We start from the raw sequence: 55,126 nt of genomic DNA, 5'->3' as shown, positions 1-55,126 counted from the left end.
CAGAAAAATCAAAGGCATTAAAAGCAAGGCCGGCCCCCCAAGTATTGTCCAGTGCCGTCAGGATATTGTGTGCTTGAGCTTTTTTGACCAAATTCACCAAATCTGGAAATTCTAAAGTCACAGAACCGGCTGCCTCTAGCCAAATTAGTTTGGCTTTATTGGTAGGCTGGAAACTATCCACCTTTAGGGGATTGTAAACCTTAACTGAAATGCCATAACGTGTTTCCAGATTACGCAAATGTTCCATGTTTGGCCCATAGATATTGTCTGCAACCCAAACTTCATCTTCGTGTGCTAAAAAACAAGAATTGACTAGATTAATGGCAGACAACCCACTTGGCGCAAGCAGGCAATAATCACCTCCTTCAATCTGGGCGATGTTGTCAGCTAAAGTGAAAGTGGTCGGTGTACCGTGGGTGCCATAACTATAGTCATAGTCATCTGTCCAATGGCGATTAAACAGTGCATTGGTATCTTCAAAAATAATGGTCGATGCACGAAACAGGGGAGGTTGAACTGTAGATATGAACTGAGGGGCTTTACGCGGTGCATGAATCAGTTCTGTTTGCGGATTTTTTTTCAAGGTTCTACCCTAAGTCATATCAAAATTAGTCTTAGCTTAAGAGAAACGCGCAAATTAGGCTATATAAATGCCCAAATGTATAGAAACGTTAATCTGCACATAATGTTGGCTTTATTTTTGCAAACCTATAGCAGAACACAACAATAGGTAGGAGCGCATGAAGTCGCATTTAAATGTCCATTATTTTCAGCATATCGCTGGCGAAGGATACGGCAGTTGTTATCCATTTTTAAAACAGCACCAGGCTAAAATGAGTGCAACGGAGTTTTTTGCATTACCTGTAGATCGTCCTTTGGATATTGAAGCTTTACCACATGTGGAAGATGTGGATTTACTCATTATTATGGGTGGGCCAATGAGTGTGAATGATGAAGCAAATTTTCCTTGGTTAAAGGTCGAAAAACGCTGGTTGCGACGTTACCTGTCGATGGGTAAACCCGCAATTGGTGTATGTTTGGGTGCCCAGCTTATCGCGAATGCATTGGGTGCAGCGGTTTACTGCAATGAAAAACAGGAACTTGGTTGGACGGGGGTACGCAAAGTTAAGCATGTGCCTGAAGCATGTTTTGAATTGCCCGCGCAATTTAATGTGATGCAATGGCATAGAGAAACCTTTGAAATACCGAAAGGGGCGATTCATTTGGCGGAAAATGATGTTTGCCGAAACCAGATGTACCAAATTGGCAAAAATGTCTTGGGATTCCAGTTTCATCCAGAAATCACGCCAGAAACACTCAAGCTATTCTTGGAAAATGATGAAGAGCGAGTAAACTTTTCAGGCGATTATGTACAATCCGCGCAACAACTAGAAAAATCACCAAAAAATAATTTTATTCAAGGAAATCAAATATTAAATAAAGCAATAGAGTATGTTTTGCAAAATACCGGACGTTGATTTATTTTTAAACAATGTTACAAATTTATAATGTCAGAAAACCACTAAAAAGTTGAAAAGAGATTTGCTTAAGCGTTAAACAGTGGCTATAATGAGCGGCCCTTTAATAAAAGGGGTTAACTACGAATAAAGTAGTTAATATCGTGACAGTCGTGGCATCGATCATGACCTTAGTGATTTTCACTGCCTTTGACACTTACCAATAGGGTGAGATGCGTCAGAGGTGATTCTTTATATTTTTGGCTTGGAGTTTACTGGTATGTCTAACCAGAGAATCCGTATCCGTTTGAAGTCTTTTGATCATCGTCTGATTGATCAATCTGCTCAAGAGATCGTAGAAACAGCAAAACGTACTGGCGCACAAGTTTGTGGTCCAATTCCGATGCCTACACGCATCGAACGTTTTAACGTTCTAACTTCACCGCACGTTAATAAAGACGCGCGTGACCAGTATGAAATCCGCACTTACAAGCGTTTGATCGATATCGTTCAACCAACAGACAAAACTGTTGATGCATTGATGAAATTAGATCTTGCAGCTGGTGTTGATGTTCAGATCGCATTGGGTTAAGGCTTTCGGGTTAATTAACGCTCTAAGTTAATTAAGCCGCTTTTTTAGAGGTTTATGCACATGGCTATTGGTTTAGTCGGTCGCAAGTGCGGTATGACACGTATCTTTACAGATGCTGGTGTTTCTGTACCTGTTACGGTGATTGAGGTTGATCCTAACCGCATCACTCAAATCAAAACGCTTGAAACTGATGGTTATCAAGCGATTCAAATCACTACTGGTGAACGTCGCGAATCTCGCGTAACTAACCCCCAGAAAGGTCACTTCGCTAAAGCGGGTGTTGCTGCTGGTCGTTTGGTTAAAGAATTCCGCGTTTCAGAAACTGAGCTTGAAGGTCGTGAAGTTGGCGGTACCATTGGTGTTGACTTATTTACCGTTGGTCAAGTAATTGACGTAACTGGTCAATCTAAAGGTAAAGGTTTCCAAGGTGGTGTTAAACGTTGGAACTTCCGTACTCAAGACGCTACTCACGGTAACTCATTGTCTCACCGTTCTTTAGGTGCTACTGGTCAAAACCAGACTCCTGGGCGCGTGTTTAAAGGCAAGAAAATGGCCGGTCACATGGGTGCTGAGCGCGTAACAGTACAGGGTCTTGAAGTTGTATCTATCGACATGGAACGTTCAATTCTTGTTGTTAAAGGTGCAATCCCTGGTTCAACTGGTGGCGACGTTATCGTTCGTCCAACGATCAAGGCCTGAGGGGAAATATTGTGAATTTAAATACTGTTTCCGGCTCTGCTGTTGAATTGTCTGAAGTTGCTTTCGGACGTGAGTTTAACGAAGCTCTTGTACACCAAGTTGTTACAGCTTACTTAGCTGGTGGTCGTCAAGGCTCTAAAGCTCAAAAATCACGTGGCGATGTATCTGGCGGTGGTAAAAAACCATTCCGTCAAAAAGGTACTGGTCGTGCGCGTGCTGGCTCTATTCGTAGCCCAATCTGGGTTGGTGGTGGTAAAACTTTTGCTGCTCGTCCACAAGATTGGTCTCAAAAAGTTAACCGTAAAATGTACCGCGGTGCTATGCAATGCATCTTAGCTGAACTTGTTCGTCAAGATCGCTTGGTATTGGTTGAAGAGTTTGCTGTTGAAGCTCCTAAAACTAAAGAATTGCTTGCTAAACTTAACGACTTAAATGCTGTTCGCGCATTAATCGTTACGGATGCTGTAGATGAGAATCTATATCTTGCTGCACGTAACATTCCGCATGTAGATGTGGTTGATGCTGCTGCAATTGATCCTGTTAGCTTGATCGCGTTCGACAAAGTTGTTATGTCTGTAGCTGCTGCTAAGAAAATTGAGGTAGAACTCGGATGAACAACGAACGTATCTATCAAGTCCTACAAGGACCTGTATTCTCAGAAAAAGCGCAAGTTCTAGGTGAAGCTGCTGGTGTTCAAGTTTTTAAAGTTGCTATTAACGCAACTAAACTTGAAATCAAAAAAGCAGTGGAACAACTCTTTGGTGTTCAAGTTGTTAAAGTTAACACGACGATCACTAAAGGTAAGACTAAACGCTTTGGTAAAACATTAGGACGTCGTTCTGATGTTAAAAAAGCATACGTCACCCTGAAAGCTGGCCAAGATGTTCAAATGGCTGACTTGGGCGATACCGCTGAAAGCGCAGCGGAATAAGGACGAGAATTATGCCTATTCAAAAATGTAAGCCAACGTCACCAGGACGTCGCTTTGTAGAGAAAGTCGTTCACGACCATCTTCACAAAGGCGCGCCTTATGCACCGTTGATTGAAGCTAAAAAACGTACTGGTGGTCGTAATAATAACGGTCACATTACGACTCGTCACATTGGTGGCGGTCATAAACAGCACTACCGTTTAGTTGACTTTAAACGTAACAAAGACGGTATCCCTGCTACTGTAGAGCGTATCGAATACGATCCTAACCGTACTGCACACATTGCTTTAGTTTTGTATGCTGATGGTGAACGTCGTTATATCATTGCTCCTAAAGGTTTGCGTGCTGGTGATAAAGTACAATCTGGTAACGATGCTCCAATTCGTCCAGGTAACTGCTTGCCACTTCGTAACATGCCTATCGGTTCTACTCTTCACAACATCGAACTTAAAATCGGTAAAGGCGCGCAATTAGCTCGTTCAGCTGGTACTTCTGTTCAGTTGTTGGGTCGTGACGGTTCTTACGCAATTGTTCGTCTACGTTCTGGCGAAATGCGTAAAATTCACGTTGAATGCCGTGCTGTACTTGGTGAAGTTTCTAACCAAGAAAGCAACCTTCGTTCACTCGGTAAAGCGGGTGCTTCACGCTGGCGTGGCGTTCGTCCTACCGTACGTGGTATGGCTATGAACCCAGTTGATCACCCACATGGTGGTGGTGAAGGGCGTAATAAAGGTATTCAACCTGTAAGCCCATGGGGTCAAAAAGCTAAGGGGTACAAAACACGTACCAACAAGCGTACGACTAAGATGATCATTCGCGACCGTCGCGTTAAGTAACAAGTAAAGGAATCTGACAATGCCTCGTTCTCTGAAAAAAGGCCCATTCGTCGATGCGCACTTGTTCGCTAAGGTTGAAGCGGCTATCGCGGCTAATAACCGTAAGCCGATCAAAACTTGGTCGCGTCGTTCGATGATACTCCCAGATTTTGTTGGTTTAACAATTTCTGTTCATAATGGTCGTAACCATGTTCCGGTAATCGTATCTGAACATATGGTTGGTCATAAACTCGGTGAATTCGCGCCAACTCGTACCTATCGTGGTCACGGTGTTGACAAGAAATCTAAACGTTAAGGTGCTATGATGGAAGTTACTGCTAAATTACGCGGTGCCGCTATCTCGGCACAAAAAGCACGTTTGGTTGCAGATTTGATTCGTGGCAAATCTATTGCTCACGCTTTAAACATCTTGAACTTCAGCAATAAAAAAGCTGCAGTTTTAGTGAAAAAAGCGTTGGAATCTGCAGTTGCAAACGCTGAACATAATAACAGTTTAGATGTAGACGACCTTAAAGTTGCTACGATTTACGTTGATGAAGGTGTGAGCCTTAAACGTATTATGCCACGTGCTAAAGGCCGTGCAGATCGTATCACTAAGCGTACTTGTCACATCACCGTTAAGGTAGGGGTTTGATATGGGTCAGAAGGTTCATCCAATCGGTATCCGCCTAGGTGTTGTGAAACGTCATAACGCTAACTGGTATGCGAGTCCGAAACAATACGCTGAATATTTGCTTAAAGATCTTCAAGTTCGTGAGTTTTTGAACAAAAAACTTAAAAACGCGATGATCAGCAAAATTCTTATCGAACGTCCTACAGGCGCTGCTAAAATTACCATTAGCACTGCTCGTCCAGGTATCGTTATCGGTAAAAAAGGCGAAGATATTGAGAAATTACAACGCGAATTAACATCTATTATGGGTGTTCCTGCGCAAGTAAGCATCAACGAAATCGATCGCCCAGATTTAGACGCTCGTTTGGTTGCTGAAGCTATCGCTTCTCAACTAGAAAAACGTGTAATGTTCCGTCGTGCTATGAAGCGTGCGGTTCAAAACTCTATGCGTTCTGGTGCTAAAGGCATCAAAGTTGAAGTTTCTGGTCGTTTAGGTGGTGCAGAGATTGCCCGTACTGAATGGTATCGTGAAGGTCGTGTACCTTTGCATACACTTCGTGCTGACATCGACTACTCATCTGTACGTGCTGAAACTACTTACGGTACGATTGGTGTTAAAGTTTGGGTATTCCGTGGCGAGATCTTAGGTGGCATGAAACAAGTCATGAACCCTGCTCCTGCTGAAGAACGTCCAGCTAAACGCGGTCGCGGTCGTGGTGAAGGTCAAGAGCGTCGTGGTCGTCGCAATGATCGTTCTGCTGAAAAAGGAGAATAATCCATGTTGCAACCTAAACGTACTAAGTTCCGCAAGGTACAAAAAGGCCGTAACACTGGTCTAGCGCATCGTGGTAGCACTGTATCTTTCGGTACTATTGGGCTTAAATCTCTCGAGCGTGGTCAAATGACTGCTCGTCAAATTGAAGCTGCGCGTCGTACAATTAGCCGTCGTGTAAAACGTGGTGGTAAGATCTTTATCCGTGTTTTCCCAGACAAACCAATTACTGAAAAACCATTAGAAGTTCGTATGGGTAAAGGTAAAGGTTCTGTGGAATACTGGGTTTGCCAAATCAAACCAGGTAAGATCTTGTACGAAATGGATGGTGTTAGCGAAGAATTGGCACGTGAAGCGTTTACGCTTGCAGCTGCTAAGCTTCCGTTTAAAACCACTATCGTTACTAAGACGGTGATGTAATGAAAACTAATGATCTACGTGAAAAGTCGGTAGAAGAGTTGACAGCTTTGCTTGATGAGCAACAGCTTAACCAATTCCGTCTTCGTATGGCTAAGGCAACTGGTCAATTGGGTAAATCGCATGAAGTTGCGCTTACTCGTAAGACTATTGCTCGTATTAAGACACTCCTTACCGAAAAACAGGGGAACGGACAATGAGTGAACAAACAGTTCGCACGTTAACCGGCAAAGTCGTAAGCGACAAAATGGATAAGTCTATTGTTGTGCTTATTGAACGCCGCGTTCAACACCCGTTGTATGGCAAATCAATCCGCCGTTCAACTAAATTACACGCTCATGATGAGAACAATGTTGCTAAAACCGGCGACTTGGTAACCATTAAAGAAAGCCGCCCAATTTCTAAAACTAAAGCTTGGGCTTTAGTGGAAGTTATTGAAGCAGCTGCTGAGTAATTAGACGTTCTTGTTGCATCATCGGTTGATTTCGAGTACTCTTTGAGCCTTTCGAAATTGTAACCGGTGATGCTCGGTTTTGGAGTAGGGCAATGATTCAAACCGAAAGTATGCTCGACGTAGCAGACAACAGTGGTGCTCGCCGCGTACAATGTATTAAAGTACTAGGTGGTTCACACCGTCGTTATGCTTCTGTTGGCGATATTATTAAAGTTACTGTAAAAGAAGCTATTCCTCGCGGTCGTGTTAAAAAAGGCGACGTGATGAATGCTGTAGTTGTACGTACGAAGTTCGGTGTACGTCGTCCAGATGGTTCTATCATCCGTTTTGATGACAATGCTGCTGTGATTTTGAACAACAACAAAGCGCCGATTGCAACTCGTATTTTCGGACCAGTGACTCGTGAACTTCGTACTGAACAGTTCATGAAAATCATTTCATTGGCTCCTGAAGTTCTATAAGAGGCACTCATGGCTAAGATTAAAAAAGGCGATCAAATTATTGTGATCGCAGGTAAAGAAAAAGGCAATCAGGGAACTGTTCTGTCTGTTTCAAATGATCGTGTTAAGGTTGAAGGCCTTAACTTGGTTAAGAAGCATCAAAAGCCGAACCGAGCTACTGGTGTTGAAGGCAGCATCGTAACTCAGGAAGCGACGCTTCATATCTCAAACGTGGCAGTTTTTAATGCTACAACCCAAAAGGCTGACCGTGTTGGTTACCAATTTGATGCTGAAGGCGTGAAAACTCGCGTATTCAAATCAAATGGTGAATCAGTGGCGGTAGCGAAGTAATAGGTTGATATAGGCCATGGCCAGACTTAAAACACGTTACAACGAAGAACTTAAAGCTCAATTGCTAGAAACATTGGGCGTTAAGAATGTGATGGAAATTCCACGCATTACAAAAATTACCATCAACATGGGTGTTGGTGCTGCATCAGCTGACAAGAAATTGTTAGATGGCGCTCTTTCTGATATGCAAGCAATTGCTGGTCAAAAACCAGTACTTACTTTAGCTCGCAAATCTATCGCTGGTTTTAAAATCCGTGATGGTTGGCCGATTGGTTGTAAAGTTACTTTACGCGGCGAACGTATGTACGAATTCTTAGACCGTTTGATCTCTATTGCGATCCCTCGTATCCGTGACTTTCGTGGTTTTTCTGCGAAATCATTTGACGGTCGTGGGAACTACTCAATGGGTTTGAAGGAACAGATCATGTTCCCTGAAATCGATTTTGATAAGATTGATCGTATTCGTGGTATGGATATTACCGTTACTACGACTGCTCGCACCGATGACGAAGGCCGTGCGCTATTGCGTGCATTCGGCTTCCCGTTTAAATAAGAGGTCGATATGGCTAAGAAAGGTATGATTAATCGCGAATTGAAACGCGAAAAAACTGTTGCTAAATACGCTGCAAAACGTGCTGAATTAAAAGCTGTTATTGCAAACGTAAATGCATCAGATGAAGAACGTTTCGAAGCGATGATGAAATTTCAGGCATTACCACGTAATGCGTCTCCAGTACGTCTTCGTAACCGTTGTGGTTTAACTGGTCGTCCTCATGGTTACTTCCGTAAGTTCGGCTTAAGCCGTAACAAATTACGTGAAACTGTCATGCAAGGTGATGTACCGGGCATGGTTAAGGCAAGCTGGTAAGGAGCGACTATAATGAGTATGCAAGATACCGTTGCCGACATGTTAACCCGTGTTCGTAACGCACAAATGGCTAAGAAACAAACTGTTTCTATGCCTAACTCTAAGTTGAAGGTTGCTATTGCTAACGTTCTTCAACAAGAGGGTTACATTTCTAACGTAGAAGTTGCTGATGCTGAAGGCAAAGCAACTTTAACAATTACGTTAAAATATTTTGAAGGCAAACCAGTTATCGAAACTGTGAAACGCGTAAGCCGTCCAGGTCTACGTCAGTATCGCGGTAAAGATGCACTTCCAAGCGTTAAGCAAGGTTTAGGTATTGCAATTGTTTCTACAAGCAAAGGCATCATGACTGATCGCGCAGCACGTTCTGCTGGTATCGGTGGTGAAGTTATTGCTTTTGTTTCTTAATAGGTGAATCCTCATGTCTCGTGTGGCTAAAGCCCCAGTAACTGTGCCTAACGGCGTTACAGTTACTCAGAACGGCCGGCAGGTCGAAGTGAAAGGCAATAAAGGTACATTGTCTTTCAACCTGCATGCGCTGGTCGAGCTAAAACAGGAAGAAGGTCAGCTTCATATTGCTCCAGTTAAAGAGTCTAAAGATTCTTGGATGCAAGCTGGTACAGCTCGCGCTGTTCTTAACAACCTTGTGAAAGGTGTTAACGAAGGCTTCGAACGTAAGTTACAACTAATCGGTGTTGGTTATAAAGCTGCGGTTAAAGGTGACGTTGTTCATCTTAACCTAGGTTTTTCACACCCTATCGATTATAAACTTCCTGAAGGTGTGACTGCTGAAACTCCAACTGCTACTGAAATCGTTTTGAAATCAGCAAGCAAACATATGTTGGGTCAAGTAGCTGCAGATATCCGTTCATATCGTGAACCAGAGCCTTATAAAGGTAAAGGTGTTCGTTATTCGGATGAAGTTGTTCTTCGTAAAGAAGCTAAGAAGAAATAGGGCGCGAGGTTCTTATGAACGAAAAGAAACAATCCCGTTTGCGTCGTGCGAAAAGCACACGCTTGCACATCCGTGCATTGGGTGCGACTCGCTTGTGTGTAAACCGCACTCCGCGTCACATCTATGCTCAAGTTATTTCAGCAGATGGTGGCAAAGTTTTAGCGCAAGCTTCAACTTTAGATGCTACTTTACGTGCTGGCACAACTGGTAACGTTGAAGCAGCTCAGAAAGTAGGTGCTTTAATCGCAGAACGTGCTAAAGCAGCTGGTGTAACAAAAGTTGCATTTGACCGTTCTGGTTTTAAATATCATGGTCGTATCAAAGCCTTGGCTGATGCTGCTCGTGAAAACGGCTTGGAGTTCTAATCATGGCTAAAGTTGAACAAAACGAAGGTCTTGTTGAAAAGCTGGTTGCCGTTGATCGTGTAGCCAAAGTTGTTAAGGGTGGTCGTATCTTCTCTTTCACAGCATTAACTGTTGTGGGTGATGGTAATGGTCGCGTAGGTTTTGGTCGTGGTAAAGCACGTGAAGTTCCAGCTGCTATTTCTAAAGCACTTGAAGCTGCACGTCGCAACATGATTACTGTTGATCTTGTTAACGGTACTGTACAACACCCTATTAATGCTCGTCACGGTGCAAGCCGCGTTTACATGCAACCTGCTTCTGAAGGTACTGGTGTAATTGCTGGTGGTGCTATGCGTGCAGTTCTAGAAGCTGTTGGCGTACATAACGTATTGACGAAATGCTATGGTTCTACAAATGCTGCTAACGTAGTTAACGCAACTTTTAAAGGTTTGCGTGATATGACTTCTCCTGAGAAAGTCGCTGCGAAACGTGGTTTATCTGTAGCACAAATTCAAGGGTAATCAATCATGAAAACGATTAAAGTTACCCAGACTAAATCTTCATCGCATCGCTTGAAAAATCACAAGCTTAGCCTTCAAGGTTTAGGTCTGCGTCGTATTGGTCATACAGTAGAAGTTGTTGATACTCCTTCTAACCGCGGTATGATCAACCAAGTCTACTATATGGTTAGTGTAGAGGAGTAAACCATGACTCTGCGTTTAAATACAATTGCACCTGCAGAAGGTGCTAAACGTGACAACCTTCGTGTAGGCCGTGGTATCGGTTCTGGCGTTGGTAAGACTGGTGGCCGTGGTGTCAAAGGTCAGAACTCACGTAAGAGCGGTGGTACTCGTCCAGGATTTGAAGGTGGTCAAACTGCGTTATATCGTCGTTTGCCTAAATTCGGTTTTACTAGCCAACTCGCTTTAAAAACTGCTGAAGTACGTTTATCAGAGCTTGCTAAAGTTGAAGGTGATATTGTTTCACTTGAAACTCTTAAAGCAGCGAATGTTGTACGTAGAGATATGACTCGTGCTCGTATCGTACTTTCTGGTGATATTACTCGTGCATTCACTATTCAAGGTGTTGCATTGACTAAAGGCGCTAAAGCAGCTGTTGAAGCTGCTGGCGGCAAAGTCGAGGAGTAATCGCTAGTGTCTATGTCTCCTAGTTCTTCAGGTCATGTTAACATGATGAAAGGGCAGCCGTTTCATGTGAAATATCGTGAAATTATTCGCCGAATGATGTTCCTTATTGGCGCATTAATGGTCTTTCGACTAGGAGCACATATTCCAGTACCAGGCATTAATAATGCTGCACTCGAAAATTTGTTTAATGCAAACCAAGGTACGATCCTTGGTTTGTTTAACATGTTTTCAGGTGGTGCATTAGAGCGGATGTCAATTCTTGCTTTAGGGATCATGCCTTACATTTCTGCTTCAATTATTGTGCAGTTAATGTCTACGGTTATTCCTTCGCTGGAAGCTTTAAAGAAAGAAGGCGAGCAAGGTAAGCGTAAGATTAATCAATATACGCGACAAGGTACATTGTTGCTTGCACTTGTGCAGTCTGTAGGGATGTGTGCAGGACTTATTAGTCAAGGGATCACTTTGACTGGAGGCCTGGCTTTTTATATTCCTGCTGTGACTTCACTGGTCGCGGGTACGATGTTCTTGATGTGGTTGGGTGAGCAAATTACTGAACGTGGAGTTGGGAATGGTATTTCCATGATCATCTTTGCGGGTATTGTTGCTGGATTGCCTAATTTAGTTATGCAATCTTTATCATCAGTAGATAATGGTCAAACAAGTCTTATTGGCTTGGCAATCTTTGGTTTGTTATCTATAGGTGTATTGGCAGCTATTGTGTTTATTGAAAAAGCACAACGTCGCATACCAGTCAATTACGCTCAAAAACAACAAGGTCGTCGTGTATTTACTGCACAGCAGACACATTTGCCATTAAAAATTAATATGGCGGGTGTTATCCCGGCAATTTTTGCCAGTTCATTGCTTTTGTTCCCAGCGAGCTTAGGTCAATGGGTGGGTAGTGCTGATCCTAGTGCAAATATTATCAAGCGTAGCCTACAAGATTTGGCACTCGTATTGTCGCCTGGACAGCCGTTGTATTTGGTGCTCTTTGGTGCGTTAATTATCTTTTTCTGTTACTTCTATACTGCGCTAGTCTTTAGCCCTAAAGAAGTGTCAGAGAACTTGAAACGCAGCGGAGCTTATGTGCCTGGTATTCGTCCAGGTGAGCAAACTGCTCGTTACTTAGATCATATTCTCAATCGTTTGACCTTTATTGGCGCGATTTATATCACAGTGATTTGTTTAATGCCGATGGTATTACAGAGCTCATTTGGTATTCCATTCTCTTTGGGTGGTACCTCTTTGCTGATCGTTGTGGTAGTCGTGATGGACTTTATGGCTCAGCTACAAGCACATCTCACCTCGCATCAATACGATAATCAAACGTTAATGAGAAAAACGACTGCTCATCCTAAGGGATAAGCGCACTTGAGGTTTCATCATGAAAGTACAAGCTTCTGTTAAAAAAATTTGTGGTAGCTGTAAAGTTATCCGTCGTAATGGGGTTATCCGCGTGATTTGTAGCGCAGAACCTCGTCATAAACAGCGTCAAGGTTAATCTGATCTAGACCTGTTGATTTCAGTAGGCGAATTGGGTTAATATCCGCCCCTCAAGGTTTTTGTCGGGCGGTTGATTATCTCTACTGCCTTTTTGGAGAAAGTGAATGGCTCGTATTGCCGGTGTAAACATTCCGGATAACAAGCATGCTGTTATCTCCCTCACGTATATCTTTGGTATCGGCCGCCACACTGCTAAGAACATCTTAGCTGCTGTTGGTATTCCAACTACTACTAAGATCCGTGAATTGGATGATGCTCAGCTTGATGCGATTCGTGCAGAAATTACCAAGGTTCCGACCGAAGGTGATTTACGTCGCGAAATTTCCATGAACATTAAACGTTTAATGGATTTAGGCTGCTATCGTGGTCTTCGTCATCGTCGCAGCTTGCCTGTCCGTGGACAACGCACCAAAACTAACGCACGTACCCGTAAAGGTCCGCGCAAACCTATTAAGAAATAAGATTTCTGGAAGCTAAAAGATGGCTAAAGATACTCGCGCACGCAAGAAGGTCACCCGTACCGTCTCTGAAGGTGTTGCACACATTCACGCTTCTTTTAATAACACCATTGTTACTATTACCGATCGTCAAGGTAATGCATTGGCTTGGGCCACTTCAGGTGGACAAGGCTTCCGTGGATCACGTAAATCAACTCCGTTTGCTGCTCAGGTAGCTGCTGAAGTTGCTGGTAAAGCTGCTTTAGATTACGGTTTGAAAAACTTGGACGTCCTTGTAAAAGGTCCTGGTCCTGGTCGTGAATCTGCGGTTCGTGCTTTAGGTGCAGTGGGTTATAAAATTAACAGCATTACCGATGTGACGCCAATCCCGCACAACGGTTGTCGTCCACCTAAAAAACGTCGCGTGTAAGGAGAAACATTCATGGCTCGTTATATTGGTCCAAAATGCAAACTCTCTCGCCGCGAAGGGACAGACCTGCAACTTAAATCAGGCGTTAAACCGTTTGACGTTAAGACAAAAAAACATGCGAAAGCTCCTGGCCAACACGGTGGAGCTCGTGGTAGTAAACAATCTGAGTACTCACTACAATTACGTGAAAAACAAAAAGTACGTCGTACGTATGGTGTGTTAGAACGTCAATTTAGTAATTACTATAAAGAAGCTGCTCGTGTTAAAGGCGCAACAGGTGAAAACTTGTTGAAATTGCTAGAAAGCCGTATTGATAACGTCGTTTATCGCATGGGTTTTGGTTCTACACGTGCAGAAGCTCGTCAGCTTGTATCTCACCGTTCAATCACTTTAAATGGTCGTCGCGTTAACATCGCTTCAATCCAAGTTAAAGCGGGCGACGTGGTTGCAGTTCACGAAGGTGCTAAACAACAATTGCGTATTAAAGGCGCAATCGAGTTAGCTACTCAACGTGGTATGCCTTCTTGGATGGAAGTTGACCATTCTAAGTTGGAAGGTACGTTTAAAGCTGCACCGGATCGTTCTGATTTACCTGCTGAAATCAATGAAAGCTTGATTGTAGAATTGTATTCTAAATAATCCCTTGAGGTAGCAATAATGACGCGTACTGCAAATGAGTTTCTAACTCCGCAAGCGATCAAGGTCGAAGCGGCTAGCGGGACCTCGGCAAAAGTGATTCTAGAACCCTTAGAGCGTGGCTTTGGTCATACTTTGGGTAATGCTTTACGTCGTATCCTTCTTTCTTCTTTACCTGGCGCTGCTGTGGTTGAAGTTGAAATAGAAGGGGTTGAGCACGAGTACAGTACCTTGGAAGGCTTGCAGCAGGACATCGTCGAGCTCTTGCTGAACCTAAAAGGATTGTCGATTAAGCTGTTCGATCAAAACGAAGCATATTTGACATTAGAAAAACAAGGTCCTGGCGACGTAACAGCCGCTGATCTTCGTTTACCTCATAATGTTGAAGTGGTAAACCCTGAGCATTTGATTGGCACGTTAAGTGCTTCAGGCTCATTAAAAATGCGCCTGAAAGTTTCTCAAGGCCGTGGTTATGAGACTTCTGACTCACGTTTCCCAGAAGGCGAAACTCGCCCAGTGGGTCGTTTACAGTTAGATGCTTCTTATAGCCCGATCAAACGCGTGTCTTACACAGTTGAAAATGCTCGTGTAGAACAACGTACTGACCTTGATAAATTGATCATTGATCTTGAAACCAATGGTACAGTTGATCCAGAAGAAGCAATCCGCAAAGCGGCAACAATCTTGCAACAACAAATTGCAATCTTTGTTGATCTTCAGAAAGATCAAGCTCCTGTTGCTCAAGAGCCTCGCGAAGAAGTGGATCCAATCTTGCTTCGTCCAGTAGATGATCTAGAGCTTACTGTTCGTTCTGCTAACTGTTTGAAAGCAGAAAATATTTACTACATCGGTGACTTGGTTCAACGTACTGAAGTTGAGTTGTTAAAAACTCCTAACTTAGGTAAAAAATCGTTAACTGAAATCAAAGATGTTCTGGCATCGAAAAGCTTGCAATTGGGTATGCGTTTAGAGAACTGGCCACCGGCTAGCCTCCGCATGGACGATCGCTTTGCTTATCGTAGCCGTTAATTAAGTAGGACTATCACCATGCGTCATCGTAATAGTGGTGTGAAATTAGGCCGTACAAGCAGTCATCGTAAAGCGATGTTCCAAAACATGGCTAATTCTTTGTTCGAACATGAGTTAATTAAAACTACTGTTCCTAAAGCAAAAGAATTACGTCGTGTTGCTGAGCCTTTAATCACTTTATCTAAAGTCGATTCTGTAGCAAACCGTCGTTTGGCGTTTGCTCGTACTCGTTCAGCTGCAACTGTAGGTAAATTATTTACAGTTCTTGGCCCTCGTTACAAAGAACGTAACGGCGGCTATCTACGTGTTCTTAAAGCGGGCTTCCGTGCAGGTGATGCTGCACCGATGGCTTACGTTGAGCTAGTAGATCGCGAAGTTAAATAATTTCGCAAAAAAAGAACTTCAGTTGTTCGAAAAAAGACCGGTGTTTCACCGGTCTTTTTTTATGTCTGATGATTTTCCTTATTAGACAATTTTAGATTTTGTCCTGAAATGATATATTTTTCGTCAAATTTATTTAAACTTGACATTGTGTATTGTCAAATTTATGGTTTAATAAAATAAAGTTCAACAAGGTCATAAAAAGAACATGGAAAAGCACATTGATATTTTGATTGTGGGTGCAGGTATTTCAGGTATTGGTCTAGCTGCACATCTTTCGAAGAATTGTCCACAACGTCAATTTGATATTATTGAACGTCGCGAAAGTTTTGGCGGGACGTGGGATTTATTCAAATATCCCGGGATTCGTTCGGACTCTGATATGTCAACTTTTGGCTTTAATTTTAAGCCATGGCAAAAGGCCAATGTTCTTGCAGATGGAGCCTCTATTAAAGGTTACTTATCAGAAGTCGTTGATGAATATAATTTAAAAAATAAAATTCATTTTAAGCACCGCGTATTATCTGCGAATTATGATTCCTCTCTCAGTAAGTGGGTGGTACAAATTGAAGATGCACATCAAAAAAAACAGACCTGGATGGCCAACTTTGTATTAGGCTGTACTGGTTATTATAACTATGACCATGGTTTCCAGCCGAATTTTCCAAACCAAGCCGCATTTAAAGGTCAGCTCATTCATCCGCAATATTGGCCAGAAAATTTCGATTATAAAGATAAAAAAGTGGTGATTATTGGCAGTGGTGCAACTGCCATCACACTGGTACCTGCAATGGCAAAAGGTGGGGCGGCGCATGTCACCATGTTGCAACGCTCACCGACCTATATTGCTTCTATTCCATCGGTTGATTTTGTCTATGACAAAATGCGCAAAGTCCTGCCTGAAGATTTAGCTTATAAACTGACCCGAGCCCGAAATATTGGAATGCAACGTGGTATTTATGCGCTTGCTCAAAAGCAGCCGAAATTGCTGCGTAGATTATTACTCAAATCAATCGAGATGCAGCTCAAGGGCAAAGTGGATATGAAGCACTTTACCCCAAGCTATAACCCTTGGGATCAACGTCTTTGTGTGGTGCCGGATGGAGATTTATTCAAAGTTTTACGCTCAGGTAAAGCAAGTGTGGAAACGGATCAAATTGAAAAATTTACTGAAAATGGGATTCAGCTGAAATCAGGTCAACATTTGGATGCCGACATTATTGTCTCTGCGACAGGCCTGGAAATTCAAATTTTAGGCGGTATTAAAGCCACCATCGATGGCAAGCCGATGGATACTTCTAAACATATGTTATATCAAGGAATTATGGTCAGCGATGTACCGAATATGGCGATGATTATTGGTTATATCAATGCATCCTGGACGCTTAAAGTGGATATTGCAGCAGAATATATTTGTCGCATGATTAACTATATGGACAAGAATGGTTATGACCAAGTGATTGCCCAAGGAGATCAGACTGAATTGATGGAAGACACCGTCATGGGTAGCTTATCTTCAGGTTATATTGCACGCGCAGCGGATGTGATGCCGAAACAGGGTAAACATGCGCCTTGGAACGTGACCAATAATTATCTGGCTGATCGAAAAGTGCTAAAAAATGCCAGATTTGACGATAGCGTACTTAAGTTTCAAAAGCATAATGCACAGGTTTCAGCTAAACCTAAATTAGTGTCTTAATTTAAAGGGTATATAAAAAAGGAGCTTTAGCTCCTCTTTTTAATTTATTTTGGTTGAATTAATCTAGAGGGAACGGGAGATTAATTCTTTCATGATCTCATTGGTGCCTGCATAGATCCGGTTGGCACGGTTATCGATATAAGCTCGTGCAATCGGATATTCCATCATGTAGCCATAGCCGCCATGCAATTGCAGACATTCATCAACCACTTTAGAGAACATCTCGGAAATTTTGTATTTCGCAGCGGCAGCTGCATCAATGCCAAGTGTCTCTTCAAGCTGTAATTCCATGCAGCGGTCTAAATAAGCCCGACAGAAATCTATTTCAGTACGCAATTCGGCCAGCTTAAAACGCGTATTTTGAAAAGCACTGATCGGTTTGCCAAAGGCTTGACGCTCTTTAGTGTATTTAACAGTGTGCGCGAATGCAGCTTCTGCACCAGCTTGGCAAATGATCGCAACCAGCATGCGTTCCCAGGCCAACTCTTTCATCAGCATCATAAAACCCATGCCTTCCATACCGAGCAGATTTTCTTTAGGTACGCGGACATTATCGAAGAACAATTCACAGGTATCTTGTCCTTTCATGCCAATCTTGTTGAGCGGCTTTCCTTTACTAAAACCTGCCCGATCCGCCTCAACCATCAGTAATGATAAATTGGCAGAACCTTTATCTGCACTGCCGGTTTTGCAGACCACAATAGTCATATCGCATAAATAGCCATTGGTGATAAAGATTTTTGAACCATTAATCACATAATCTTCACCATCCAGCACCGCAGTAGTACGTACTGCTTGCAGGTCTGATCCTGTTCCCGGTTCAGTCATGGCAATAGCGGTAACGACATCTCCGGTTGCCATTTTCGGTAACCATTTTAATTTTTGGCTTTCATTGCCGAAATTATTTAAGTAGTTGGCAACAATATCCGAATGCAGGGAAAAGCCGGTAGAGGAATCCATGGCATAAGCCTGTTCCTCAATCAGAATCATGCTGTAAAGACGGTCTACGCCTGAACCGCCATATTCTTCCGGCATGGTGGCGCAGAGTAGCCCCATTGCACCGGCTTTTTTCCATAAATCCCGGTCGACATGCTGTTGCTGCTCATATTTTTCTATATTTGGCACCACTTCTTTTTCATAAAACTTACGTACGGTTTCACGAAATGCCTCATGCTCTGCTGTGAATAAATTGCGCGCTAACATATTGGCTAAGGGGCGGATTGCAGCTGATTGCATTTTTATTTTGTCCATTTTTCAAATTCATTGTTTTATACAAAGTAAAAGATCTATCAGCAGGCAGCAATGTGCTGAATGCTCAAATATTTGCACTAAATGATGAATTTGGTCAATTGCAGCAAATGAGTCGAAACATACGACACTGATAGGGTAAACTAGCAAAAATTTGACACTAGTGGGGAATGCTATGAGCGAAGAAATGAGCTTGGAAGAACGTAAAGTAATTTATCGTGCCCGTCGTGGTTTAAAAGAAATTGATGTGTACTTTGATCCCTACGTAAAAAATTATTATTTGAAGGCCGATGCTGCGGAAAAAGAAGTGTTTGCAGAGTTAGTGGCACAAGAAGATCCAGATTTGCTGGATTGGTTTATGGAAGTGTCTGAACCCCCACGTCCTGAAATGAAAGATTTGATTGTTAAGTTGAAACATTACATCCATGGCTAACCGATCTTTTCAACTGAAACGCAGCCGCTTGGCCTTTGTGTTTCAGTTGATCATTTTTACCCTTATCATTGTCTTTTTGCAGCAACTGTTGTCGCCATGGCTATGGTTGATTTGTGTTCTGCTGGGTGTACTGGCTTATGCCTATGGGTTAAAAGCACCTCAACCCATGTGTTTTGAACATTTGGAGGCGCGAGAATGGTCACTCACAAGTGTCAAGTCTGAACAGATTAAACGCGTTTCGATTAGTCATATTATTGATCATCAACTTTATATTGTGGTTTATTTCCAACATTTTCAGGAAAAACCGTTACTGATTTGGATTGATCAATTGCCGTTAAAACAATGGAAAGCATTAAAGAAATTGGCTAAATTGATTTGATTGTTAGACAATTGAATCTTTAAAATTATAATTAAAATATTAATAATCAAATATATGGAAAATTTCAACTGATCTTTGTAAGACAGGTTGAATATAAAATTAAGAAATATGCTTATTGTCAGACAACTTTTCTTGTTAATTATTTGTGCTAAATGTACATTAAATCTACCAACAGCAATTTAGGAAATCATGATGGTGATTCCAACTTGGATGTTTCTGGTGGTAGCGATTGTTTTGGCAATTGTTATTGGACGACTAGGAACGGTGCTGAAGGATCGATTTGCACAACATGAAAGCCGTTAGGCTTTTACCCCTTAATAAGTAGCATGTGTCGAACCGTCGCAATGCTACTTTTTTTTGCCCAAAAATTATAACTTCATTGAATCCAGTCAATTTTCCCAACTTCATTTCATGGCAAAGTAGCTGATCTGATTAGAGTAAATGCTCTTTTATTCAGATTTCGCATCTGATATGTTTAGTTGCTATGGACATAAACACAATTATAGAGGACAGGAAAATGTCGAGAGTCCAAAAAATATGCCAGGGTATGGCAGTTATTGCAGTTGCAAGTTCTTTATTATCAGGTTGTTCTCATGTGGTTAAATCAGGGGCAAATATTGCACTCGGTTTTAGTGAGAAACATATTGTACCGCCTATTTTAGCGATGGATGATGCTGATATGGCGTGTAATTCGGGGAGTGCATTGACCCCAGCCATTATGTCAACCAAGGATATGGGTGCAGATCCGACCCGTATTGCCGTACTTTTATATGCTTCATCTGGAATTTGCGCTGAAAATCAGGCGCTCGAAGCAGAATTGCGCTATTTACGTGCCTCTAAAGCGGGGCAGGTTTCAGAAGCCCAAGATGCGCGTATACAACAAAAACGCTGGGCGGCGATTGCTGCGCAACGTCAATACGCAGGTTATCAGCTTCTGGAAAGTCGTTGGGAAGCAAAATATAACAAGAAACTGGGCGACGGTTGCCCGAAAATGAAGAGTGATCTGGATCAAACCGTTTATTTGATGGGGATGATTAGCGGTTTGCAAGCCATGACCAATGACATTAATTCTGGTGGTGCAATTAATGTTCCGAAAGATATTGCTGCAGTGGTTGAACGTGGCATGGAATGTATAGACAATGCCAAATTCTGGGGTGCGCCAAATGCAGCACGTGCTGTGATTTGGACACTATTGCCCGGTGCCGGTGATGGCAAACCTGATCCATATCAAACCTTAAAAGAATCTGTGCAATTGGGTGAACAAAAAGGGGTACGTCTATCCCATGCCTTATATGCTGTTGCTGCGCAAGCCAGTGGTGATGATGCCAAAATTCGTGAGGCACTGAAAACATTTGCCGCTTCACGTTCAGAAGAAAAACCGGTGAATCCACAGTTTAAGCTAGTGGATAGCATGGCGAAGAATATGGTACAGGGTATTTCAGACCGATACTGGACTGAACATACCGGTATTCGTAGCAGCGATGATGGTATGCAGCGCTTCTGGGATGATCAAGATAACAGCGCAGAACTCGATGATTTATTTAACGAAGATGTAACTGCTACATCCTAAGCTGAGTTCGGTTAAAAGAGGATTTTCATTGACCTGAATGGCTGATTTTAATCTTGGATAAGTCATTTTTAAACAGAGGGCATGCCAATGAAAGACCAATTTCTCATGCAGAAAATTGTTTTTATTGCAATCGTGATGTCAGTTTCGGCATGCCTTCAAGTTTTTGCGGATTCATTTATCTATTGGCAAGCAAGCCTATTTCAGGAATTTTGGCGATTATGGACGGCGCATTGGGTTCATGTGGGCTGGATTCATTATGTGCTGAATATAGTGGCTTTTGCTTGTTTACCCTTCATTTTCCCAAGGGTTAGAATTTGGCATTTTGTTGCCTTACTGCTGTTATTGCCCTTATTTATTAGTCTTTGTTTCTACTATTTATTTCCTGATATTGAAGCTTATGCAGGCCTCTCTGGGGTGTTACATGGTGCCTATGTCACGGTTGCATGCGTACATTTATTGTATAAAAAAGAACGAAATTTCGCAGCATTTGTCTTGTTTCTTATTCTGGGCAAATTGATTTGGGAAAATACTATCGGCAGTGTAGGGACGGCTAAATTGATTGGCAGTCCGGTCTTGGTTGAGGCACATTTATTAGGGGTGATTGGGGGAGTGATTATCGCGATGTTATATATTTTATGGGATTATTTCTTTGAATAATGATCATATTGACATTTAAAACATAAAAGAAAATGCATATTGTCATTTTTATTAATACAGAATTGATGCAAATTTGTTCATAACAATAAAGAGATTGAATAGAGAAAGGATATTGTCTATTCGAAAAAGGAAAATTGGTATTGCTGAAGCTGTGGTAATGACCAAAATAAAAAATAGGAATGCACATGCAAAATGATGAAAATAACAGATCAGGATTAGGTCTGCTACGTTATATATGGACAGAGTGGATATCGACTTTTGTCGTTCTTGTCTTACTTTTGCTGACTTTGGTTATTGGTACCGGTGAAATGATTCACGGGCAGCTGTTACGGATGGGTGAACGTCTGTATGGTGATCCGGCTACAGGCATGCAATATTCATTTCTACGTGCTGAGCCGAGTTCACCCACATGTGAACGCACTGTCAATGTCGATAACAAAGTCCAGCAGCAGATGAAGACCGATGCAGCCGATGAGTATGCTGATTTTTTCGGCGTACGTTCAGAAGCTGATGTTCGTGCCGCGATATTACAGGCTCAGCAGGTTTGTGAAGAATCTTATCAGTTTTATGATAAAGCGATTGCCCATACTCAGGCGCATCCAAGTATTCGCGCATATCGTACGTTTGAAACCTCTTTCTTTGGCATATTCAAGTTTGGTACTGAAAACCGTGCCCTGTTACTGGTCATCATGGTGGTATTCGCAGCAATCAGTGCAACCTTGAAAACCCATCATATTGGTTTGCGTAGTCCTGTAACGCGTATTGACTTTAAGGTCTATTCGATAGCAATGCTGATCGCGAATGCTTTCTTGGCATTCTCATCTTATAGCCAATATATGTCGATGCTGAATTCTGGCGTCCCGATCGGTGAAATGAAGTATATTTACTGGTTGTGGATGATTCTGTTCAGTACGCTGACCTTGATCAGCTTGTATCAAATATTCAGGCAGCCGAAGCCGACACAAGAGGGTGGTAGCTTTGGGCTGGCCTTTCTCAGTGTGCCGCTCTATGGCTATATGGCCATAATAACCGGGATTAATTTCACTTTCTTGATGGATTACCCCATGGGCCAGGGAATTTACCTGGGTCAATTGGTCGAGTTTTCCAGTATTTTCTTGAACCTGGCACTGTTTATTTGGGCAGGTATGTTACTGAAACAAACCCGTGTCGTGGATATGTTCCTGAATATTCTGCGTCCATGGAATCTGGCACCTGAAACCTTGACCTGGTTGATCTTGGTGGCGGCGGCATTACCCACAGCCTATACAGGAGCATCGGGAATTTTCGTGATCGCAGCAGGTGCGATTATTTATAAGGAAGTCTGGAATGCAGGGGGGCGGCGTCAGTTTGCACTGGCAGCAACAGCCATGTCCGGTTCTCTTGGTGTGGTATTACGTCCATGTTTATTGATTGTCGTGGTTGCTTCTTTGAATAAGGAAGTCACGACTGACTTGCTGTATCACTATGGCGCGTATGTATTCCTCATCACTTCCACTTTATTCCTTATCATTTCGCTGTTTCTGGCCGAAACTAAATTCCGTATAGCAGCGCCAAGGGTAGCAGCGCCTCAATCTGCCCGTGCTTTGGTTGCCATTGTGCCTTATATCGTAATTTTCATCTTGATCTGGTTGTTCTACAAATATGCATTGTCGACCGATCTGAATGAATTTACTGCACCTGTGATGATGCCGGTTATTCTGTTACTGGTGGTGCTTTTTGATAAGTTACGTCACGAACCTGCACCTTTACCACCTGTGGGACATTGGGATGAAACCTTGACAGCTCAACTGAATCCGGGATTCACGCCTGCACTGGCAACGACGGGTACAGCCGCGAATGTCGAATACCGTGAAGCAGAGCATAGTGCGCAGCAGAGCAAAGAATTGGCAGTTGATCATGGGGTAAAACGCTCTACCTATGGAGAAAGTCTGCGAAATGTCGGCTTCTGGAAATCCCTGCATATCTCCACCAGTGAAACTGTAGGACACATTGGTGCCTTGGTGATCCTGATGGCGCTTTCTGTCAGCGTAGGCGGATTACTGGAGCGCATGCAAGTCATGGACGCTTTCCCGACGGATATCAGTAGCACCATTCTGGTGATTACTTTAATTGTCGGGCTAATGGTCTTTGTGGGCATGATTATGGACCCCTTCGGCGCAGTCATCTTGATTTCTGCTACGGTGGCTCCAGTGGCCTATCAATACGGTATTCATCCGGTACATTTCTGGATGATTACCCTGATTGGTTTTGAGCTTGGTTATGTCACACCGCCGGTAGCGCTGAATCATCTTCTGGCCCGGCAGTCTATTGGCGATGCCGAGGTAGCTGAAGCGGATGCAGAAGTTCGTCATTTATCCTTCTACTATCGCTATGAGCGCTGGATTTTACCGATGATCGTGTTGCTACCTGCCATGCTGATCATCGCCTATCTTCCTTATATATTTAAGCTGTTTGGCTGGTATCAATAATTTTTAAGCCGTTAAAAAAGCACCTTCGGGTGCTTTTTTCTTGTCACTTTTACTTACTTCATTAAGCGTTTTTGTACTACGGGGCGACACAGCACAATTGCACTAAGAATCAGTATAAAACCGATCAAACTATAGTGATCGGATGTTTATCTCCAAAATATAAAAGCCAAAGCCCGGCAGATATAATTGCAATATAATTCACCGGTTCAATTTGTCCAGTAGGGGCAAATTTATAGGCATTCGATATAAAGATTTGACTAATAGGAGCGAGTAAACCTGCGCAAATCAGGAAATTGAGTTCTACCCATGTTATAGCGCCGCCACAGCCAACACATTGGAAATATGGGTGCCGATAAAACAGAAATAAAACACGATTTTTTCAGCTGACTCTGTACTGTCAGTGCTCAAACCGTGATAAAGACTCTGGCGGTCAAGACGCTTGCACCTCATCCCATCCCCGACATTTGATTGAACATCCATGCATCCGGCCTGACGACATATCACACCGACTAAATCAATTACTGCTGCAACAAACCTCGATTGGGTAGTTTTTTCTTTGAGAAATAGGAAGGCAATTAAGGGAGTAAAAATTGGCGACGAGTAGCTAAACACCATGACCTTGGACAGCTTTAAATGAGCGGTGGCATAAAACAAGCCATATATCGCAATCAACCCAGTGACTGCACGCCAGATAGGCATCCAGATTTTTTCAGTTTTAAAAAACATGTCCCTTGTTTAAAATGAGGGGCAGCAAAATGAATAAGCCGACAAATTTCGGAAAAAGAAATAGTGGGATTACCGACTGTATGCGAGGCATAACGAATGCTTACGCCCATCAGGGAATATAGAAAAGCAGAGCAGCTAAGTGAAGCAAGCGATTTAAATAAGTGGTGATTATTTGTAGCCATAGACATGAAAAAATTCGGCTAGAATATTTACGGATATTTTAGCTAAATCTTCCATTCTAAAATTATTGTTTCTGAGCCAGCTGAGCTTCAAGTAATTTAATCTGCTCTTCTTTTAGTGCCACCAAATCATCGGCATCCGTATGTTGTGCCTTTAGCACGGCTTCCTGATCCTTCAATTGTGTTTGAATATCTTTCAGTTTGGCGACTTCTTCTTTGGCTAGGGATTCATTTTCTGGAACAGCGGCTTTCAGAATTTTTTCATCGACCAATTGAATGGTTTTTTCATCTGTCGCAACTGCAGGTTCAGTCGGTTTGACTTCAGCCGCAGGCTTTGCCGGCGCATTTAAGCTTGTTGCTTCATGTTGAGGAAGAACTTCGTTTGAGGGTGCAAAAAACCATTGATATGCCAAAAAAAGCACAATGATTGCAACCAAGCCCCCAGTAATGCCCAATAAAAGTTTTGGGCTATTTCGTTGATCTAACGTCATGTATTGAACCTGTTTTTATTTTGGCTGACGAGGTTTGAATTGAATGACGCCAATCTCATCGGGCACTTCCGGCATTTGCGGTTCATCAATATGTGTCGGGCGGTTTTCTGTATAACCGCATTCGACACATTCAATCCATTCGTCTTCGCCAGAGCTAAGCATGACCACTCTATCTGGCGCTTCACATTTAGGACATTTTGCACCTGCAATGAAACGACGTTTAATAGCCATCATACTTACCTTCTGATCAATCTAAGATGCCTAGTTTAAGCGTTTTTAGCGGGGTTCGTCCAACCTTGATGACGTAATAAAGCATCTATTTTTGGCTCTCGTCCGCGGAAATTGATAAACGCATCAAGTGCTGTATCTTTTCCGCCAACTGCTAGAATAAATTGACGAAATTCTTTTCCGGTCTGAATGTTAAAAACCCCTTCTTTTTCGAAACGGTCGAAGGCATCACTGGCCAAAACTTCTGCCCATTTATACGAGTAATAACCTGCGGCATAGCCCCCGGCAAAAATATGGCTGAAACTATGCTGGAAACGGTTATAACTTGCTGTTGGCGCTACCGCATATTTGTGGCGAATATCGTCCAGGGTGGCTTGGACTTGTGCTGCATTTAAAGCAGAACTGTGCTTGTGGATGGATAAGTCAAATAGGGCAAATTCGATTTGACGCAAGGTTTGCATACCCGACTGAAAGAAACGTGCATCCAGTAAAGCTTTCAACAAGTCTTGCGGTAAATGCTTTTTGGTTTCGATGTGTTCGCTCAGCAGATCCAGACTTTCGGTATCCCAAGTCCAGAATTCCATAAACTGGCTTGGCAGCTCGACCGCGTCCCAGTCTACGCCGTGGGTACCTGCTACGGCAATATGGTCGACTTCAGTCAGCATGTGATGCAAGCCATGGCCAAATTCATGAAATAACGTATTGACTTCATCATGAGTGAGCAGGGCAGGTTGATCACCGACCGCAGGAGTGAAATTACACACCATGTAGCAGATCGGTTTTTGTAAACCTTGTTTGGTTTGCATGCGTGAACGGAAGCCACTCATCCATGCGCCACCGCGTTTGCCACTACGGGCATACAGATCAAAGTAAAAACCGCCCACCACTGCGCCTTGATCTTCCAGTTCAAAATAGCGTGCATCTGGATGCCAAACCGGAGCTTTGCGTTCCACAATATTGATACCGTAAAGACGATTCACAATACTGAACAGGCCTTGCAGAATTTTTGGTGCAGGGAAATAGGGCTTTAATGACTCCTGGGATAAATTGAATTGCTGAACTTTCAGCTTTTCAGAATAGTAACCGGTATCCCAGGGCTGCAAATCATGAATACCGTCTTGAGAGGCGATGGCTTTGAGTTCGGCAATTTCTTGCGTTGCCGGTGCACGTGCATGTTCGGCCAAGTCGACCAGAAATTTATCGACAGTTTCTACATCAGGCGCCATTTTGCTGGCCAGTGAAAGCTCGGCATAATTGTTAAAACCTAATAGCTGAGCCATTTCATGACGCAGGCTCAAAATTTCTTCCATCACTTGCGTATTGTCAAATTCAGGATGCTCAGACAGATCTGAGGCACGTGTAGTGTAGGCTTTATACAGTTCTTCACGTAAGTCACGGTCAGCTGCATAGGTCATGATGGCAAGATAAGACGGAATATCTAAAGTAGCAACCGCTTGTTCTAGTTCACGTTGCTGACCATATTGCTTTAATAAGTCGATGCTGCTTTGGGGTAAACCTTTGAGTTGCTCTTCAGTGAGGGGTTTGAAGTAGGCCTGGGTTGCATCAAGCACATGATTTGAGAAGTCGGATGAAAGTTGAGATAAGCGAGCAGAAATTTCCGCATAACGTGTTTTGGCCTCGCCTTCTAAAGCCACGCCTGAAAGTTTAAAGTCACGCAGTGCCAGTTTAATCGCACTTTGCTGTGCTGCCGGTAATGTATTAAACACAGTTTCATCATGCACCTGTTGATAGGTTTGGTACAACGCCGTGTGTTGACCCAGTTGGGTGTAATATTCGCTTAAAGCAGGAAGCAATGCTTGATAGAGTTCACGGGTTTCTGCGTTGTTCATCACCGCGTTGAGATGGGATAGCACCCCCCAAGATTCACTCATATTATTTTCAAGGCTATCGACTTGGTCCAATACGGCCAGTTGTGCCTGAATACTTTCCGGGACTTCGGTTAAATTATTTAAAAAGTTTTTTCCTTGTTGAATGGCTTGTTCAATCTGTTGTTTTAAGTCTGCAAGTTGAATTTGGTCAAATTGGGGAACGGGCAAAGTCGCCTTTTCTAAAGTCATTTCTATACGCCATATCATTTATTAACTTAATAGTAGATGTAGGGCTTAGTCAGCAGGAAATCAAGGTCTATACTGCGTTTATGGGTAAATACATATGAATATTGATGATCAATAAAAAAAGCCCTACACAAGTAGGGCTTAATTTTTAAAAATTACTCTATTTTAGGTTTTGCATTATCCTTTTTCTTTTTCGGCTTAGCCTTCTTCTTCAACTTATCTTTTGCTTTTAGGTCCGATTTAGCTGACGGCTTTTTATCTGACTTCTTAGCGAAAGTGTCTGACTTGGCTTTTGGCTTTTTCTTGCGAATTGGCTGTTCACCATCTTGATTCACGACGGCTTTGGCGCGAGGGTGATAAACCTCTTCTTTCGCTGTGGTGTTGGCTACACGCGGTGCTCGGCTACGAATTACACGACCGGCATGGGTCATTTGTTGCAGCAGTTGAAAGTCAATCTTGCGATCTTCCAGATTCACGGCTGCGACTTTGATTTTGACCTCATCGCCCAGACTAAAGGTTTGGCCACGACCTTGACCGATCAGGCTTTGGCTGGCTTGATCATAAACAAAGAAATCATCGCCCAACTGGCTGACGTGAATCATGCCATCGACATACAGGTCTTTAAGGGTGACGAATAAACCAAATTCAGCAACTGCACTGATGGTACCGACAAATTCTTCACCTAAATGCTGCTGCATATAGTGACATTTCAACCAAGTGGTGACAGAGCGTGATGCTTCATCAGCACGGCGTTCAGTTTTGGAGAAATGCTCGCCGGCATCATCTAAAGCGGCACCTGAAAGCGCAAAAGGCTTTTGTTTCAGATGCGCTTTGATGGCACGGTGCAACAACAAGTCAGGGTAACGACGAATTGGGGAGGTGAAGTGCGTATAGGCATCATAGGCCAAACCAAAATGTCCGGCGTTGTTTGCGCCGTAATAGGCCTGCATCATTGAACGTAACAACACGGCATGAATACTGGGCGCGTCAATACGGTCTTTGGTCGCATCAATCACCGCTTGGTAATCTTTTTGGGTCGGCTGTTCAGGGAAGGGTAAGCCCAGCAACTTCACATATTCACGAACTTTCTGGATACGTGAAAATTCAGGTGGCTCATGCACACGGTACAACATTGGAATGTCATTTTCTAAGGCATATTCTGCTGCTGCAACGTTGGCCAGCAACATGCATTCTTCAATCAGCTTATGCGCTTCATTGCGTGAACGAGGCAGAATTTCTTTAATTCCGCCCAACTCATCAAAAGTCATATAGGTCTCGACGGTTTCGAATTCCATCGCATGGCGCTGTGAACGTAAACCTTTGAGAATCTGATAAAGCTGGAACAGGGTATTCAATGATTTGTGCACACTGCGGTCGTCAGGAATCGCATCGCTTTCGCCATCAAAATATTGCGCAACCTGTGTATAGGTTAAACGAGCTTTTGAATGCATCACCGATGGATAGAACTGGAAGCCAGTCACTTTACCGGTACGTGACAAGGTTAAATCACACACCATACATAAGCGATCTAGGTGCGGATTCAGTGAACACAGACCATTGGAAAGTGCTTCAGGCAACATTGGTAAAACATAGTGCGGGAAATATACCGAGGTGCCACGTTCTTTGGCTTCCTCATCCAGAGGATGATCGGTACGGACATAATGACTGACGTCTGCAATAGCCACCACCACGCGGTAACCGCCACCTGGACGTTTTTCTGCGTATACCGCATCGTCAAAGTCGCGCGCATCTTCACCATCAATGGTCACTAATGCTAAATCGCGTAAATCGATACGACCCTGAAGATCCTGTTCGTTCGGTTCCTTAAAGCTTTCTGCTTCACGAACCACTTCTTCCGGAAATTCATACGGCAAACCAAATTCTAAAATGGTTTGTGGAATAATGATTTCAGTGTCGGCCTTGTCCGCCATCGATTGCACGATGTGTCCGGTAGCTAACTCTTCACGGGTCGGGTAGTCATCAATGGCGACGCGAACAGAATCACCGACTTTGACTTGAGCATGCTCAATCAGTTCTTTTTCTAAGGTAATCGGCTGATGTGCATTTGGATTGCCCGGTTGAATAAAATATTCGCCGTCATACACCGCAACTTTACCAATAATCTCTTTTACACGATGCTGCACAACTTCGGTAATAAAACCCCAAGCTTTACCTTTGCGGTCAACAGAAGTCTGACGAACTTTAACGCGGTCACCATTAAAGACCAAACGCAGTTCACGTTCAGGCAATAAAATATCATCATGATCGGAAATGTTCGCAGTACCTAAACCTTTCGCGTTGATGTACACGGTAGCTTCATGAATCGGCTGGCTGGTTGCGAGCACGAACTTAAAGCCATCTTTCATCAATTGACCATCGCGTACCATGGCACTTAAACGATGGCTGAGTGCTTCTATACTTCTTTCATCTGCAATATTAAAGTGTTCCACTAAATCTGCATGAGATTGTGGTGCTTGTAATTTTTCAATCGTTTCTGAAATGAGAATACGGCTTGGAATAGGATTGTCATAACGTTCGGCTTCAGCCTTGGCTTCAGGATCGACCCAATTTTTCATAATGTCTTTGGCTTCATGTCAGAAGATAGGATTAGCATAAGTCATGCAGCATGATACTGCACGAAAATGATTGCAATATTGTGTTTTCAATTCCAATTTTACAGGGAAGCCGCACATTTCACACGAGCAACTGTCGAGAAAAGCGAGAAAATAGGGCAATAAGCCAGGAAATCGTTTAAAAAATAGATGATTGATTAAAAATATTGGAAATTTTTGAAATGTCACTTGAAGAAGTAGAGTTTAGTTTGTATTATGGCGGCTCGTTACGGTGAGGTGGCCGAGTGGCTGAAGGTACTCCCCTGCTAAGGGAGCGTGGGTCTTAAAGCCCACCGAGGGTTCGAATCCCTCTCTCACCGCCACGAATAACTTGAAATGCGCTCATAGCTCAGCTGGATAGAGCACTTGGCTACGAACTAAGGGGTCGGGAGTTCGAATCTCTCTGAGCGCACCAATCAAGTTAAACGTAAATGTAACGAATGCTGAAAGGCAACTCAAGTACGCGCTCATAGCTCAGCTGGATAGAGCACTTGGCTACGAACTAAGGGGTCGGGAGTTCGAATCTCTCTGAGCGCACCAACTTGAACACATCGACAGATGTAAAAATGGAAGAAACCGCACATGTTGCGGTTTTTTTGCGTCTGAACTTTATGGCATTGAAAGAAGTATTCGATACCATTAGGCAAAAATGGATGCCGTCCATAGATATTATTTTAGAAAAGAACACCTTGTTTTGTCTTTTTGAAAAATGTCGATGATCTGAAGAAGCTTAAAGCTTCAGCAGGTGCTGATGTCAAAGTTCATGGCAGTCCAATATGACACAGACACTTTTCAAACATGATCTGGTTGATGAACTTGGTTGGATGACTTTTTCAATTATCCTAGGTACAGATAAACGTTTACTTGCTGAGGGTTTAGCTTCTATGGCTTTTTCATTAAGGCATCACTTGGTCAGCTCAAGTGCTGGGGTGTGCAGTTATTACCAGTGAGTAGGAAAGGTGGAAATGGATAGAATGGGGAATATAAATCATTAAATCATGGTTTTTTATCGGATCAGTTTTGATCTGATGGAAAATGACGAACATAGGTTTTGTTTAAAAAATAGATGAAAAATCCAATTTTGCCCAATAACTGTCCACTTGGTTACGGATTTGTTAAAAATCACTTAACAGAAAGTTAAAAACGCGTATAATGCAGCACATCAAGACGTCGCGCTCATAGCTCAGCTGGATAGAGCACTTGGCTACGAACTAAGGGGTCGGGAGTTCGAATCTCTCTGAGCGCACCAACTTGATCACATCGACAGATGTAAAACTGGAAGAAACCGCTTAATTGCGGTTTTTTTGTGTCCAGCATAAAGTAAATCTATTAAAGAATTATTTCATCTTCTGCTTAATCTTTAATGCCAAGACGGTATTGCCACCCAACGCAGGCAACATGTCATGATAAGGCATGCTGCGCATCGCCCGCAGCAGGAATGGTGCTTTGTCGTGAATTTTCATGGCGCTGGTGATCTTTAATAAAGTACCGTTGCCTTGAGGAATCAGCTGCATTCCGCCTTTGACAAATTTTAAATCGCCACCGACGGCCTGAAACTCATTTTCTAAGCTGTTGGGGTAATCAAAACGCAGCTTAAAATCGAATGGAATACTGATTACGCCCAAGCCGACTGAAATTTTATAATCTGCATCAAAGGTGTTGGGATCAATTTTTTTGATTTCGATGTTTTTAATCTGGCGTGGAAAAAGTTCCTGATAAGCAGGCACACTCAGCCAATGCTGTAACTGTTGTGGGCTTTTGGCAAAATATTGATAGCTGCTACTAAAACGCATGCTTTCCAGGCCATGCGAATAGCGGACTTTATTGGATGGCAAAATAAACGAGACGGGTTCTTGCGAGAACTGGCTCAATGCTGCAATTTTTTGAACCTGACTTGAGCTTAATGGGGTGTCAGGTAATTCTCCAGTTTTGAGAATTTGAGAGCTAGGCGTTTTAAAATATTGTTGCAAGGCTTCTAATAAAAAAGCGTTGGTGCCAGATGGAATACCCAGTTTGGCCTCTGGAAGGGCATTTAAAATGGTGCTGAATAAAAAACCTTTGGGATGGTTTAAGTCGCCCCATTGAGTAACGGTAATTAAAGTCTTGTTTCCACCTAAATCAAACCATTCAATTTTACCCGCGCCGTAAGGAATCGGGGCATCCAGTACAATGGTGGAAATACTATTGGCTGTTAAATGATGCTGCATCAGCACATTTTCTTTAAAGTTCAAGATTGGAATGGGGGTGGGGATCGACACCTGATATTTCATCTGGGTAATGTTGCCTTGTTGCTCCAAGAGCTTTGCAGACTTTAATACCGGAAATAGTGCATTGTACTGGCTGTAGTTGCTTAAAAGCCGCGCTACGTTTTGGCTATTTGCAGGAACAACGACTGCACCAGTATAAAATTTGCCTGTCATACTTTGCGGATTTTTGAAGGTCGGCAAAGTAATTGCCTGTGCAGGATGGGCATAAATCAAAATACGGTTTGCAGTCAAATCTGCCAGTGTTTGCGCCTTACCTTGAAATACACTTAAGCTACTGGGAATCTGTTCTTTCCATTGAATGATTTTTGCAGAAGTCTGCATGCCAATCAGGCAGCACAGAATCAATAGGCTGCATTTTTTTTTATGGGTTTGCATATCACATCCTGTTTATGCTTTTTATCAGTGAATGCTGATGTTTTAATCAATTTTTACAGCATTGGGAAGCAAACTTATGTAATTTTGGCCGGTAAAAACAACAAGGAAAAGGCTAATCTGGTGTAATATCTAGCTTAATTGTTGTAATAATTTGATGATGAAATATGTCAGAGACCCAGCCCGCGCTATCACTACGTTATTCCTTAAACCTGGAAGAATCACAGGATGGTTTTGCCCTTGCGACTTTTGGTAAAAAACAATTAACTCGTTTTATTACCCCATTGGTGAGTATCGGAATTATTGTGTGGGGTTTTTACCTCGGCTTTAATGGCGTAGGTCGCTATTACGTGGCGCTTGGCGCTTTCTTTTTAATTCTGCAATTGATTATGCGTTACTGGTTTTTACCGATGATGTTTAAACGTCAATTTGTAAAATACCAGTTTGGTAAAAGTGAACAGGGCATCGAATTATTTCAGGATTATGCCGAAATTTATGCCAATGGTCGTAAGCAGATATTCAACTATAGTGAAGTGCAAAATTTCGCTATAGGTAAGCTGACCTATATGATCGAACTGAAAAACCGTACCGTCATTATTATACCGAAACGTGCTTTTGCGCATGCTGCGGATCAAACCGTATTTGAAAATACATTTAAAAAATAAGTTTTAAAATATTTAAAGGTAAATTAAAAGGGAAGATCATGAATACACGTCCATCTAAAATTGTCTGTGTCGGTCGTAGCTATGCAGACCATGCCAAAGAATTAGGCAATGCTATTCCTGATCGTCCCGTTTTATTTATTAAGCCACCCAGCAGTTTGGCGAGTTTAGAACAAGGTATTTCATGGAACCCGGCATGGGGCAATTGCCACTATGAATGTGAACTCAGCTTAAGGATTGACCGTACTTTAAAAGCAGAAACTGACCCAGCCAAAGCCCTGCAAGCAGTCGGTGCAGTAACTTTAGGTTTGGATTTGACCCTGCGAGATTTGCAAGATAATTTAAAGAAGAAAGGTCAGCCTTGGGAACGTGCCAAAGCCTATGATGGTTCGTGTGTGTTGGCAGACTGGGTGGCACTTTCAGAAGTGAAAGACTGGAAAGACGTACATTACACCTTGCAGGTCAATGATGAGCTGCGTCAAAAAGGTGATACTTCTTTATTGATTTTTGATATTGCGACTTTGCTTGCCGACATCAGTCAGGTCTTTACTTTAGAGCCGGGTGATGTAGTGATGACGGGTACGCCATCAGGTGTGGCGGCCTTAAAAGCAGGGGATCAATTAACCATGACCTTACAAGGTCAAACCCAGGATTTTGTCTGGAAAACCTATGTTGAGGCTTAAGCCTTGAATGGAAAAAAGGACTGCTTAGGCGGTCTTTTTTTAATAGATATGATGCAAAATACTTTTCAAATTATCTTCAATTTCAAAATTGAGAGGCTTAGCGTAGCTTTGGACGCGTAAAAATACGCTAAGTTTCAAGGAAAAAATAGTGATAGAACGTAAGGTGCTGGATGTACAAGCATCGAGCATCATGTTTGGCTTGTGTATTCTTTGGGGCTTACAACAAGTTATCTTAAAAATGGCGGCGCCTGATATTTCTTCTTTAATGCAAGTTGCCTTGCGATCAGGACTTTCTGCCTTGATGGTTTATCCACTGATCAAGCTTGCAGAAGGGAACTCACTGTGGAGCAAAGAATATTTGTATCCGGGCTTGGCGGTGGCTGTATTATTTGCCGCTGAGTTTTTTATGCTTGCTCAAGCCATCCGCTTTACTTCTGCATCGCATACTGTTGTGCTGCTTTATACCGCACCTATTTTTGTGGCTTTGGGTTTGCACTGGAAATTGCCTTCTGAACGTTTATCTGTTTTGCAGTGGTGCGGTATTTTTATCGCATTTTTAGGCATCGTGGTCACGTTTATTGGACGTGACGGTAGTTCATTACACGACCTATCACAAATGCTGTTTGGAGATTTTTTGGCATTATTGGCAGGCATCCTCTGGGCAGCCACCACGGTTGCCATCCGTTTAAGCAAGCTTTCTGATGCACCGGCGACCCAGACTTTGTTCTATCAGTTGGCCGGTGGTTTTGTATTGCTGTTTCCTTTAACTTTTATTTTGGGACAAGCCAGCATTCATTGGACAGCACTTGCGATTGGCAGTTTGATTTTTCATAGCGTGGCCATTTCATTTGCCAGTTATCTGATCTGGTTCTGGCTGCTGAAAAGTTATTTGGCTTCACGTTTGGGTGTGTTTTCATTTTTAACGCCGTTATTTGGCATGCTGTTTGGCGTATTGTTGCTGAATGAACGCATCGAAATGAATTTTATTATCGGTACAGTCATGGTGATGACGGGCGTATTGGTGGTGAGTTTACAGGGTTGGTTGAAGCCGAAATATAGCAACACATAAAAGCAGTCAATCAAGCCACTTGAATTGGCTTGTCCTCTATCCTGATTTGGGTAAGTCTGGTTGCAGTGATTAAACTGATTACTGAATCTTTAAGTCCTATTTCAGCCATAGCCCTGATTTATCATGGCTATTTTAGGGTTGCATGGACTGCCGCTTTTCAGCACATGTCGAAAGCTTATCTGTGGGGTGGTGGCGCTTTATTTGTGGCATCTGAGATTCTATTTTGCTTTCGATTGCTCTGTCACAAAACCATGATCAGGTGCTGATTAGTGCGATGATCAATTATTTATAGCCACCGCTGACGATTGTCTTTTCAATACTCGCCAAGCAGCTGAATTATCGTGGGCCAGTTATTTTAGGTTTTGTTATTTCTGTGCTTGGGTTATCGATTTATCCTTCCACTTTTAAGGAGGAAGGATAAACGTTTCTATATTAAGTAAAATTTTTCAATAATTGGCGGGCTGAAATAGCTAAAGTTTTATTTTTGTTCCAGAATTTTGGATAAGGGAATTGCCAGTTTGGCTGCAAGAAAGTCATCTGCGTCGATCAGTGCAGGTCCCAGTTTTTGCATCCATTCATCGTCAGGGTGAATATTACCCATATCCTGACGGCGTGGGAGCGGGTAGGGTAACTGGGTATAAAAACTCCAGAAATCGACGTGATCCAAATTTCTTGCAAGAACAAACTCATCTTTATCAGTACGTTTAACCAGGTTTTGTTTTTCCAGCATCAGTACATAAGAAGGCCAGCGTCCAATTTCTCCACGGCCCAAAATACTCAACGCTTCTTCATCCGAGACACTTTCGCCTTTGAGCTGTTTTTTATAAAACAGTTCCAATAAATCCAGCAGCATAATCACCGGATGGCGTTTCTGTTCTTTGCCTGAATAAAAGGCTGTCAATGCATAACTGATTTCAACCCCTAACAAGACAATATTCCAGGACAAGAAAATCCATAACAGGAAAATCGGCACGGCAGCAAAAGCGCCATAGACAATTTCATAACTGGTGAAATTGGACATGATTACGCCAAACAGACTCTTTAATAGTTCAAAAACCACCGCACTAAATGTACCGGCAATCAAGGCTGCCTTGATGGGAACACTACGGTTGGGAATGGTCCAATTTAAAATGAAAAAACCCACAATGGTCAGGACAAAGGAAATCCCCCAAAAAATAAACTCGCCATTTAATTCATAACCGGCAAAATTATTGCTCAGTACATTGAATGAGGCTACAGCAGAGGAAATAACGAAGGCACTGCCCAATACAATTGGACCAAGGGAGATAATGGTCCAATAACGCATGAATCCAATAATGCCGCCACGCGTTTCACGAACGCGCCAAATCCGGTTAAATACTGTTTCGATACTGGTCAGCATCATGACTGTGGTGATAAACAGAAATATAATCCCGATGATGGTCAGATTACTGGATTTATCGGTAAAGGCATTGAAGGCTTTATCAAACGCAATCGTGGTTCGGGGTAAGAAATTACTATAAATCAGTTGTTGTAATTGTTGCCTTGCCGGCTCAAGCGCTTTAATGGAAGAAATGATGACCAGGAAAACAGTCAGCATGGGCACCACTGCAAATAGCGTGGTATAGGTTAAGGAACCTGCCTGTTCACGGCAACGATCGGCTTCAAAACGTCTTATGACAAATAAAACAAACTGAAACCAAGTCTTGTCATAAAAAGGGAGTTTTTTTAAATACTTTTCTAACATGGGTATAAAGTCTCAATTTTTTTAATCATCTTTATGAATTTTCATGATCAAGCTTAACCAAAAAAAAGGAAAAATACCGTATAGTTTTCTTTTTTAGCTTTGTTTATAAAAATTATGCAGCCTTATGTCCTTGTTTTATATTACAGCAAATATGGTTCAACGAAAGAAATGGCCTATTTAATTGCCAACGGCATTGAATCTGCAGGTATGGCTGTAAAAATCCGCACTGTTCCCAATTTATCAACAGTGGTCAAACAAGCGGAGCCAAGTATTCCTGCTGAGGGGGATATTTATTGTACTTTAGATGATTTGGCAAACTGTTCCGGTTTGGCACTCGGTTCGCCAACCCGTTTTGGCAATATGGCATCGGAGATGAAATATTTTTGGGATCAGACCACCAGTCTTTGGCTGAATGGTGCTTTACATCAAAAACCGGCCTGTGTCTTTACCTCATCGGGTTCCATGCACGGCGGACAGGAAAGCACATTATTGACCATGCTGCCGCCCTTGTTCCATCACGGCATGATGATTATGGGATTACCGAATGCCAATCCTGCATTATCCAATACCAAATCGGGTGGTACGCCGTATGGTGCAAGCCATGTCAGTGGTCCACGTCATGATTTAGGTTTAAGCCAGGATGAAAAAGTCTTGTGTGAAGAGCAGGGCAAACGATTAGGTGATGTGGCTAAAAAATTACAGGTAAATACTTAAGTTTTAATCAGATTGATCCGCAATATAACAGCGTATTTTCGCTGATCTAGGTAATTTTTAAATTGCTATAGATATAGAAAAAAGACCATTCATTTTATAGTGGTCTTTTTTAATTTCAGGATAAAATTTAAGCCTTAAATCGTTATACTTTTTCTTTAAAACGATGTTTGCACTTAAGACACTTATAATCCAAGAACACATTTTTATCGATAATGACACCGGCTTTTTTGCCGAAAATATTCCCTAGAATACCGCCAGTGACCCCAACGGCAATTGCCCCTACAAATGTACCAACGGTGCCACCGAAAATAACCCCTAATGGTCCAGCAACAGCACCAATTGCTGCCCCTGTCGATGCACCTGTTGCTGCGCCGCCAACTGTACCTGCTGTTGCACCCGCGGAAGTAAGAAGGATGCCACTTATGGTCTTGATGTTTTTCTCATGATCTCGTTTTTCAACTTCAGAAGATGCGCATTTAGGACATTGCATAAATTTTTCCATCAATTATTTATCTTTTAGTTATCTTGAAATGAAGTCAGTTTATGACTTCAAACAGATAATGGATCATCACAATTTAGAGTATATATGTTCTAATCTACCAGATCAGGAACATTTCATAGCAACTTGATTCTAGCTGAACGAGACTGATAGAAGTTTATCTGAGTTGTAAATTGCAATCGTTTTAAAAAATTCAACACAGTAGCTAATATCAACGAACTAAAGCTAAATACTAAATAACTCATTACGGTAATCTTTAAACAATTTATTCATATCTTTAACTCTAAACTTATTTCGAAGAGCTTTGACTCGCGACCACATGTTTCTATTGGATTTAAGTCTGGACTATATTTAGGAAGCCACACAACTTAATGACCGGCGCAGCGTAGCCATGCTTGAAGCCTTACTTGATGAAAAAGTTGATAAGGAGCTTGAAAGATTGAAAGATTGAAAAAGAGATGTTTTAGAGATTGCAGAAATTAAATAGGAAATAATTTGATAGACAACGAACCGGAGATCTATCTCACATACAGTTTTTTATAACAAAGATCAGCTATAAAAAAGAGCGCCTAAGCGCTCTTTTAAACATTCAGTTTGAAACTTAGTCACGAACAAATTCAACCGTACCATTTTCCAAAGATTTTACGCGTGCCAAAGATTCAACACGATATCCTTTGTCCAGTAACATCTGGCGACCAGGCTGGAAAGATTTTTCAATGACGATCCCAATACCCACAACTTCAGCATTTGCCTGATGAATTAAATCGGCAAGACCCAAAGCAGCTTGACCATTTGCCAAAAAGTCATCAATTACTAATGCCTTATCGCTAGCACTAATGTGCTTGTTGGAAATGGCAATGGTGCTTTCGATCTGTTTAGTAAAAGAAAATACTTTTGAGCGGTATAAATCATCTTTTAACGTTAAAGACTGATATTTACGTGCAAAGATTACCGGCACGCCAAGTTCTAAACCTGCCATTACTGCTGGAGCAATACCAGACGCTTCGATGGTAATAATCTTTGTAATCCCTGCATCTTTAAAGCGGGCAGCAAACTCTTTACCAATTTGCTGCATTAATACAGGATCAATTTGATGATTCAAGAACGCATCAACTTTCAGAACTTGATCAGATAGAACGATACCTTCACTTAAGATTTTCTGTTCTAGTGCGTGCACGGGAGAATTCCTCTAAGGGCAGATGCTTCTTCAAGCAAAAGCGTATTTTAAAAAGGCTCTCAAAAAATGCAAGCGAAATTGATCAAATCAATTAATTCGTTGAACCTTTATAGTCTGTCAATAGCAAACCATATGATGTTTTTCCATCTTGGTGAGAAACCTTCACGGGTGCATAGTCAAGTTTAGGGGCTAACCAGAAAGTTGTATCACGGTTTGGCTTATCATGTTTCATCACCACTTTAATGGTGTCAAAAGTACCGTAAGAGGTTTTAACTGTTTCTGAACCTTGTTTTACAAAACGGCGTGATTCAACTTCTTTGGCATCGGCAATTGCATAACTTGACTTTAAACCCGAGGTTTTTAAATCTTCACGTAATTGTAATTCAGCATTTAACTCATCCAGAACCCCGGATTTCCAGGCAAAAGAGCGAGCCTTATCATCTTTCTTGGTGTTAATAGTCTTGGTATTGGGATTAAAGTTAATGCTCATGCTGTTGTTGTGGACTAAAATTTTACTGCTACGGTTAAAACTGCTGGATAGGATTTGATTGCCATTTAAACTAAAACGGCTTGTTTCAGTTGCAGAGGCAATCGCACCGGCTTTGGCAGCAAAAACATAGGTCCAGTTGTTTCCCGACTTGCTTAAAGTACGTGTTGCCGAGCCCATATTTTTGCCGTTATAGCTAAATTGATAACTTGCCTGGAATGGACTCATGGCAAATGCTTGGCTTGAGAAACCAGCCAACAACAGTGTAGTGCTTACACCAGATGCCAAAGCAATCGTTTTCAATACATTGTGAGCCATAAGTCAAATGTTCCTATGAAGTTTGAATAAGATGCAATTTTTTGCTTGATTGCTATTATGCGCTTTGATTATGAAGATAAAATTCGATTTTTTATTCAATCTGTATCTTTATGTATTCTTTTTCAGTTAAAAATACAGATTTTAATCAGCAAAAACAATTTAAATCATGTGCTATTTCTGCTTGATCGGGCTAACTTGAGTTTCCTCCAGTTCTTCTTCATCGGACCAGTCTTCTGCCGGTTGTTCCGACATTTTTTTAAATAATGCGGTCAGATTGACATTGCCCATCATGACCAGTTCAGCCTCGCGTAAAACGGCATGATTGACATGAACTTTTGCCAGAGTATCAATGATAGAACGGTTTTTACCGAGCCAGCGGTTTAAGTCCAAATAGAGTAAATCATCTTTGACTTTAATCACATTCAGCTTTTCCAGAATCATGCCCAACGGATCTTTATTTAAGACTTTTTGGTAGAAAAACAGGGCAAATTTTACCGCGAGTTTCTGGAAAATATTTTTGAATTTTGCTTCAATGACTTGAGTGTCACTGATTTGTTCAAAAACAATAAGCTGGATATCTTTATTCAGTTCCATTTGTACCAGTTTTAAATCGACTGAAAGGGTGATATAGAGACCCTTTACATCCAGTGTTGCGTATAAACGTAACCAGTCTTCATGCAAGTCAGCATGCAAATCTTTGAGCATGGAGACATTGTCGGTGACAAAGCGCTGAAATGTAGCATTTAAAAAAACTTGAGAAAGGGGGAATTCACGCTCATCTTCAATAAATCCTTCGGCCCTTTGATACACTTGGCGTATACGTTTAGAAATATTGGATAGTAGCGTTGACATATGGGGCATCCTAGCAAGTTAACTTTCTTAAACTTCGAGAGATTTTGTCGAAAGTATTAAAAATAAAGATATTCCATCTTGCAGTTTAGCAAAATTAATTGCACCATTTTCATGATTTTACTTGTCTACAGTTGGCTTGTTGATTGAGTTCTCGTTTTTCATTCAAAAGCAGCAACTGTTTTTATTTATACTGCGTTTATGCAGTTTGGGGACCAGACTTTTTGTCGGTTTAATGTGATGCTTAAAAAAATCAGTTTTGCACCTTTAATGCATGTGTGGTGGAAAGATTCAATTTTCACATGCGCGGTGATTTTAGCTGCGGTTTTGCATTTGCTTATTTTGACCCTGCAATTTGCCATACCGCAAGAAAGTGATGCGGCGGTGAAGGAAATTGCGGTGACTTTACGTCCGAATAAAGACAAAGTTGAAAATGCTGATTTTCTCGCACAGGCAGATCAGCAAGGTTCAGGAACATTCCGCGAAGCACATCGCATGTCGAGTGATATGCCGGCACCGATGCTTGAACAGAGTGCAGGTGAGCAACAACAAGAAAGTTTAGAGCGATTACAGCAAAAGCGTGAACTCAGCTTTGAAGAAAAAGTGTTAATGACCACTTTAAGCTGGAAAAAGGAAGCGGAACAGAATCAGCGTAAAAAAGCCATGCAAGAGCTGAATAGCCAGTTTCAAGCCAAAGCAGCTATGGTGGCAAGTTTAGAAGCCCAATACTTACAACGTCAGCAAAATTTTAGCCGTCAGCAAAAAATTAAAACGGTCGATGGGATTCAGGCCAAACAAGATATTTCAGCCGCTTATTTGGAAAAATTCCGTCAAAAAGTTGAATTTTACGGTAACCGTTATTATCCCGATGCTGCAAAAGTACAACACTTAGCCGGGGAAGTTCGTTTAATGGTGATCCTGAATAAAAATGGTGGAATTCGTGCCATTCGCCTGATTGAGAGTTCCGGTCATGCCCTATTGGATGAAGCTGCAAAAACTTCGGTGCGTAAAGCCGCACCTTTTGGTGTTTTTGATCAAGAGATGAAAGATATTTCAGAACTGCGTATTGTCCGAACATGGCGTTTTGACCCCGCAGAAGCAGAGTTTGAAGTGCGTTAAATCTCTATTGATCTCCCCTCGATTTGAGTTCAAGTTATTATTTAATATAGGTAAATTTTGATTTTTGTGAACTTGCCTCTAATTTAATTTTATTGGATTTACCTTCACTCTCTTGCGGAATATATTCCTCATCCCACGGGGAAGGTGGAATTACTGGTTTTAAATTAATATGGAAAGTTCCCTCATCGTCAAGGAGAGGGTTAGGATGAGGAAAAGCCCGAATGTTGAGTATAAAAAAGCGAGCCTAAGCCCGCTTTTTCCTTGAATGGATTTTAGTCTTGCTCGGTATAAGGATTAGCAAATCCCAGCTTGGCCAAAATTTTAATTTCTAACCCTTCCATTTCTTCAGCATCGGCTTCAGAAGTTTCATGGTCATAGCCCATCAAGTGCAATACCCCATGAACCAGCATATGGGTGAAATGCTCAATAGCTGTTTTATTTTGATCAATGGCTTCTTGCAAAACTACAGGAATACAAATCACCAAATCACCCATTGGCCATGCATCAAGCAGCGGTAACACTTCTTCTGGAAGATCACTGGGGAAAGACAGCACATTGGTTGGCTTGTCTTTTTGGCGATATTCCAGATTCAATTTATGACTTTCGCCATTATCAACACAGGCAATCCCGATTTCGCAATCTTGATCGACATCAATATAACGAAGTGTCGTTTCAATCACTTTCTTGATATAAGCACGTTTCAGCACAAGCTCGGGAGCTTGAAAGTCTTGTTGGAGCGAGAGACTAAGTTTCAAAATGGATCCTTAAATTGTCTTAGTCCTGGGCATCGGCAGCCGCATCATTTTCAGCAATCATGGATTCCTGAAGCGCTTTGCGTTCTGCACGTGCTTCAGCACTAAGACGGTGTTGTTCACTGTCCCAGCCCTCATAGGCTTCGACAATTTTTTGTACCAGCTGATGACGAACCACGTCACGAGAATGGAAACGCGTGATATGAATTTCAGCAATTGGCTCAAGTACACGTAAACAATGGGCCAGACCGGATTGGTGACCACGTGGTAAATCGACCTGAGTAATGTCACCGGTAATTACGGCGCGTGAACCAAAACCTAAACGGGTCAGGAACATTTTCATCTGTTCAGGTGTAGTATTTTGCGCCTCATCTAAAATCACGAAAGAATGATTCAGGGTGCGGCCACGCATATAGGCGAGGGGCGCAACTTCAATCACCTGACGTTCAATCAGTTTGGCGACTTTTTCAAAGCCCAGCATTTCATACAAGGCATCGTAAAGCGGGCGCAAATATGGATCGATTTTCTGGCTTAAATCGCCGGGTAAAAAGCCAAGTTTTTCACCGGCTTCAACCGCAGGTCGAACCAGCAGGATACGCTGAATTTCATTGCGTTCCAGCATGTCGACTGCAGCTGCCACAGCAAGGTAAGTTTTACCTGTACCGGCAGGACCAATACCGAATGAAATATCACTTTGTAAAATACGTTGTACATAGCGCTTTTGATTCGCACCGCGCGGGTTAATCCGGCCTTTACGCGTCTGTAACCAGACCTCATCCAGACCCGTATGTTCCTGATCTGGATCACTTTGTAATTCACGATCTGTCTGGCTACCCTGAATCATCAGATGCAAAGTGTCCGCACTAATTTGCTGGCTAATTTCAGTTTCTTCATACAGACGCATCAAGAGGCTTTCCGCTCTCTCTACTGCATCGAGATTCCCATCAATGTAAAACGCATCACCTCGATGGGAAATGTTGACATCTAAACGTTGTTCGATTTGTTTCAGATGGCCGTTATAAGCACCCAGCATGCCCTTTAAACGCTCCATCGAAACACCAGGAAAATTTACTGTACGTCGAATCGCTGCAGTCAAGAGAATTCCTTATAAAATGATCTAACTGATCACCTTACATTACGCCACGTCAGGCTCAAGATTCAAGAGTTCACCGTAAACAAAATTCAAAGTTTTGATGTCAGTAATCTCGATTTCTGCAAAACGCCCAACCCAAGCCGGATCACCAATAAAGGATACATAACGGGTGTTATCCGCCGTACCCACCAGCAGATTTGGATCTTTGTCAGAAACCTTTTCAATCAAGACCCGTTGAATCGTTCCCAGCATGGCATCTGTTTTATCAATGCTTGAACGTTTGATCCATTTTTGTACTTTGCCAAGACGTTCTTTTTTCACATCTTCCGGTGTGCTGTCTGGTAATTCAGAGGCTGGCGTACCCGGACGTTTTGAATAGATAAAACTATAGGAATGGTCGAAATCTAAATCTTGAATGAATTGATAAGTCTCTTCGAAGTGTTGATCGGTTTCACCCGGGAAGCCAATAATAAAGTCACTTGATAAATGCATGTCTGGGCGCACTGCACGTAACTTTTTAATTTTGTCGATATAGACGTCGATGGTGTGGTTACGCTTCATCGCTTTCAAAACATCATTAGAACCACTTTGTACCGGTAAATGCAGATGTGAAACCATTTGCGGCAGGTCACGGTAGCATTGAATCAGGTCATCATTAAATTCAAGCGGATGTGAAGTGGTATAACGTAAACGACCAATGCCCGGAATTTCAGCGACTAAACGTAGCAAGTCGGCAAAGGTACAGATATTGCCTTCAAAGGTTTCACCACGGTAGCCATTCACATTTTGACCCAGGAGTGAAATTTCACGCACGCCTTTTTCAGCCAAACCTGCAATTTCCGCCAGCACGTCATCTAAAGGACGCGAAACTTCCTCACCACGGGTATAAGGCACCACGCAGAAAGAACAGTATTTTGAACAACCTTCCATAATCGAAACAAAGGCTTTGTAACCCTCAACGCGCGGTTCAGGTAAAAAGTCGAATTTTTCGATGTCGGGGAAAGAAATATCCACCAGCTTGATTTTATCTTTCTTGGGTGTATCAATTTGATCGCTATGCTGATCCAGCATTTGCGGCAAACGGTGCAAGGTTTGTGGACCAAAAACCATATCGACATACGGCGCACGTTTTTGAATGTTGTCGCCTTCTTGCGAAGCCACACAACCGCCGACCCCAATTATCAGGTCAGGATTTTTTTCTTTCAGCTTGCGCCAGCGACCGAGTTCAGAGAACACTTTTTCCTGAGCTTTTTCACGAATTGAACAGGTATTCATCAGCAGAATATCGGCTTGTTTCGGATCAGTCGTTAACACATAACCGTGTGAGTCGCCCAACAGGTCTGCCATACGATGACTGTCATACTCATTCATCTGACACCCTTGCGTTTCGATATACAGTTTTTTCACTGATCCGTCGGCTGGGGTGTGCTGTGGCTGGGTAACAGTGTTTTCTGAAGCAGCTTGGGCACTATTTGGAATGAAGGTTTGAACCGTCATGTAGGCTCCTAAAAGATAAATCGTAAAAATCCCAATTTAAGACGTCCCATACTTCGGGTCGGGCTGGCATTTTTTCTTTTTCCCTTTCAAGCATTAATTGAAAAGTATTCAAGAAGTCCATGCTGGCTTGGTCTTTTAAAAATTGTGATTTGAATTGAAGAAAGGCGCATATTTTAGCAGGAATCGAAGTCAAACTTATAGATATAAATAAACCGACAAGAAGATTGATTTATGGAGTAAAAATGATTGAAAATTAATATTGTCTAATCATAAGGTTACACAACAGAACAGTAGAGTAGTTTAATAATAATTAAACTATCCAAAAATGATCAGGTGCGACCAGGGCAATACTAAATGACGGAAGGTAAGCATATGTTTAATCAGGTAATCAATAAAAAATATTATAAAATGCTTGCTTTAGGTTTGGCATCAACCGGTTTCGTTTCTATGACGCATGCAGCAGATGAACAGTTTAATGATGCTTTACAAGCTGCTAATGTGGGAAATATTGGATTATTACAACAATACCAAGCCTCAATGCAAAATGATGTGCTCGGCTATTACCCTGAATATTGGTCATTGAACGCGAACTTATCTACACAACCTTCCACTAATATTGTCAACTTCGCCCAGCGTTATCCACAATCCGCCATGGCTGAAAAACTGGCCGCAGATTATGTCGAAGAAAAAGTAAAACAAGCCGATTTTGCAACCGCGCAACCGCTTTTGCAGTATGTCACCAATGCCGATCAGGCCGAAAGCTGTGCCGTAGCACAGGTTCGCGCAAAGTCGGGCGATCCGCTGGTCTTTGCCGAATATAAAGATGTCTGGCTGACCACCAATGCCCAGCCTGAATCTTGTACCGGTTTGGGACGCATGATGCTGTCCAGTCCACTTATGACCGAGCAGGATAGACAGCAACGTCTATGGGGGCAGCTTCGTGCAGGTCAGTCTGGTCTGGCTTTAGCTACAGCACAGACTTTGGGCATAAATTTATCGCTGGCGCAGCTCAATCAGATTCAAGCTAATCCTCTAAATTACTTATGGTCTGCACCGAAAGCATCGGCTGTTGATCATGCCTATTTGGTTTTTGCGATGGGGCGTTTAGCAGATAGTGATTTGAATTCCGCCATGTCTGCAGTAAAAAATGCTGCCCAAGGTACACCGGTCCAAGTACAAAAAGCGTTGTACCGTGCTGTGGGCTATATTGGCGGTACTACGGTAATGAAAAACAACTTTAATCGTGAAGTATTGAACTATTTAGATGCCAGTTATGGATTGCCATTCAGTTCAGAAGAAGCGGAAATTTATGCGCGCCAAGCCATTCGTTTTAGTAGTTGGGAAAGTTTAATTCGCGCCATTGATGCAATGAGTGTGACGCAAAAACAAGAAGACCGTTGGCAATATTGGCTGGCACGTGCATCAGAACAGCGTGGCGATGCAAGTGCTAAACGTACTGCGCAAGAAATCTATAAAAAATTGGCACAAGGCGATGATTACCATAATTTATTGGCCAAAGATAAACTGGGGCAAAGCTATAACAATATTCCGAATAATGTTCAACCCTCCAATAGTGATGTACAGCGCTTAAGTCAGGATATTCATTTTAGCCGAGCTTTTGCGTTACGCCGTGTTAATGCACCGGATAATTATATTAATCGCGAATGGAACTGGGCAGTACGTCAGGCTTATTTAAAACATGATGATGGTTTACTGCTTGCTGCAGCGAAGCGTGCCACAGATATGGGTTGGTATGATCGGGCAATTTATGCAGCTGATCGTACAGAAAACAAACATAATTACTCATATCGTTATGCCATGCCGCACCAAAGCTATGTGGTGAGCCATAGCCGTAATGCAGGTATCGATCCTGCATGGGCCTATGGACTGATGCGCCAGGAAAGCCGTTTTAATACAGGTGCACGTTCCCATGTAGGAGCAGGGGGGCTGATGCAGATTATGCCGGATACCGCAAAACTGGTGGCACGTCAGATGGGGGAAGCCTATAATCCTGCGGCTTTGACAGATATGAATACCAATATTCGTTATGGCACCTTTTATTTGTCCATGATTCAAAGCCAGTTGAGCAATAGTCCCGTTTTGGCCACAGCTGGTTATAACGCGGGTCCAAACCGAGCACGACGTTGGCAACCTGATGCTCAGCCGATTGCTGCGGATCAATATACCGAAACCATTCCACTGACGGAAACTCGTGATTATGTGAAACATGTGATGACCAATGCAACGCATTATGGCGTGTTGCTTGGACAAGGTGCACAATCTATTGAAAAAAGAATGAATATCATTCCATTGAGAATAAATCCTTAAATTTTAATTTTATTGATAGGGGGTAGAGTTATTAATGATTTTTTTTGACTCCACACCAGTTTTAGCCAGATTGGCACTGTTCGTCGCGAGCGGTGCAGGATTAGGGCTGTGTTCATCTCATAGTTTTGCAGCGCCATTGCTAGGTTATGTGATGGTGGTACAAATGACGCCTGCGGTGTGTATGTTAGATAATCAAAAATCAAAAAAACGGAAATGTTTAGAAGGTTATTCTCTTAATATTTCAGGTTTGTTGCCTGAAACAGCAGAATCGGAATGTAAAACCTCAGCTTCAGCAGTTTTATCCCCCTTGCAAGCGAGAGTGGTGGCGCGCGTCATGCCGGATGAAAATGCGCGAATTCAACTTTGGCAGACGATTGGTGGTTGTGTGCCAATGAATGCCAGTCAATATTTTCGTACTGTGATTAATTATGCCGAACGTCTAAAAGTCCCTGCGGAACTCACCAGTCCTGAAAACCGGACCATGCACATCAGCAATCTTCGCTTACAGTTCTTGCGTTTAAATCCATCTTTACCTTCTAGTGCGATTAAGTTTAATTGTGCAGCGGGGAATGGAACACCTATTCTTACAGAGGTCAAACTTTGTTATAAACCAAATGGACAGTACAAACAGTGCTCCGCAGCAGTAGAGATGAATTGTCCAAGTTCATTCACCATAAAAGGTTCTTACTAAGCTTTTCGGCATATTTTATTTATATTTCCTATCAGACTTTTGTTGAAGTTCTATCTCTTTTCCATGCATCAGGCCAATGATTGGAGTACAATCTTTGGCGTTTATGATTATTAGATTAAATGGACTAACTATTTAATCGCATTGACTATCCTCATTGGAGATAATTAGATGAAGCAAGCCGTTCGTGTTGCCATTACTGGTGCTGCAGGTCAAATTGGTTATAGCTTACTATTCCGTATCGCAAGCGGCGAGATGCTAGGTAAAGATCAACCGGTTATTTTACAATTGTTAGAAGTTCCTTTTGAGAAAGCTCAACAAGCGCTTAAAGGCGTGATGATGGAACTTCAAGACTGTGCATTTCCTCTGTTAGAAGACATGATTGGTACTGATGATCCTAAAGTTGCATTCAAGGATGCTGACTACGCGTTATTGGTTGGTTCACGTCCACGTGGTCCAGGTATGGAACGTGCTGACCTTCTTAAAGTGAACGGTGAAATCTTCATCGGTCAAGGTCAAGCATTAAACGAAGTTGCTAGCCGTGACGTTAAAGTGCTGGTTGTAGGTAATCCTGCAAACACCAATGCTTACATCGCAATGAACTCTGCTCCAGATCTTCCAGCGAAAAACTTCACTGCAATGTTACGTCTTGACCACAATCGTGCAGCTTCTCAAATTGCTGCTAAAACTGGTAAAGCGGTTAAAGACATCAAAAATCTTACAGTTTGGGGTAACCACTCTCCAACTATGTATGCTGACTACCGTTTTGCAACAATTAACGGTGAAAGCGTTAAAGACATGATCAACGACCAAGAATGGAATGCAAATACATTCCTTCCTACCGTTGGTAAACGTGGTGCTGCGATTATCGAAGCACGTGGTTTGTCTTCTGCTGCTTCTGCTGCAAATGCTGCAATCGACCATATGCGTGATTGGGCGCTTGGCACCAACGGCGAATGGGTAACTATGGGTATTCCTTCTGACGGTTCTTATGGTATTCCTGAAGGCGTGATGTTCGGTTTCCCTGTAACCACTGAAAACGGTGAATACAAAATCGTTCAAGGTCTTGAAATCGACGAATTCAGCCGTGAACGTATCAACTTTACGTTGAACGAACTTGAAGAAGAGCGCGCAGCAATTGCTGACATGCTTAAATAATTTGATCTTTTAGATTGAGTTGAAAAGGCACTCCATTTGGGGTGCTTTTTTTATAAAATACAATCACTTCATAACAAAAGATAACAAGAACACATACCGCCGTAATTCTAATTTTTCCTACATTTGTTAAGTTATAAAGATCATTTAATAACAGCAGGAGAGAATCGCATGATACTCGAGCAACAACCGACATTAGAATTATTATTTGAACAATTAGGTTTGCCTGCAGATGAAGCTGCGATTGATCAGTTTGTTAAAACTCACCAGTTGCCTTCTGGAGTAATTTTGCCAGACGCAAGTTTTTGGAATGAAGGTCAAAGTGCTTTTTTACGTGAGCATTGGCACCAAGATGATGAATGGATTGTCGTGATTGATCAGCTTAATCAGCTGTTGCATGTGGAAAGTGACCAGCTTTCTGCGCCATAACTTTTAAATAGATTAGGCCCTTCAACGGGTCTAATTTTTTTGCTACAAAAATATACAACAAGCGCGATGCCAAAGCTGGGCTTTACGCTGCAATTCTTATAACTTGATAGCTGGATCACAATATACCTTAGCGAGGAGAACAACATGTTTGATCAACAACCCACATTAGAACTGTTATTTGAACAATTGGGTCTCGACGCGAGCCCGGAAGCCATTGATCAGTTTATAGAAACCCATCAATTAACCCTGGATATTCCTTTGCATCACGCTCCCTTTTGGTCGCCAGCACAGCACGATTTCCTAATCAGTCACTGGAAAAAGGACGACGAATGGGCAATGGTGGTGGATATTCTAAATGAGCAATTGCATAATAAAATTCAGCCGCACCAATAAGATGAATTATTAATCACAAATTGAAACAACATAATGGGAGTGATGACTATTATTGTTTGAACATTTCTTATAAGTTAATTGAATAATAAATGACAATTTAACGAATAAGGAGTTTGTAAAATGATGAGTAATAAACCATCCTTAGAATTATTGTTTTCGCAGTTGGGGTTGGCCAATAGCCCAGCGGCCATTGAGCTTTTTATACGTACTCACCAACTACCCGCAAACCAGAATTTACACGACGCACCTTTTTGGAATAAGTCCCAGCGTGAATTTTTGATCCGTTATTTGATTGAGGATGCGGATGAATGGGTGATCTGGATTGATGAGCTTAATCAGCAACTGCATATGAATGCCAATAAATTAAAAATGGCTTACAGTTAGAATAAATATTTTAAAAAATATAGGGATATAAAAAAACTCTCCAATTCGGAGAGTTTTTTTGCAATTAATGCAATTTGCTTTGCAGCAGTTTTATAAACCACAGTTCTTGGCGTACAGGTCTAAAGCAAGGGTGTTTCTGCAGCAGTTCTAAGTCAAAGTCAGCGGATTGACTATATTTAGTTAACCAGTGTCGCGTTAACGCGGTTTGATTTTTAGAGATCGATGCATAAGCAAGGAAAAAATAGATGTCACTGTGTTCATGTTGAGACAGCGGTTTTAAAATTTGCTGAGTAATTAAAGCAAAACGCGGTTCTTTGGTAATCTCGAAATACAGCATATAAGCTTTCGCCAGATTTAAGGACAGATTCAAATACAAACGCATCGGCATTTCTTCATATTCAATTCGGGCTTGCTCTAACAGCACCACAGCTTCTTGCAGAAAATGAATCTGTTCTTGACGAGAATTACTGATTACTACCAGTTGTAAGCGTAAATCAGCACGTTCCAAAGCGAGATCAGGCGTATTGTTTTCCAAATACAATTGATCCGTCTCACCGATACGCTCGATAATTTTTTTTGTATTTTCAAACATTAGCCAATACCTCATTGATGAATAATCAGTATATAGGGGCAAAACCAGGAATTTAAAGCTAAATGTACTATTCTGATTTTATAATAAACAATTAGAACAAGACATTAGCACTACGTAACCATGCCGTGATTGATAAGCGTTGATGCTTGGCTTTAATTACTTCATGCAATAAATCGCTTTGGAACATTGCAATACGATTCGGTTTGGGTTGAATAGTATGCCATTGCCCATTTTTATCCTCTAGATGTAATTCTCCACCCCAGTCATCTTGCCAATTTTCATGTAAATAATAGACTGTAGAAATAATACGACCATTTTTCCCTTGCGGATTGTCACGATGTAAAGCGTAATATTCTCCCGCGTTATAGCAGGCAAAATGTGCTTCGACTTCTTGTATGCCTAAATAAAAATTACGGTTTAATAATTGGGAGATTTCTTTAAGAGTTTCAGTATGATGCTGTGCAATTTTTAGTTCACCGCTAAGCCATAAGATATGGTCACTGCGGATATTGCTCACCACGCCGTTTTGAATGGCCGCCTCCCGAAAAAGGTTTAAATTGGAGGTACATTCTTCAGCTAAAGCAAGTACATAGTCTTGAGGGTAGGCATTGTCAATAAGGGTAAAACCATGTTGATCCAAATTTTCAATAATTTGATCAACATTCCATGACTTTGGGAGCTGAATTGCATCCATATACATATACTCAAATACAATCTGAAAAAAGGTGGCGTATTCTAGAGCAAGATATCCTGCGGAATGAAACATTTTTTCATGCTAAAATGTCCGTTGATTACAGGAATTAAAGAAACATGAATTACCGTCACCATTTCCATGCAGGCAACTTTGCCGATGTTATGAAGCATGTGTTATTGCTCCAACTTTTAACACGTTTAAATGCCAAAGATAAACCGTATCGCTATATAGATACGCATGGTGGTGCAGGTAAATATGATTTATCTACCGCTGCTGCACAAAAATCGGGTGAGTTTTTAAACGGTATTCATCGTTTGGTAAAGCTTGATGATTCAATTATTCGAAATGCTCCAGAAGGTGTGAAGCAATATCTTAAAGTGGTTGAAGATATGCGTGCCGGTTCAGGCAAGGGTGCTTATCCAGGCTCACCTTGGTTTGCATTAGAAGGGATGCGCGATATTGATAAAGCGACCATCTTTGAAATGCAAAAAGAAGTTTTTCAAGAGTTGTATTTCAATATTCGTGACCGCCGTGCAGGTTTGCATGAACGTGATGCTTATGAAGGTTTGCTAGGGGTTATTCCACCGAAAGAAAAACGCGGTTTGGTAATGATTGATCCGCCTTACGAATTAGAACGTAAAGACTTCCCTCAATTGGTAGAATTGTTGGCGACTGCACATAAAAAATGGCCTACAGGTTGTTTTGCTGTTTGGTATCCAATTAAAGACCGCGCCATGATTGATCGTTTTGAAAAGAAAATGATGAAAACCGGTATTCGCCGTCAATTGGTGTGTGAAATCTGTGTATGGCCTGATGATACACCGGTCGGTTTGAATGGTTGTGCTTTGCTGGTAATTAATCCACCTTGGAAATTCTCACAGGATGCCGATGAAGCATTGCAATGGTTATTCCCACATTTACGTATGAGTGAAAATGGTGGGCACGCTGCTGTACGCTGGTTGGTTGGCGAATAAGTAATACCTTTAAGAGAGATACGGTTACAGTTAGGATAGACAAGAATGACAAATATAAATAAACCTGAAAGTAAATCTTCTACCCGTGATGAACATGGTTTCGATGGCATCACTTTTGAAGTGGAAGAAGAAGAGCAAACCCACGAGGGACAAAAGGTGAAACGTCGTGGGATCTATCTGTGGCCGAATCTGATCACGACAGCAGCCTTGCTGTCGGGGTTTTACTCTATTATTGCCAGTATGAATGGTGATTTTACCCAAGCCATTTACGCTATTTTCCTTGCCGCATTGTTAGATGGTTTAGATGGTCGGGTTGCTCGCGCGATTGGCGCACAAAGTGCTTTTGGTGAACAGTATGACTCTTTATCTGACTTGTTGGCGTTTGGTGTTGCCCCGGCTATTTTAATGTATAGCTGGAGCTTGCATGATTTGGGTCGTATTGGTCTGGCATGCTGTTTTGTCTATACTGCCTGTGCGGCATTCCGTTTAGCTCGCTTCAATGTGCAAATTGGTGTGGTCGATAAACGCTATTTTATTGGGGTTGCAAGTCCATTAGCGGCCATTTTGATCATCACCTTGGTCTGGGTCGGAAGTGATTTCCCTGCAATTTTTGATTTGCGTGAAGTGGGTATTCAAATTGTCAATGCGGTGCTTATCGTGGCAGTAGGCTTGTTGATGATCTCGAATATTAAATATTATTCATTTAAAACATTGGATCGTAAACGCGTACCTTTTGCGGTGCTGCCAATCGCTGTATTTATCTTTGCCGCGATTACTTATAATATTCCAGTAGGAATCTTGGTGATTTCTATTATCTATGCACTTTCTGGTTTCGTAACCACATTTATGGCCAGAAAAAATAGCCCTATATAAAAATGAGACATCTATACCTAAAATAAAAAGGAGCATGATATGCAGTTGTTTCAAGATTTATTTGACCAGTCTAAACAACTCAATCAGGCTCCCTTGCAGGCGCAGTTAGCTTATCATGCGCAAAAAGGGCGATATAAAATTATTCATCAAGGTTTGATGATTCCGAATTTGCCAGCGCCATTACATTACTTCAACTTTTTAAGTGTGATTGGTCAGCCCAACGTTCCTATGCTTCGCAACGAAAGTGCAATTCATTCCACTGCTTTAGATACAGCGACCATTATTGCCAGTGTCAGTCCGCATATGATGGGGCAATTAAATTCCTATTCTGTTGAAAAAGAATGTCAGTTTAAAAAAGAATATTTCAAATTTGCAAATCGGGAAATGATTTCAGGAGAATTTCCGCATTTTCGTATTCAGCGCGAAGATAAAGAACTAAGTTTTGATTTATCTATAACAACCAGCCAGCTCATTTCTTATTTTACCAAGTTACGTATGGGGTTGGCAGATCACTGGTCGATAGTATGTCAGTGTGAAGGTCAAATTACGTATAAAGCGCAGAAATTTGAAATTCAGCAAATGGGCTGTTTCGACTATGCACGCTCCATAAACTTTTCCTATTTGCCACTCGCATTTTTTACTTATCAGATTATTAATCTGGAAAACAATCGTCAGCTTCTGTTAGCACAAATTCGTGATCCTTTTAATCGCATTGTGCAATCTCGTTTGTATTTACGCGATGCTCAGACGGGAATAGCGCAAATGTTTGATGATAATGTCCGTTTTAAAGTTCATCGTGTTTATCCGAAGGTGAAAACGCCGAATGGACAATACATGTATTTGCCGCGTGAGTTTGAATGGGGTTATGAAGGGAAAGATGGCACCTGTATTTCAGTTCAGGCACAAAGTCGCGGAGATTTTAAATTTGGTTTGGGTGCCGGTTATGTGGGTAGCTTTAAATATCAAATCAAAATTAATCATCATGAAGAAAGGGGTGAAAGTGGCTACTGCGAATATACGGATTGTCGCTCATTGAACTGGCAGGAAAAAGATAAAGAAGAAAAAATGCGTGATGAATTGGTGAATACAGTACCTTTTGCATGCAAAAAATAAGAAAACCGGCCTGTTTTGCAGAATAAATAACCGGTCGAGGGATTATTGATGAAATAATAGGGAAAAGGGGTTGCGTGAGGATTTTTTTCGCCTATAATGCGTATCCATCGGCGGTGATGTTGATTAAAACTTGTTGAGAAACAAGGATTTAGCCTAAAGGG

At 42.0% G+C, this 55,126-nt stretch carries 67 protein-coding genes, 4 tRNA genes and 2 pseudogenes (1 of these 73 cut by a window edge); 55 read left to right on the top strand and 18 right to left on the bottom strand.

The window, feature by feature from the left end; translation table 11 throughout:
* A protein-coding gene (locus tag AY606_RS11540) for a PLP-dependent transferase (RefSeq protein ID WP_067868585.1) crosses the window boundary here: on the bottom strand, positions 1–583 show its start. The gene continues 620 nt to the left of window position 1, outside the view; the window shows 583 of its 1,203 coding nt (coding positions 1–583); its start codon is at positions 581–583; its stop codon lies off the left edge, out of view.
* 157 nt (positions 584–740) lie between these two features.
* On the opposite strand from AY606_RS11540, the gene AY606_RS11535 reads away from it, so the two are divergent.
* The 30 genes and pseudogenes from AY606_RS11535 to AY606_RS11390 all read left to right on the top strand — a co-directional run bounded on the left by AY606_RS11535 (position 741) and on the right by AY606_RS11390 (position 16,992).
* A complete protein-coding gene (locus AY606_RS11535) occupies positions 741–1,478 on the top strand; it encodes a type 1 glutamine amidotransferase (RefSeq protein WP_067868582.1) in 738 nt (245 codons plus the stop codon).
* Between the two features lie 259 nt (positions 1,479–1,737).
* The gene (gene rpsJ / locus AY606_RS11530) at positions 1,738–2,049 is read left to right on the top strand and encodes a 30S ribosomal protein S10 (protein WP_000070912.1); all 312 of its coding nucleotides are present in this window, start codon (positions 1,738–1,740) and stop codon (positions 2,047–2,049) included.
* A gap of 60 nt (positions 2,050–2,109) precedes the next feature.
* A complete protein-coding gene (gene rplC / locus AY606_RS11525) occupies positions 2,110–2,748 on the top strand; it encodes a 50S ribosomal protein L3 (RefSeq protein WP_067868580.1) in 639 nt (212 codons plus the stop codon).
* An 11-nt stretch (positions 2,749–2,759) separates the two neighbouring features.
* The gene (gene rplD, locus AY606_RS11520) at positions 2,760–3,362 is read left to right on the top strand and encodes a 50S ribosomal protein L4 (protein ID WP_067868576.1); all 603 of its coding nucleotides are present in this window, start codon (positions 2,760–2,762) and stop codon (positions 3,360–3,362) included.
* Complete coding sequence (gene rplW, locus AY606_RS11515; protein ID WP_067868573.1) at positions 3,359–3,679, top strand: 50S ribosomal protein L23; 321 nt, start codon at positions 3,359–3,361, stop codon at positions 3,677–3,679. Before rplD ends, rplW begins: the two co-directional genes overlap by 4 nt.
* Before the next feature lie 11 nt (positions 3,680–3,690).
* Positions 3,691–4,515 carry a 50S ribosomal protein L2 gene (rplB, locus tag AY606_RS11510; protein ID WP_067868570.1) on the top strand — a complete coding sequence of 275 codons (825 nt, stop codon included), beginning with the start codon at positions 3,691–3,693 and terminating at the stop codon, positions 4,513–4,515.
* Between the two features lie 19 nt (positions 4,516–4,534).
* The gene (gene rpsS, locus AY606_RS11505; protein ID WP_004281508.1) at positions 4,535–4,810 is read left to right on the top strand and encodes a 30S ribosomal protein S19; all 276 of its coding nucleotides are present in this window, start codon (positions 4,535–4,537) and stop codon (positions 4,808–4,810) included.
* Between the two features lie 9 nt (positions 4,811–4,819).
* The gene (gene rplV, locus AY606_RS11500) at positions 4,820–5,149 is read left to right on the top strand and encodes a 50S ribosomal protein L22 (RefSeq protein ID WP_039619839.1); all 330 of its coding nucleotides are present in this window, start codon (positions 4,820–4,822) and stop codon (positions 5,147–5,149) included.
* Between the two features lies 1 nt (position 5,150).
* A pseudogene (gene rpsC / locus AY606_RS11495) lies at positions 5,151–5,967 on the top strand (30S ribosomal protein S3).
* Entirely contained in the window at positions 5,907–6,320 is a 414-nt protein-coding gene (gene rplP, locus AY606_RS11490; RefSeq protein WP_067868565.1) for a 50S ribosomal protein L16, read from the top strand. The pseudogene rpsC and the gene rplP overlap by 61 nt, the downstream one beginning before the upstream one ends.
* Complete coding sequence (rpmC, locus tag AY606_RS11485) at positions 6,320–6,517, top strand: 50S ribosomal protein L29 (protein ID WP_005012982.1); 198 nt, start codon at positions 6,320–6,322, stop codon at positions 6,515–6,517. Before rplP ends, rpmC begins: the two co-directional genes overlap by 1 nt.
* Positions 6,514–6,771 (top strand): 30S ribosomal protein S17, encoded by a 258-nt coding sequence (gene rpsQ / locus AY606_RS11480; protein WP_067726647.1) that lies wholly within the window; start codon positions 6,514–6,516, stop codon positions 6,769–6,771. Before rpmC ends, rpsQ begins: the two co-directional genes overlap by 4 nt.
* Before the next feature lie 92 nt (positions 6,772–6,863).
* A complete protein-coding gene (gene rplN / locus AY606_RS11475; RefSeq protein ID WP_004650480.1) occupies positions 6,864–7,232 on the top strand; it encodes a 50S ribosomal protein L14 in 369 nt (122 codons plus the stop codon).
* A 9-nt stretch (positions 7,233–7,241) separates the two neighbouring features.
* Positions 7,242–7,562 carry a 50S ribosomal protein L24 gene (rplX, locus tag AY606_RS11470; RefSeq protein WP_067868562.1) on the top strand — a complete coding sequence of 107 codons (321 nt, stop codon included), beginning with the start codon at positions 7,242–7,244 and terminating at the stop codon, positions 7,560–7,562.
* Between the two features lie 16 nt (positions 7,563–7,578).
* Positions 7,579–8,115, top strand: a complete 537-nt coding sequence (rplE, locus tag AY606_RS11465) for a 50S ribosomal protein L5 (protein ID WP_067726643.1) — start codon at positions 7,579–7,581, stop codon at positions 8,113–8,115.
* 9 nt (positions 8,116–8,124) lie between these two features.
* On the top strand, positions 8,125–8,430 hold the full coding sequence (gene rpsN, locus AY606_RS11460) for a 30S ribosomal protein S14 (RefSeq protein WP_067868559.1): 306 nt from the start codon (positions 8,125–8,127) through the stop codon (positions 8,428–8,430).
* 12 nt (positions 8,431–8,442) lie between these two features.
* Complete coding sequence (gene rpsH / locus AY606_RS11455; RefSeq protein WP_067726639.1) at positions 8,443–8,838, top strand: 30S ribosomal protein S8; 396 nt, start codon at positions 8,443–8,445, stop codon at positions 8,836–8,838.
* 13 nt (positions 8,839–8,851) lie between these two features.
* Positions 8,852–9,385, top strand: coding sequence for a 50S ribosomal protein L6 (rplF, locus tag AY606_RS11450; protein WP_067868556.1), 534 nt, complete (start codon positions 8,852–8,854; stop codon positions 9,383–9,385).
* 14 nt (positions 9,386–9,399) lie between these two features.
* Complete coding sequence (gene rplR, locus AY606_RS11445; protein ID WP_004281497.1) at positions 9,400–9,750, top strand: 50S ribosomal protein L18; 351 nt, start codon at positions 9,400–9,402, stop codon at positions 9,748–9,750.
* Between the two features lie 2 nt (positions 9,751–9,752).
* Positions 9,753–10,250, top strand: coding sequence for a 30S ribosomal protein S5 (gene rpsE, locus AY606_RS11440; protein ID WP_067726635.1), 498 nt, complete (start codon positions 9,753–9,755; stop codon positions 10,248–10,250).
* Positions 10,251–10,256: 6 nt separating this feature from the next.
* Complete coding sequence (rpmD, locus tag AY606_RS11435; protein ID WP_067726633.1) at positions 10,257–10,433, top strand: 50S ribosomal protein L30; 177 nt, start codon at positions 10,257–10,259, stop codon at positions 10,431–10,433.
* A gap of 3 nt (positions 10,434–10,436) precedes the next feature.
* Positions 10,437–10,877, top strand: coding sequence for a 50S ribosomal protein L15 (rplO, locus tag AY606_RS11430; RefSeq protein ID WP_067868554.1), 441 nt, complete (start codon positions 10,437–10,439; stop codon positions 10,875–10,877).
* 45 nt (positions 10,878–10,922) lie between these two features.
* Positions 10,923–12,242, top strand: coding sequence for a preprotein translocase subunit SecY (gene secY / locus AY606_RS11425; protein WP_171255409.1), 1,320 nt, complete (start codon positions 10,923–10,925; stop codon positions 12,240–12,242).
* Positions 12,243–12,261: 19 nt separating this feature from the next.
* Positions 12,262–12,378: a 50S ribosomal protein L36 gene (rpmJ, locus tag AY606_RS11420; protein ID WP_000867907.1), complete on the top strand. Its 117-nt coding sequence runs from the start codon at positions 12,262–12,264 to the stop codon at positions 12,376–12,378.
* A gap of 106 nt (positions 12,379–12,484) precedes the next feature.
* Positions 12,485–12,841 (top strand): 30S ribosomal protein S13, encoded by a 357-nt coding sequence (gene rpsM, locus AY606_RS11415; RefSeq protein ID WP_053579520.1) that lies wholly within the window; start codon positions 12,485–12,487, stop codon positions 12,839–12,841.
* A gap of 19 nt (positions 12,842–12,860) precedes the next feature.
* Positions 12,861–13,247 (top strand): 30S ribosomal protein S11, encoded by a 387-nt coding sequence (rpsK, locus tag AY606_RS11410; RefSeq protein WP_004281491.1) that lies wholly within the window; start codon positions 12,861–12,863, stop codon positions 13,245–13,247.
* A gap of 12 nt (positions 13,248–13,259) precedes the next feature.
* A complete protein-coding gene (gene rpsD, locus AY606_RS11405; RefSeq protein WP_067868547.1) occupies positions 13,260–13,886 on the top strand; it encodes a 30S ribosomal protein S4 in 627 nt (208 codons plus the stop codon).
* Between the two features lie 18 nt (positions 13,887–13,904).
* Positions 13,905–14,912 (top strand): DNA-directed RNA polymerase subunit alpha, encoded by a 1,008-nt coding sequence (locus AY606_RS11400; RefSeq protein WP_067868544.1) that lies wholly within the window; start codon positions 13,905–13,907, stop codon positions 14,910–14,912.
* Between the two features lie 18 nt (positions 14,913–14,930).
* A complete protein-coding gene (rplQ, locus tag AY606_RS11395; RefSeq protein ID WP_067868541.1) occupies positions 14,931–15,296 on the top strand; it encodes a 50S ribosomal protein L17 in 366 nt (121 codons plus the stop codon).
* 205 nt (positions 15,297–15,501) lie between these two features.
* Positions 15,502–16,992 carry a flavin-containing monooxygenase gene (locus AY606_RS11390; RefSeq protein ID WP_067868538.1) on the top strand — a complete coding sequence of 497 codons (1,491 nt, stop codon included), beginning with the start codon at positions 15,502–15,504 and terminating at the stop codon, positions 16,990–16,992.
* A gap of 63 nt (positions 16,993–17,055) precedes the next feature.
* Here the strand turns inward: AY606_RS11390 and AY606_RS11385 are convergent, their stop codons facing one another.
* A complete protein-coding gene (locus tag AY606_RS11385; protein WP_067869023.1) occupies positions 17,056–18,228 on the bottom strand; it encodes an acyl-CoA dehydrogenase family protein in 1,173 nt (390 codons plus the stop codon).
* A gap of 187 nt (positions 18,229–18,415) precedes the next feature.
* Here AY606_RS11385 and AY606_RS11380 point away from each other — a divergent pair, with 187 nt between their 5' ends.
* The 5 genes from AY606_RS11380 (at position 18,416) to AY606_RS11360 (ending at position 23,747) form a co-directional block, all read left to right on the top strand.
* Entirely contained in the window at positions 18,416–18,673 is a 258-nt protein-coding gene (locus tag AY606_RS11380) for an FAD assembly factor SdhE (protein ID WP_067868535.1), read from the top strand.
* A complete protein-coding gene (locus AY606_RS11375; RefSeq protein WP_067868533.1) occupies positions 18,666–19,052 on the top strand; it encodes a hypothetical protein in 387 nt (128 codons plus the stop codon). The genes AY606_RS11380 and AY606_RS11375 overlap by 8 nt, the downstream gene beginning before the upstream one ends.
* 517 nt (positions 19,053–19,569) lie before the next feature.
* Positions 19,570–20,622: a hypothetical protein gene (locus AY606_RS11370; RefSeq protein WP_067868530.1), complete on the top strand. Its 1,053-nt coding sequence runs from the start codon at positions 19,570–19,572 to the stop codon at positions 20,620–20,622.
* An 87-nt stretch (positions 20,623–20,709) separates the two neighbouring features.
* Complete coding sequence (gene rrtA / locus AY606_RS11365) at positions 20,710–21,279, top strand: rhombosortase (RefSeq protein WP_067868527.1); 570 nt, start codon at positions 20,710–20,712, stop codon at positions 21,277–21,279.
* Between the two features lie 185 nt (positions 21,280–21,464).
* Complete coding sequence (locus AY606_RS11360; RefSeq protein WP_067868524.1) at positions 21,465–23,747, top strand: TRAP transporter large permease subunit; 2,283 nt, start codon at positions 21,465–21,467, stop codon at positions 23,745–23,747.
* A 53-nt stretch (positions 23,748–23,800) separates the two neighbouring features.
* Here the strand turns inward: AY606_RS11360 and AY606_RS11355 are convergent.
* From AY606_RS11355 to rnr, 5 genes and pseudogenes are all read right to left on the bottom strand, one after another.
* A pseudogene (locus tag AY606_RS11355) lies at positions 23,801–24,661 on the bottom strand (DMT family transporter).
* Positions 24,662–24,717: 56 nt separating this feature from the next.
* Positions 24,718–25,143: a hypothetical protein gene (locus AY606_RS11350; protein WP_067868521.1), complete on the bottom strand. Its 426-nt coding sequence runs from the start codon at positions 25,141–25,143 to the stop codon at positions 24,718–24,720.
* 15 nt (positions 25,144–25,158) lie between these two features.
* On the bottom strand, positions 25,159–25,368 hold the full coding sequence (locus AY606_RS11345; protein ID WP_171255407.1) for a YheV family putative zinc ribbon protein: 210 nt from the start codon (positions 25,366–25,368) through the stop codon (positions 25,159–25,161).
* Between the two features lie 41 nt (positions 25,369–25,409).
* Complete coding sequence (locus AY606_RS11340) at positions 25,410–27,464, bottom strand: M3 family metallopeptidase (RefSeq protein WP_171255406.1); 2,055 nt, start codon at positions 27,462–27,464, stop codon at positions 25,410–25,412.
* A 137-nt stretch (positions 27,465–27,601) separates the two neighbouring features.
* Positions 27,602–30,022, bottom strand: a complete 2,421-nt coding sequence (rnr, locus tag AY606_RS11335) for a ribonuclease R (RefSeq protein WP_067868512.1) — start codon at positions 30,020–30,022, stop codon at positions 27,602–27,604.
* 267 nt (positions 30,023–30,289) lie between these two features.
* Between rnr and AY606_RS11330 the strand changes: the two genes are divergently transcribed.
* The 5 genes from AY606_RS11330 (at position 30,290) to AY606_RS11315 (ending at position 31,307) form a co-directional block, all read left to right on the top strand.
* A tRNA-Ser gene (locus tag AY606_RS11330) sits at positions 30,290–30,381 on the top strand.
* Between the two features lie 15 nt (positions 30,382–30,396).
* Positions 30,397–30,473 (top strand) — tRNA-Arg (locus tag AY606_RS11325).
* A gap of 48 nt (positions 30,474–30,521) precedes the next feature.
* Positions 30,522–30,598: transfer RNA gene (locus tag AY606_RS11320), tRNA-Arg, on the top strand.
* 236 nt (positions 30,599–30,834) lie between these two features.
* The gene (locus tag AY606_RS16150) at positions 30,835–31,008 is read left to right on the top strand and encodes a hypothetical protein (protein WP_155858191.1); all 174 of its coding nucleotides are present in this window, start codon (positions 30,835–30,837) and stop codon (positions 31,006–31,008) included.
* 222 nt (positions 31,009–31,230) lie between these two features.
* Positions 31,231–31,307 (top strand) — tRNA-Arg (locus AY606_RS11315).
* An 88-nt stretch (positions 31,308–31,395) separates the two neighbouring features.
* On the opposite strand, the gene AY606_RS11310 is transcribed toward AY606_RS11315, so the two are convergent.
* A complete protein-coding gene (locus AY606_RS11310; RefSeq protein WP_171255405.1) occupies positions 31,396–32,646 on the bottom strand; it encodes an SRPBCC family protein in 1,251 nt (416 codons plus the stop codon).
* Positions 32,647–32,864: 218 nt separating this feature from the next.
* Here AY606_RS11310 and AY606_RS11305 point away from each other — a divergent pair, with 218 nt between their 5' ends.
* From AY606_RS11305 to AY606_RS16405, 4 genes are all read left to right on the top strand, one after another.
* Complete coding sequence (locus AY606_RS11305; protein ID WP_067868506.1) at positions 32,865–33,362, top strand: YcxB family protein; 498 nt, start codon at positions 32,865–32,867, stop codon at positions 33,360–33,362.
* Positions 33,363–33,400: 38 nt separating this feature from the next.
* Positions 33,401–34,042: a fumarylacetoacetate hydrolase family protein gene (locus AY606_RS11300; protein WP_067868503.1), complete on the top strand. Its 642-nt coding sequence runs from the start codon at positions 33,401–33,403 to the stop codon at positions 34,040–34,042.
* A 190-nt stretch (positions 34,043–34,232) separates the two neighbouring features.
* Positions 34,233–35,111 (top strand): DMT family transporter, encoded by an 879-nt coding sequence (locus tag AY606_RS11295; RefSeq protein WP_171255404.1) that lies wholly within the window; start codon positions 34,233–34,235, stop codon positions 35,109–35,111.
* Between the two features lie 29 nt (positions 35,112–35,140).
* Positions 35,141–35,377 carry a drug/metabolite transporter permease gene (locus AY606_RS16405; protein ID WP_212838736.1) on the top strand — a complete coding sequence of 79 codons (237 nt, stop codon included), beginning with the start codon at positions 35,141–35,143 and terminating at the stop codon, positions 35,375–35,377.
* A gap of 212 nt (positions 35,378–35,589) precedes the next feature.
* Here AY606_RS16405 and AY606_RS11290 read toward each other — a convergent pair whose 3' ends face one another.
* Positions 35,590–36,837: a YihY family inner membrane protein gene (locus AY606_RS11290; RefSeq protein WP_067868498.1), complete on the bottom strand. Its 1,248-nt coding sequence runs from the start codon at positions 36,835–36,837 to the stop codon at positions 35,590–35,592.
* Positions 36,838–36,951: 114 nt separating this feature from the next.
* Between AY606_RS11290 and wrbA the strand changes: the two genes are divergently transcribed.
* Positions 36,952–37,551, top strand: a complete 600-nt coding sequence (gene wrbA / locus AY606_RS11285; RefSeq protein ID WP_155858189.1) for an NAD(P)H:quinone oxidoreductase — start codon at positions 36,952–36,954, stop codon at positions 37,549–37,551.
* Between the two features lie 142 nt (positions 37,552–37,693).
* On the opposite strand, the gene AY606_RS11280 is transcribed toward wrbA, so the two are convergent.
* The 4 genes from AY606_RS11280 to AY606_RS11265 all read right to left on the bottom strand — a co-directional run bounded on the left by AY606_RS11280 (position 37,694) and on the right by AY606_RS11265 (position 40,884).
* Complete coding sequence (locus AY606_RS11280; protein ID WP_067868495.1) at positions 37,694–38,053, bottom strand: hypothetical protein; 360 nt, start codon at positions 38,051–38,053, stop codon at positions 37,694–37,696.
* A gap of 598 nt (positions 38,054–38,651) precedes the next feature.
* Complete coding sequence (locus AY606_RS11275; RefSeq protein WP_067868492.1) at positions 38,652–39,227, bottom strand: xanthine phosphoribosyltransferase; 576 nt, start codon at positions 39,225–39,227, stop codon at positions 38,652–38,654.
* A gap of 91 nt (positions 39,228–39,318) precedes the next feature.
* Positions 39,319–40,032 carry a DUF3108 domain-containing protein gene (locus AY606_RS11270; RefSeq protein ID WP_067868489.1) on the bottom strand — a complete coding sequence of 238 codons (714 nt, stop codon included), beginning with the start codon at positions 40,030–40,032 and terminating at the stop codon, positions 39,319–39,321.
* 171 nt (positions 40,033–40,203) lie between these two features.
* Positions 40,204–40,884: a hypothetical protein gene (locus AY606_RS11265; RefSeq protein WP_067868487.1), complete on the bottom strand. Its 681-nt coding sequence runs from the start codon at positions 40,882–40,884 to the stop codon at positions 40,204–40,206.
* A gap of 237 nt (positions 40,885–41,121) precedes the next feature.
* Here AY606_RS11265 and AY606_RS11260 point away from each other — a divergent pair, with 237 nt between their 5' ends.
* Positions 41,122–42,000: an energy transducer TonB gene (locus AY606_RS11260; protein ID WP_067868484.1), complete on the top strand. Its 879-nt coding sequence runs from the start codon at positions 41,122–41,124 to the stop codon at positions 41,998–42,000.
* Positions 42,001–42,272: 272 nt separating this feature from the next.
* Here the strand turns inward: AY606_RS11260 and ybeY are convergent, their stop codons facing one another.
* Genes ybeY through miaB form a run of 3 tightly spaced genes read right to left on the bottom strand, consistent with a single transcriptional unit; the run spans position 42,273 to position 45,342 of the window.
* Entirely contained in the window at positions 42,273–42,755 is a 483-nt protein-coding gene (gene ybeY / locus AY606_RS11255) for an rRNA maturation RNase YbeY (protein ID WP_067868482.1), read from the bottom strand.
* Between the two features lie 19 nt (positions 42,756–42,774).
* Positions 42,775–43,848, bottom strand: a complete 1,074-nt coding sequence (locus tag AY606_RS11250) for a PhoH family protein (protein WP_067868479.1) — start codon at positions 43,846–43,848, stop codon at positions 42,775–42,777.
* Positions 43,849–43,887: 39 nt separating this feature from the next.
* Complete coding sequence (miaB, locus tag AY606_RS11245) at positions 43,888–45,342, bottom strand: tRNA (N6-isopentenyl adenosine(37)-C2)-methylthiotransferase MiaB (RefSeq protein WP_067868475.1); 1,455 nt, start codon at positions 45,340–45,342, stop codon at positions 43,888–43,890.
* A 408-nt stretch (positions 45,343–45,750) separates the two neighbouring features.
* On the opposite strand from miaB, the gene AY606_RS11240 reads away from it, so the two are divergent.
* From AY606_RS11240 to AY606_RS11215, 6 genes are all read left to right on the top strand, one after another.
* Positions 45,751–47,670, top strand: a complete 1,920-nt coding sequence (locus AY606_RS11240) for a lytic transglycosylase domain-containing protein (RefSeq protein ID WP_171255402.1) — start codon at positions 45,751–45,753, stop codon at positions 47,668–47,670.
* Between the two features lie 34 nt (positions 47,671–47,704).
* Positions 47,705–48,361, top strand: a complete 657-nt coding sequence (locus AY606_RS11235; protein WP_067868468.1) for a ribonuclease T2 family protein — start codon at positions 47,705–47,707, stop codon at positions 48,359–48,361.
* 168 nt (positions 48,362–48,529) lie between these two features.
* Positions 48,530–49,516, top strand: a complete 987-nt coding sequence (locus AY606_RS11230; RefSeq protein WP_067868465.1) for a malate dehydrogenase — start codon at positions 48,530–48,532, stop codon at positions 49,514–49,516.
* A 168-nt stretch (positions 49,517–49,684) separates the two neighbouring features.
* Complete coding sequence (locus tag AY606_RS11225) at positions 49,685–49,942, top strand: DUF2789 family protein (RefSeq protein WP_067868462.1); 258 nt, start codon at positions 49,685–49,687, stop codon at positions 49,940–49,942.
* A 144-nt stretch (positions 49,943–50,086) separates the two neighbouring features.
* Entirely contained in the window at positions 50,087–50,335 is a 249-nt protein-coding gene (locus tag AY606_RS11220) for a DUF2789 family protein (RefSeq protein WP_067868458.1), read from the top strand.
* Between the two features lie 123 nt (positions 50,336–50,458).
* On the top strand, positions 50,459–50,719 hold the full coding sequence (locus tag AY606_RS11215; protein ID WP_067869017.1) for a DUF2789 family protein: 261 nt from the start codon (positions 50,459–50,461) through the stop codon (positions 50,717–50,719).
* Between the two features lie 64 nt (positions 50,720–50,783).
* Here AY606_RS11215 and AY606_RS11210 read toward each other — a convergent pair whose 3' ends face one another.
* Complete coding sequence (locus AY606_RS11210; RefSeq protein ID WP_067868455.1) at positions 50,784–51,311, bottom strand: hypothetical protein; 528 nt, start codon at positions 51,309–51,311, stop codon at positions 50,784–50,786.
* 91 nt (positions 51,312–51,402) lie between these two features.
* Positions 51,403–52,005 carry a 2OG-Fe(II) oxygenase gene (locus AY606_RS11205; RefSeq protein WP_067868452.1) on the bottom strand — a complete coding sequence of 201 codons (603 nt, stop codon included), beginning with the start codon at positions 52,003–52,005 and terminating at the stop codon, positions 51,403–51,405.
* A gap of 116 nt (positions 52,006–52,121) precedes the next feature.
* On the opposite strand from AY606_RS11205, the gene AY606_RS11200 reads away from it, so the two are divergent.
* From AY606_RS11200 to AY606_RS11190, 3 genes are read left to right on the top strand one after another with little or no spacing between them, the layout of a single operon-like run.
* Entirely contained in the window at positions 52,122–52,979 is an 858-nt protein-coding gene (locus AY606_RS11200; RefSeq protein WP_067868449.1) for a 23S rRNA (adenine(2030)-N(6))-methyltransferase RlmJ, read from the top strand.
* A 45-nt stretch (positions 52,980–53,024) separates the two neighbouring features.
* Positions 53,025–53,852, top strand: coding sequence for a CDP-diacylglycerol--serine O-phosphatidyltransferase (gene pssA, locus AY606_RS11195; protein WP_067868446.1), 828 nt, complete (start codon positions 53,025–53,027; stop codon positions 53,850–53,852).
* Positions 53,853–53,891: 39 nt separating this feature from the next.
* Positions 53,892–54,965: a DUF6670 family protein gene (locus AY606_RS11190; RefSeq protein ID WP_067868443.1), complete on the top strand. Its 1,074-nt coding sequence runs from the start codon at positions 53,892–53,894 to the stop codon at positions 54,963–54,965.
* The last annotated feature ends 161 nt before the right edge of the window (positions 54,966–55,126 follow it).

Source organism: Acinetobacter sp. SFB, assembly GCF_001647545.1.
Taxonomy (GTDB): domain Bacteria; phylum Pseudomonadota; class Gammaproteobacteria; order Pseudomonadales; family Moraxellaceae; genus Acinetobacter.
The sequence above is the reverse complement of the archived record's forward strand: the minus strand, read 5'-3'. Positions and strand labels throughout refer to the sequence as shown.

Bases quoted from the DNA above. Each gene is read 5' to 3' on its own strand.
- AY606_RS11535 (WP_067868582.1), top strand. From the start codon at position 741: ATGAAGTCGCATTTAAATGTCCATTATTTTCAGCATATCGCTGGCGAA.
- rpsJ (WP_000070912.1), top strand. From the start codon at position 1,738: ATGTCTAACCAGAGAATCCGTATCCGTTTGAAGTCTTTTGATCATCGT.
- rplC (WP_067868580.1), top strand. From the start codon at position 2,110: ATGGCTATTGGTTTAGTCGGTCGCAAGTGCGGTATGACACGTATCTTT.
- rplW (WP_067868573.1), top strand. From the start codon at position 3,359: ATGAACAACGAACGTATCTATCAAGTCCTACAAGGACCTGTATTCTCA.
- rplB (WP_067868570.1), top strand. From the start codon at position 3,691: ATGCCTATTCAAAAATGTAAGCCAACGTCACCAGGACGTCGCTTTGTA.
- rpsS (WP_004281508.1), top strand. From the start codon at position 4,535: ATGCCTCGTTCTCTGAAAAAAGGCCCATTCGTCGATGCGCACTTGTTC.
- rplV (WP_039619839.1), top strand. From the start codon at position 4,820: ATGGAAGTTACTGCTAAATTACGCGGTGCCGCTATCTCGGCACAAAAA.
- rplP (WP_067868565.1), top strand. From the start codon at position 5,907: ATGTTGCAACCTAAACGTACTAAGTTCCGCAAGGTACAAAAAGGCCGT.
- rpmC (WP_005012982.1), top strand. From the start codon at position 6,320: ATGAAAACTAATGATCTACGTGAAAAGTCGGTAGAAGAGTTGACAGCT.
- rpsQ (WP_067726647.1), top strand. From the start codon at position 6,514: ATGAGTGAACAAACAGTTCGCACGTTAACCGGCAAAGTCGTAAGCGAC.
- rplN (WP_004650480.1), top strand. From the start codon at position 6,864: ATGATTCAAACCGAAAGTATGCTCGACGTAGCAGACAACAGTGGTGCT.
- rplX (WP_067868562.1), top strand. From the start codon at position 7,242: ATGGCTAAGATTAAAAAAGGCGATCAAATTATTGTGATCGCAGGTAAA.
- rplE (WP_067726643.1), top strand. From the start codon at position 7,579: ATGGCCAGACTTAAAACACGTTACAACGAAGAACTTAAAGCTCAATTG.
- rpsN (WP_067868559.1), top strand. From the start codon at position 8,125: ATGGCTAAGAAAGGTATGATTAATCGCGAATTGAAACGCGAAAAAACT.
- rpsH (WP_067726639.1), top strand. From the start codon at position 8,443: ATGAGTATGCAAGATACCGTTGCCGACATGTTAACCCGTGTTCGTAAC.
- rplF (WP_067868556.1), top strand. From the start codon at position 8,852: ATGTCTCGTGTGGCTAAAGCCCCAGTAACTGTGCCTAACGGCGTTACA.
- rplR (WP_004281497.1), top strand. From the start codon at position 9,400: ATGAACGAAAAGAAACAATCCCGTTTGCGTCGTGCGAAAAGCACACGC.
- rpsE (WP_067726635.1), top strand. From the start codon at position 9,753: ATGGCTAAAGTTGAACAAAACGAAGGTCTTGTTGAAAAGCTGGTTGCC.
- rpmD (WP_067726633.1), top strand. From the start codon at position 10,257: ATGAAAACGATTAAAGTTACCCAGACTAAATCTTCATCGCATCGCTTG.
- rplO (WP_067868554.1), top strand. From the start codon at position 10,437: ATGACTCTGCGTTTAAATACAATTGCACCTGCAGAAGGTGCTAAACGT.
- secY (WP_171255409.1), top strand. From the start codon at position 10,923: ATGAAAGGGCAGCCGTTTCATGTGAAATATCGTGAAATTATTCGCCGA.
- rpmJ (WP_000867907.1), top strand. From the start codon at position 12,262: ATGAAAGTACAAGCTTCTGTTAAAAAAATTTGTGGTAGCTGTAAAGTT.
- rpsM (WP_053579520.1), top strand. From the start codon at position 12,485: ATGGCTCGTATTGCCGGTGTAAACATTCCGGATAACAAGCATGCTGTT.
- rpsK (WP_004281491.1), top strand. From the start codon at position 12,861: ATGGCTAAAGATACTCGCGCACGCAAGAAGGTCACCCGTACCGTCTCT.
- rpsD (WP_067868547.1), top strand. From the start codon at position 13,260: ATGGCTCGTTATATTGGTCCAAAATGCAAACTCTCTCGCCGCGAAGGG.
- AY606_RS11400 (WP_067868544.1), top strand. From the start codon at position 13,905: ATGACGCGTACTGCAAATGAGTTTCTAACTCCGCAAGCGATCAAGGTC.
- rplQ (WP_067868541.1), top strand. From the start codon at position 14,931: ATGCGTCATCGTAATAGTGGTGTGAAATTAGGCCGTACAAGCAGTCAT.
- AY606_RS11390 (WP_067868538.1), top strand. From the start codon at position 15,502: ATGGAAAAGCACATTGATATTTTGATTGTGGGTGCAGGTATTTCAGGT.
- AY606_RS11385 (WP_067869023.1), bottom strand. From the start codon at position 18,228: ATGCAATCAGCTGCAATCCGCCCCTTAGCCAATATGTTAGCGCGCAAT.
- AY606_RS11380 (WP_067868535.1), top strand. From the start codon at position 18,416: ATGAGCGAAGAAATGAGCTTGGAAGAACGTAAAGTAATTTATCGTGCC.
- AY606_RS11375 (WP_067868533.1), top strand. From the start codon at position 18,666: ATGGCTAACCGATCTTTTCAACTGAAACGCAGCCGCTTGGCCTTTGTG.
- AY606_RS11370 (WP_067868530.1), top strand. From the start codon at position 19,570: ATGTCGAGAGTCCAAAAAATATGCCAGGGTATGGCAGTTATTGCAGTT.
- rrtA (WP_067868527.1), top strand. From the start codon at position 20,710: ATGAAAGACCAATTTCTCATGCAGAAAATTGTTTTTATTGCAATCGTG.
- AY606_RS11360 (WP_067868524.1), top strand. From the start codon at position 21,465: ATGCAAAATGATGAAAATAACAGATCAGGATTAGGTCTGCTACGTTAT.
- AY606_RS11350 (WP_067868521.1), bottom strand. From the start codon at position 25,143: ATGACGTTAGATCAACGAAATAGCCCAAAACTTTTATTGGGCATTACT.
- rnr (WP_067868512.1), bottom strand. From the start codon at position 30,022: ATGAAAAATTGGGTCGATCCTGAAGCCAAGGCTGAAGCCGAACGTTAT.
- AY606_RS16150 (WP_155858191.1), top strand. From the start codon at position 30,835: ATGACACAGACACTTTTCAAACATGATCTGGTTGATGAACTTGGTTGG.
- AY606_RS11310 (WP_171255405.1), bottom strand. From the start codon at position 32,646: ATGCAGACTTCTGCAAAAATCATTCAATGGAAAGAACAGATTCCCAGT.
- AY606_RS11305 (WP_067868506.1), top strand. From the start codon at position 32,865: ATGTCAGAGACCCAGCCCGCGCTATCACTACGTTATTCCTTAAACCTG.
- AY606_RS11300 (WP_067868503.1), top strand. From the start codon at position 33,401: ATGAATACACGTCCATCTAAAATTGTCTGTGTCGGTCGTAGCTATGCA.
- AY606_RS11295 (WP_171255404.1), top strand. From the start codon at position 34,233: ATGTTTGGCTTGTGTATTCTTTGGGGCTTACAACAAGTTATCTTAAAA.
- AY606_RS11290 (WP_067868498.1), bottom strand. From the start codon at position 36,837: ATGTTAGAAAAGTATTTAAAAAAACTCCCTTTTTATGACAAGACTTGG.
- wrbA (WP_155858189.1), top strand. From the start codon at position 36,952: ATGCAGCCTTATGTCCTTGTTTTATATTACAGCAAATATGGTTCAACG.
- AY606_RS11280 (WP_067868495.1), bottom strand. From the start codon at position 38,053: ATGGAAAAATTTATGCAATGTCCTAAATGCGCATCTTCTGAAGTTGAA.
- AY606_RS11270 (WP_067868489.1), bottom strand. From the start codon at position 40,032: ATGGCTCACAATGTATTGAAAACGATTGCTTTGGCATCTGGTGTAAGC.
- AY606_RS11265 (WP_067868487.1), bottom strand. From the start codon at position 40,884: ATGTCAACGCTACTATCCAATATTTCTAAACGTATACGCCAAGTGTAT.
- AY606_RS11260 (WP_067868484.1), top strand. From the start codon at position 41,122: ATGCTTAAAAAAATCAGTTTTGCACCTTTAATGCATGTGTGGTGGAAA.
- miaB (WP_067868475.1), bottom strand. From the start codon at position 45,342: ATGACGGTTCAAACCTTCATTCCAAATAGTGCCCAAGCTGCTTCAGAA.
- AY606_RS11240 (WP_171255402.1), top strand. From the start codon at position 45,751: ATGCTTGCTTTAGGTTTGGCATCAACCGGTTTCGTTTCTATGACGCAT.
- AY606_RS11235 (WP_067868468.1), top strand. From the start codon at position 47,705: ATGATTTTTTTTGACTCCACACCAGTTTTAGCCAGATTGGCACTGTTC.
- AY606_RS11230 (WP_067868465.1), top strand. From the start codon at position 48,530: ATGAAGCAAGCCGTTCGTGTTGCCATTACTGGTGCTGCAGGTCAAATT.
- AY606_RS11225 (WP_067868462.1), top strand. From the start codon at position 49,685: ATGATACTCGAGCAACAACCGACATTAGAATTATTATTTGAACAATTA.
- AY606_RS11220 (WP_067868458.1), top strand. From the start codon at position 50,087: ATGTTTGATCAACAACCCACATTAGAACTGTTATTTGAACAATTGGGT.
- AY606_RS11215 (WP_067869017.1), top strand. From the start codon at position 50,459: ATGAGTAATAAACCATCCTTAGAATTATTGTTTTCGCAGTTGGGGTTG.
- AY606_RS11210 (WP_067868455.1), bottom strand. From the start codon at position 51,311: ATGTTTGAAAATACAAAAAAAATTATCGAGCGTATCGGTGAGACGGAT.
- AY606_RS11205 (WP_067868452.1), bottom strand. From the start codon at position 52,005: ATGGATGCAATTCAGCTCCCAAAGTCATGGAATGTTGATCAAATTATT.
- AY606_RS11200 (WP_067868449.1), top strand. From the start codon at position 52,122: ATGAATTACCGTCACCATTTCCATGCAGGCAACTTTGCCGATGTTATG.
- pssA (WP_067868446.1), top strand. From the start codon at position 53,025: ATGACAAATATAAATAAACCTGAAAGTAAATCTTCTACCCGTGATGAA.
- AY606_RS11190 (WP_067868443.1), top strand. From the start codon at position 53,892: ATGCAGTTGTTTCAAGATTTATTTGACCAGTCTAAACAACTCAATCAG.